Raw genomic sequence first — 57671 nt, 5'->3', positions numbered from 1 at the left:
GTGCTGTTCGAGTTTGCCACCTATATCGCGCACGACATGATCCAGCCGGGCATGCTGCTGGTCACCAGCGAGTTTCACGTCGGGCCGGAATGGGTCTCCGCCTCGCTGACGGCTTACCTGATTGGCGGTGTTGTTCTCCAGTGGCTGCTCGGGCCGCTGTCTGACAGGTTGGGCCGCCGTCCGGTGCTGCTCTCCGGGGTCGCCTTTTTCATGCTCACCTGCATGGCAACCCACTGGGTACAAAGCATCGAGCAGTTTGTTCTGCTGCGCTTTCTGCAGGGGATAAGCCTCTGTTTTATCGGGGCGGTGGGCTACGCCACCATTCAGGAGGCATTCGACGAATCGCTCAGCGTGAAGATCATGGCGCTGATGGCCAACGTGGCGCTGCTGGCACCCCTGGCGGGCCCGCTGGCCGGGGCGGCGTTTCTCTCGTTCAGCGACTGGCGCACCATGTTCTGGCTATTCGGCGGCGTGACCGCCGTGGCGCTGATAGGTCTGTGGCGAACCATGCCTGAAACGTCGGGCGACAGAAATACCTCGCTGTCGGTCAAATCGCTCGCGGCAGGTTATTACGCGCTGCTGAAGAACCGCCAGGTGATGGGCGGTTCGCTGGCGATTGGCCTGGTGACCATTCCCTGCCTCGCCTGGGTCGCGCTGTCGCCGGTTATCCTGATGCATGACGAAGGGCTAAGCCGGATGGATTACGCGCTGCTCCAGCTGCCGGTCTTCGTGGCGATGATCGCCGGTAACCTGACGCTGGGTCGCCTCGCCAGCCGCCTCCCCATTGAGCAGCCGCTGCGGCTGGGGGCCTGGCCGATCCTTGCTGGCCTGGCAATCGCGGCCATCAGCACCGCCATCAATACGCACAGCTATTTGTGGCTGACCGCCGGACTGAGCCTCTACGGCTTTGGCACCGGGCTGGTTAATGCCGGGCTTTACCGGCTGACGCTGTTTTCCAGCAGCGCCGGAAAAGGCAGCGTGGCGGCGATGTTAGGGATGGCGAGTATCGTGGTCTTTGCGCTGGGGATTGAGGCTGCTAAAGCGGCTTACTTCAGCGGAGGCAGCGCGTGGTTCAGCCTGTTTAATCTGGTCTGCGGCCTGCTCTGGCTCTGGCTGGTACGGGCATTTCTGCGCGAGCGTCAGCGCCGCAGCCTGGTTATGCCGGTGACGTAACAATTGATTATCCCATCCTGGGGTTCAGCGTGCGGAAGGTAGCAATGACGGGTATTTTTCAGTGCGCGGGATGGCACCACGGGCGTAAAAAAGCCAGCCGATGGATATCCCTGTCCGATTAGCAAACGAGAGCCTGAAGGAGACGAACATGTCAGACATCACTGCCCAACTCAATGCAACACCGGTGGTTAGCGACCTTAAATCCCTGCGTGAGGTCACCTGGTTTAATCATGGCGTAAAACCGGTCAGTGAAGGGCTCCAACAGGTCGGCCTCACGCGGGAAGAGGCTGAGGATGCAGAACGCAGGCTACAGCGCTTCGCGCCGTTTATTGCTCAGGCTTTCCCGGAAACGGCACCGGCTGGGGGAATGATCGAGTCCGACATGATTGCCATCCCGCGGATGCAGGAAAAACTGGCGGAGCGTGCAGCCATAAGCGGGGCGCTATGGCTCAAAAAAGACAGCCACCTGCCCATTTCCGGGTCAATTAAGGCGCGCGGCGGTATTTATGACGTGCTTGCCCATGCTGAAAAGCTGGCCCTCGGCGCAGGGATCATCCGTGCGGGCGATGATTACCGCGTGTTTCATACGCCGGCGTTCAGGCGCTTCTTTAGCCGGTATAAGATTGCGGTAGGGTCAACGGGTAACCTTGGGCTTTCGATTGGGATAATGGGCGCCGCGCTCGGTTTCCACGTCACCGTACATATGTCGTCAGACGCACGGCAGTGGAAGAAAGAGAAACTTCGCGCACACGGGGTTGAGGTCATCGAATACGCCGAGGATTACGGCATGGCCGTTGCGCAGGGGCGACGTGCAGCGGAAGCCGATCCTGCCTGCTTCTTTATTGATGATGAGAATTCCCGCACGCTGTTTCTGGGTTATTCCGTGGCCGGGCTGAGATTACACCGTCAGATGCAGCAGAAGGGGCTAACCGTTGATGCGCAGCACCCTCTTTTTGTTTATCTTCCCTGCGGCGTAGGCGGTGGGCCGGGTGGTGTAGCCTTCGGTCTGAAGCTGGTATTTGGTGATAATGTTCACTGTTTTTTTGCTGAACCTACCCATTCACCCTGCATGACGCTCGGCATGAGCACAGGCCTGCATGATGCCGTCTCCGTTCAGGACATAGGGATCGATAACAAAACCGCAGCCGACGGGCTCGCCGTTGGCCGCGCGTCGGGATTTGTTGGCCGGGCCATGCTGCCGTTAACTGACGGCTGCTATACGCTGAGCGATCGGACGATGTATGACCTGCTGGCCATGCTCGATCGAAGTGAAAATATTCAGCTTGAACCCTCTGCGCTGGCGGGTATGGCGGGGCCATGGCGCGTCTCGGCCAGCCCCGACTATCAGCACTTACACGGGCTGACGCCTGAGGTGATGCGCCGGGCGACGCACCTTGTCTGGGCAACAGGCGGAGGAATGGTGCCTGACACCGAGATGAGGTTATATCTGGAAAAGGGAAAGCATTAAAATGACATTACCTGAAACCCGTCTGCAAACATTGCTTAACCGGATAACCGCGGATGATTTCCCCGGCATAACCGTGGCCGTTGGTAAAGGCAATAACATTATCTGGCAGGGAACCGCAGGCCACGCTGATATGACCCCTGAGGTAAAAATCACGCCGGAGACCCGCTTTGGTATAGGAAGCATCACGAAAGTATTCATTGCGGTGATCATACTTCAGTTAACAGAAGAAGGTTTACTGTCGCTTGACGCTCCGCTGTCTCGCTGGATGGAAAAAGAGTGCCTTGCAGACATTGCCAATGCAGATGAGGTTACCCTCAGACAATTGCTGTCACATCGCGCCGGTATACCCAGCTGGGAAAATGAACCCTCATGGATCCACGCGGCTCGTGGAAAAAGTCTGGACCCGGCCAAAATATGGCAACCTGATGAAAATCTGGACTATATACGGGGGAGAGCACCCTTATGTCGTCCTGGGGAGGCGTTTCATTATTCAAATACCCATTTCACCCTGCTGGGACTGTTAATAGAGCGCATAACCTTAAAAGGATTAAGGGAAGTCTTAGCTACCCGGATTTTTAAAAGACTGGCGCTGACGCATACCGATATGGTCGTTGATCCTCAGACAGACGCCCAGGGCATTTCTAACAAATTCCACAGGGCAGACGCTTCTTTTATAGAAAACGCAGGCGTTGCGGATTGTTTTAAGACACATAATAAAAACCTCCTCAATGTGTCTGCTAATAACCTTTCCGTCGAATGGGCCGCCGGAGGGATCATTTCCACGTCACAGGATGTGCTAACGTTTATTCTGGCACTCAAAAATGGGCAGTTGCTCAGCGCAGACAGTTTGAACGAAATGCAGAACTGGATCCCGGCTGGCGATGCGCAAATGGGGCTGAGCCTCTTCAGAATCAATACGACTCTCGGCGTGGCATCAGGCCATGGCGGCAATGTGCTGGGCTTCAGTGCAAGTGTGTGGTGGTATGAAAAAACAGATTGTGCGGTAGCGATACTGACAAACGTGGGTACGATGCATGCTCACCCGTCTGCCAGATGTGCAAGCACGCTCTTCAGAGAAGGCAAAATAAGTAAACTGGCGCAGGAAATGTGTGCACTTAATTAATTCGTGGCCCGGCCTGGGGTTCGCGCAGCCGAATCAGGGCCACCCGCCTATATCCCTACACTTTTAATGAGAAAAGATAAGAAAAATCAACGCTTGAAAAGCTGAATAGGAAAGATAATAATTCTCATTGAGATTACACATATTCTTACATCTCTATAACGCGCGTCTTTCTACTTCACTCCTGCGAGACGGGAGCGATAAGCCTACTTATTTAAGGGATTGATAATGAGAATGCCTTTTATCCTGAAGCGTTCCGTTCTGCTCTGTTCTGTCGCACTTTGCACACCCGCTCTCACCTGGGCCGCCGATACCCTGGTCGTTACCGCACAGCCTGTCGAAACGGCTACTTCTCCGACCGAAGGCTATACGGCGAAAACCAGCAGCGGCGCTACTAAAACCGATCGCCCACTGATAACCACCGGCCAGTCTGTTTCCGTGGTGACCCGCCAGCAGATGGAAGATCAGGGCGCGATGGACGTTAACCAGGCGCTGAACTATACCGCCGGGGCCTTCACCAACTTCGCAGGGGCGGCCACGCGCTACGATACGGTTTCGCTGCGCGGCTTCCACGGCGGCGACGTGGACAACATCTTCCTTGATGGCCTGCGCCTGATGAGCGATCCCGGCAGCTACAATGTGCTACAGGTCGATCCCTGGTTCCTTGAGCGTATCGACGTCATCAAAGGTCCTTCCTCCGCACTCTACGGTCAGACCGTGCCGGGCGGCCTGGTGATGGAAACCTCTAAGCGCCCGCAGTTCTCCCCGCAGGGCCATTTCCGCCTGTTCACCGGCACCAACAGCACTAACGGCGCGGCCTTTGATTACACCGACGCAATCAACGAACAGTGGGCGTTTCGCCTGACGGGTATTACCCGCAACAGCGATACCCAGTATGACCATACCCGCGAAGAGAAATATGCTATCTCCCCGTCGCTGCTGTGGCAGCCGGATGAAGATACCTCACTGCTGCTGCGCGCCTATCTGCAAAAAGACCCCTCCGGCGGCTACCACAGCGCGGTGCCGGGTGACGGCAGCATCACCGAACATAATGGTCGTAAGCTGAGCACCGGCTTCTATGACGGCGACAGTTCGCTGGATCAGTTCAAGCGCAATGAGCAAATCTACAGCGCCGAATTCGCGCATCGCTTTAACGATACCTGGGCATTCCGCTCGAATGCCAGCTACTCGCACTCAAACGTCGATCTCGATCAGGTGTATCAGATTGGCTGGGACACCGCCAATCCTGACCTGCTGAATCGCTACTACTCCGGCTCCCGTTCCTCGCTGGACGCCTTTGCCATCGACAACCAGCTGGAAGCAGACTTCGCTACCGGCGAGGTTGACCACAAGGTAGTGCTGGGCGCTGAGTATCATCAGTATAAAAATGATCTGAGCGATGCCAGCGGCTATGCCAGCCAGCTGAATGCCGTTACCGGTCGGGCTGTAGGGCTCAACCCGGACTACGCCTTCAGTAAGTCGCAGCGCCGCTACTACCAGACCGGGGTCTATCTGCAGGATGAGATGGTGTGGAATAAGTGGCATCTGGACCTGTCCGGCCGCTACGATCGCATCGTCTCGCAGACGGAAAACTATGCTTACGACAGCAAATACCGTCGTCAGGATGACCATATTGGCGGTCGCGCGGCCCTGCTTTATGCCTTCGATAACGGCATTTCGCCTTACGCCAGCTACAGCCAGGCCATTACGCCGCAATCCCTCTCCGGTCGGGACGGTAACCTGCTCAAGCCAACGACCTCTGAGCAGTATGAGGCCGGTGTGAAGTATCAGCCGGTGGGTACCTCCGATCTCTACTCCATCGCCGTTTATGATTTAACGCAGAAGGATGTTGGCAACCGCGTGGTGGTGGGCTCCTACTATGATCCGGCAGGAAAAGTGCATTCACAGGGGCTTGAACTGGAAGCACACAACCAGCTCACGCCGCGCCTGAGCACCCTTGCCAGCTATACGCTGAACCACGTGCGCTATAAGGACTCGGTGGACGGCAACGACGGACATACCCCTTACGTCACGCCGAATTCCATGGCGTCGGCCTGGGCTAAATACCAGTTTGACTATGGGCTGAGCGTCGGTGCGGGCGTGCGCTATATCGGCAAGCAGTGGGCAGATAACGAAAATACTACGCGCCTGCCCTCCGTCACGCTGTTTGACGCGTCAGTGCGTGCCGATCTGGGCGCCTGGAACAGCAGCCTGAAAGGCGCCTTCGTGCAGGTTAACGCCAATAACCTGACCGATCGTGACTACGTCTCGGCCTGTTACGGTACCGGTTACTGCTACTGGGGCGCTGAGCGGACTATTATGGCGACCGTCGGCTACGACTTCTGATGCGACGTCGCTGTTCCAGATAGTGTGCCGGGGTATGTGCAGCGGTAATGCGCGCATTAATTCAGCGTAACGCCTCAGTCAGCCCGAAAACTCAGCGTGGGATAACCCTGCGCTGAGTTTTTTTATGCCCGGCAGTCAGTCACTTTCCGTGTCATAAAAATGTCATATTGCGTACATGTCACTGTCATCAAAATGTCCTATTTTCCCTCCAGCAGCAAAAAATACTGAGATTAAGACCGCGTGTAGTCTGACTTTTAATCCCCCGGAGGGAATATGACACTGGTACGCAAAACCCTGACGCAATTCGTCGCAGTAACCCTTTCACTTAGCACTCTTTCCGTCATGGCGGCCACCAATTTGACCGGCGCGGGCGGCACCTTCCCGGCACCGGTTTATAACAAATGGGCCGCAGAGTACAACACGGCGACGGGTGCGCAGGTTAACTATCAGGGCATTGGATCCTCCGGCGGTGTAAAGCAAATCATCGCGAAAACCGTCGACTTTGGCGCGTCTGACGCCCCAATGAAAGACGACGAACTGCAAAAAAATGGCCTGTTCCAGTTTCCTACCGTGATTGGCGGCGTGGTACTGGCCGTTAATCTGCCTGGGGTGAAATCCGGCCAGCTGACGCTGGACGGGAAAACCGTCGGCGATATTTATCTGGGCAACGTTAAAAAGTGGAATGACCCGGCTATTAGTCGCCTGAACCCTGGCGTTAAGCTGCCCGACAGCAACATCAACGTGGTGCGCCGCGCCGACGGATCCGGCACCTCGTTCGTCTTCACCAGCTACCTGGCAAAGGTGAACAGCGACTGGAACAGCAAAGTGGGCAAGGGGAATACCGTAAACTGGCCGGTTGGCCTGGGCGGTAAGGGTAATGACGGCGTTGCTGCCTTTGTTCAGCGGCTGCCAGGCTCAATTGGCTACGTCGAGTATGCCTATGCGAAACAAAACGGCCTGGCCTGGACCAAACTGCTGGATGCCGATGGCAAAGCGGTTGAACCCGGTGAGCAGAGCTTCAGCAATGCGGCGAAAGGCGCAGACTGGCAGCGCTCTTTTGCTCAGGATCTGACGTTTCAGAAGGGCGAAAATGCCTGGCCGATTACCTCCACCACCTTCATTTTGCTGCATAACGTGCAGGATAGCGCCGACAAGGGCGCAGCCGTGCTGAAATTCTTCGACTGGGCCTACAAAAACGGCAGCAAAACCACCACCAGCCTCGACTATGCGCCGCTGCCGGATGCGGTAGTTAAGCAGATCCGCGCCGCATGGAAAACCAACGTTAAAGACAGCTCAGGCAAGGCCCTCTTTTAGTCAAGGGGCTCGCTGACTGACCCCGGTATGGGGCGAGCCCTGGGCCGCCCCTACACTTCACTTACTGAGAACGCTATGGCTGCAACCACGCCGACATTCAGGCCTCCCGGCAGGCGGGGCGATATTATCTTCAGCGCGCTGGTTAAGCTGGCGGCGCTGATTGTACTGTTGCTGCTGGGCGGCATTATCGTTTCGCTTATTATCTCCTCCTGGCCGAGTATCCAGAAGTTTGGTTTCGCATTTTTATGGACCAAAACCTGGGATGCGCCCAACGAACAGTTTGGTGCGCTGGTGCCCATTTATGGCACCGTTGTCACCTCAATCATCGCGCTGATCATTGCCGTACCGGTCAGCTTCGGTATCGCCCTGTTCCTGACCGAGCTGGCGCCCAACTGGCTGCGCCGTCCGCTCGGCGTGGCCATTGAACTGCTGGCCGCGATCCCGAGCATCGTCTATGGCATGTGGGGCCTGTTTATCTTTGCCCCGCTGTTTGCCACCTGGTTCCAGACGCCGCTCGGCGATCTGATGGCGAATATTCCCATCGTCGGCGCACTCTTCTCCGGTCCGGCCTTCGGTATCGGCATTCTGGCCGCCGGGATTATTCTCGCCATTATGATCATTCCCTATATCGCGTCGGTTATGCGCGACGTCTTCGAACAGACGCCGGTGATGATGAAGGAATCTGCCTACGGCATTGGCTGTACCACCTGGGAGGTTATCTGGCGCGTGGTGCTGCCGTTTACTAAAAACGGCGTGATCGGCGGGGTGATGCTTGGCCTCGGGCGCGCGCTCGGTGAAACCATGGCGGTGACCTTTATCATTGGCAACACCTACCAGCTCGACAGCCCGTCGCTGTTTATGCCGGGCAACAGCATTACCTCGGCGCTGGCGAATGAGTTTGCCGAAGCCGAATCGGGCGTGCATACCTCCGCGCTGATGGAGCTGGGGCTGATCCTTTTCGTCATTACCTTTATCGTGCTGGCCTGCTCTAAGCTGATGATCCTGCGCCTGGCGAAAAGTGAAGGAGGGCGCTCATGACCGCGCTGGACATGCATACCCCTGACGGACTGGCGGCCTCGCGTCGCAAAATGCAGGCCTGGCGACGGCTGAAAAACCGCATCGCCCTGACGCTTTCGCTGATGACGATGGCGTTTGGCCTGTTCTGGCTGGTGTGGATCCTGTTTGCCACCGTTACGCGCGGTATGGATGGCCTCACGCTGTCGCTGTTTACCGAGAATACCCCACCGCCAAACACGACGGGCGGCGGTCTGGCGAACGCCATCGCTGGCAGCGGGCTGCTGATCCTCTGGTCAACGCTGGTGGGGACGCCGCTGGGGATCATGGCCGGCATTTACCTGGCGGAGTATGGCCGTAAATCCTGGCTGGCGGAGATTATCCGCTTCATTAACGATATTCTGCTCTCCGCACCCTCTATCGTGGTGGGGCTGTTCGTCTATACGCTGGTGGTGGCGCGGATGCAGCACTTTTCCGGCCTGGCGGGCGTGGTGGCGCTGGCGCTGCTGCAGATCCCGATCGTCATCCGCACCACGGAAAACATGCTCCGGCTGGTGCCCGACAGCCTGCGCGAAGCGGCCTATGCGCTGGGTACGCCAAAATGGAAGATGATCTCGGCGATTACTCTAAAAGCCTCGGTTTCCGGCATTCTCACCGGCGTGCTGCTGGCGATAGCCCGTATCGCCGGAGAGACCGCACCGCTGCTGTTTACCTCGCTCTCCAATCAGTTCTGGAGCACCGATATGATGCAGCCGCTGGCTAACCTGCCGGTGACGATCTTCAAATTTGCCATGAGTCCGTTCACGGAGTGGCAGAGTCTGGCCTGGGCGGGCGTACTGTTAATTACGCTTTGCGTCCTTCTGCTGAATATTCTGGCGCGCGTGGTCTTCGCCAGGGGCAAACATTAATTAAGCGTGCGGCTGCGGCGGCATGAACCATGCGAGAAGAACAATGGCTGACAACTCCTCCAGTAATATGATTCAGGTGCGAAATATGAACTTCTGGTATGGGAAATTCCATGCCCTGAAGAATATCAACCTGGATATTGCCAGAAATCAGGTGACCGCCTTTATCGGCCCGTCGGGCTGCGGGAAATCCACGCTGCTGCGCACCTTTAACAAGATGTTCGCGCTCTATCCGGAGCAGCGCGCGGAGGGGGAAATCCTGCTCGACGGCGAGAATATCCTGACCGCCAGCCAGGATATCGCCCTGCTGCGCGCGCGGGTGGGGATGGTCTTTCAGAAGCCGACGCCGTTCCCGATGTCGATTTACGAAAACATCGCGTTCGGTGTACGCCTGTTTGAAAAACTGTCACGTGCCGATATGGACGAGCGGGTACAATGGGCGCTGACCAAAGCTGCGCTGTGGATGGAAACCAAAGATAAGCTGCATCAGAGCGGCTACAGCCTGTCCGGTGGTCAGCAGCAGCGGCTCTGTATTGCGCGCGGCATTGCCATTCGCCCTGAAGTGCTGCTACTGGATGAACCCTGCTCGGCGCTGGATCCGATTTCCACGGGCCGTATCGAAGAGCTGATCACCGAGCTGAAGCAGGATTACACCCTGGTGATCGTTACGCACAATATGCAGCAGGCGGCGCGCTGCTCCGATCACACCGCCTTTATGTACCTGGGCGAGCTTATTGAGTTCAGCGATACCGACACGCTGTTCACTAAACCGCACCAGAAGCAGACTGAAGACTATATTACCGGCCGCTACGGTTGATTGACGGGAGAATACGATGGATAACCTTAACCTCAACAAACATATCTCCGGGCAGTTCAACGCTGAGCTGGAGCATATCCGTACCCAGGTGATGGCCATGGGTGGGCTGGTGGAGCAGCAGCTTACCGATGCCATCACCGCCATGCATAATCAGGATGGCGAGCTGGCGAAGCGGGTCATTGCGGGCGATCAGCAGGTCAATATGATGGAAGTGTCGATTGATGAAGCCTGCGTGCGGATCATCGCCCGGCGTCAGCCTACCGCCAGCGATTTACGGCTGGTGATGGCGATCATCAAAACCATTTCCGAGCTGGAACGCATCGGCGACGTGGCGGATAAAATCTGCCGCACCGCCCTGGAGAAGTTTGGCCAGCAGCATCAGTCGCTGCTGGTGAGCCTGGAGTCGCTGGGCCACCATACTATTCAGATGCTGCACGACGTCCTGGACGCCTTCGCGCGTATGGATCTCAATGCCGCCGTCGAAATTTATCGCGAAGACAAAAAGGTCGACCAGGAGTATGAAGGCATCGTGCGGCAATTGATGACCTATATGATGGAGGATCCGCGCACCATTCCCAGCGTACTCACCGCCCTGTTTTGCGCGCGCGCCATCGAGCGCATTGGCGACCGCTGCCAGAATATTTGCGAAATCATCTTCTATTTTGTAAAGGGGCAGGATTTCCGCCACATCGGCGGGGATCAGCTGGATAAACTGTTAACGGATGACAGTGAAGGCAGCAATACACCCGCCTGAGGCCCGTGACGGCGAAGACCGTCACGCATAGCGGTAAACAGGGCGCAGGCCCCGTTTTTTTCGCTGTTACTTTGTCAGATCCCATCCGCGCGCCTTCCACAGCCCCGGCAGCTGCGCCATATCATTAAACGCAGTCACCAGCGGATGGTCGATCGGCTTATTGTGGGCATCCGCACAGTAATAAAATACCGGGATACCCGCAGCAACGCCGGCGTTAGCGCCCGCTTCGGAGTCATCCACCAGAATACAGTTTTCCAGCGGCACACCCATCTGTTTCGCCGCGTGGACCATCAGGTCCGGGTCCGGTTTCCAGCTGTTGATATCGTAGCCGCTGTACAACCGGTCATCAAAAAAGCGGCGCATCTTCGTCAGGCCCAGCGAATGCTGCATTTTCGGCACGGTACCGTTTGACACCACGCAGACGGGCACGGTTATCTGCTCCAGCAGGGCATAAGCGCCTGATATTGGCTTAAGTTCAAGGTCAAAAAGGCGTGCAACTTCTGCCCGCCAGGCGGATTCAAACTCCTCCACCGGCACGGTCAGGTTAAACCGGTTAGCGACGGTTGGAATAATCTCGTACAGCTTGACGCCTTTATATTTCTCAAACATCTCCTGCAGCGGCAGCTCCGCCCCAAAGCGGGCAAAGATGTTGACGTAAGCCTGAGCACAGAGTAATTCGCTGTCAACCAGCGTCCCGTCGCAATCAAAAAACACACAGCTAACAGACATGGTGGGTTCCTGTATTCATTATCATCATGCCACTTTACCTGTCTGACACCGAAATGCGACCCGCAATTGTCAATTCCCGTTAGCGGCAGCGATCTGAAGGTAAACGCGGCGCAATCGGTTGCGAAAAAACCGCCCGACCGTCTACCAATATTAAATTTTTAGGTTAGGATAGCCGACGATAACTTCTCTTCGTTCTGGAATCACACAATGAATAATCCTGGCCTGTTACAGCGGATCTTTAAACTGCAGGAGCACGGCACGACCGCGCGCACGGAAGTGATTGCGGGGTTCACGACCTTTCTGACGATGGTCTACATCGTTTTCGTGAATCCTCAGATCCTGGGTGCAGCGGGCATGAATACCCAGGCGGTGTTTGTCACCACCTGCCTGATTGCCGCGTTCGGCAGTATTCTGATGGGCCTGGTGGCCAACCTGCCGGTTGCGCTGGCACCGGCAATGGGACTGAATGCGTTTTTTGCCTTTGTGGTGGTAGGGGCCATGGGCATTTCATGGCAGGTCGGCATGGGCGCGATATTCTGGGGGGCGACGGGCCTGCTGCTGCTGACTATTTTCCGCGTCCGCTACTGGATGATAGCCAATATTCCTCTCAGCCTGCGGGTGGGCATTACCGCCGGTATCGGCCTGTTTATTGCGATGATCGGTCTGAAGAACGCCGGCATTGTGGTTGCTAACCCGGAGACGCTGGTGGCCGTCGGCCACTTAACCTCCCATAGCGTACTGCTGGGGGCGCTGGGCTTCTTTATTATCGCCATTCTGGCGTCACGCAATATCCATATTGCGGTACTGGTCTCCATTGTGGTGACCACGCTGATTGGCCTGGCCATTGGCGATGTGAAGTACGGCGGGGTATTCTCCGCGCCAACGGGCATCACCTCGATTATCGGCCAGGTCGATCTGGCCGGGTCGCTCAACGTCGGCATGGCGGGGATCATCTTCTCCTTTATGCTGGTGAACCTGTTCGACTCCTCCGGTACGCTGGTCGGCGTAACGGATAAAGCCGGTCTGACCGATGAGAAAGGCACCTTCCCGCGTATGAAGCAGGCGCTCTATGTCGACAGCATCAGCTCGGTGGTTGGCTCATATATCGGCACCTCTTCGGTGACGGCCTACATCGAAAGCTCATCGGGCGTCGCTATCGGTGGCCGCACCGGGCTGATGGCGGTGGTCACCGGGATCCTGTTCCTGCTGGTGATGTTCCTTTCACCCCTGGCGGGTATGGTGCCGCCCTATGCGGCAGCCGGTGCCCTGATTTACGTTGGTGTACTGATGACCTCAAGCCTGACGCGGATAAAGTGGGAGGATCTGACCGAAGCCGTTCCGGCATTCGTTACCGCTATCATGATGCCGTTCAGCTTCTCTATCACCGAGGGGATCGCACTCGGTTTTATCTCTTACTGCGTGATGAAGCTCGGCAGCGGCCGCTGGCGTGAAATGAGCCCCTGCGTCATCGCCGTGACTCTTCTGTTTATTCTCAAGATCGTCTTTATTGACGCACACTAAGATAGATCGCTGACAGCAGGCAAATCTGCCTGCTGTCGGTAAGCTGAGTCATTACGGCTCCCTGCGTTTTTCTGGCAGGGAGCTGATTAATTTCAACGTGCGCGGCCCCATCTTCTTCCCCTCGATAGCGGTAATAGAAACCCAGCGATCGCCCCCTTCATACTGCCAGAGATGCAGGCGTTCGCTGCCCGGCGTGCGTGCGCAGGACCAGACCATAAACTCCTCCGCGTCGGAAATGGCCTGAATGTCGGGAAAGGCCTCTGAGCGCAGACGCCCCGATGCGGGAAACAGCCGTAGCGGCTGCGACGGGTCATTATCCGGAAGCTTCAGTATGCTCTGCCGTATCATCCATAGCTGGGCCGCCGCTTCATCCGGATCGTTTTGGGCGTTAATCCACGCTTTTTCGCCCGAAGAGAAGAGGGTGGAAAACTGTTTCTGCAACTGCCGACTGTGGGCCCGGAAAATATCCATTGCCAGCCCAACTGCACCCTCTTCATCAGCCAGCAGGATGCCGACAATATTGCCGGTATAGGCGATGCTGAAATCAGGAAGCTGCGGATCGACAAAGCAGGGGCGGCCACTGGCCGTCACGGTAAGCTCGGGCAGGGAAGTTATGCCATAAACGTGCAGCATCAGCTGTGCCAGCAGCGTGCGGGAAGCCAGATAGCGCCTTCGACGCCTGTCAGGCAGCCCGGCAGCATAGCGGATCAGGGTGGGCGGGAGGTGCTGCGCGGGTATCCCGGCCCAGTCGGGCGTCCAGCGCGCGAAATGACATGCCATTGGTCACTCCATGATAATGGTCGAGGGTCGTCTTCGCTATTGTAAGAATTTTCTTAAGCGATTACACGTCGCTTTGCCGGGTTCGGGATAAATTCGGATTATTGGCACTTTTGCCTCGCTCCACTGTTCTCCGCAGACGATGTTTTGATTGCGGTTCAGCCTGTTTTAACTCAGGATCTGCACCATAACGCTGGATCACCTGGGGCGCGAGAAGGGAGAAAAAACCTGTGCAACCTCACTATTTTCTGAGTATTGATGGCGGCGGTACGCGATGTCGCGCCCGGCTCACTGACCGTCAGAATCATCTGCTGGCCGAAGCGGTTGGCGGGCCCGCCAACGTCTGGTCACAGTTTGAGGCGGCGCTGGCAAGCGTGGAGGCACTGACAGAGCGGGTGATGACGGCGGCAGGGCTGCCACCCGCCGCGCGGGCACAAATCGCAATGGTTGCCGGTCTTGCGGGGGCCAATGTCGCCTCGGTCAAAGCTCGCCTTGCCGACTGGCAGCCCGTCTGCGCCTCTTTACGGGTGGTGGGCGACGTGGATATTGCCTGTCTGGGTGCACATCAGGGCGCACCCGGCGCGGCGCTGATCGTCGGCACCGGCAGTCAGGGCGTCTTATGGGATGGCGAGCGCTTTTCCCGGGTAGGCGGCTGGGGTTTTGCGCTATCCGATCACGGCTCGGGTGCCGAGCTGGGACGCCGCACCCTGCGGCTGGCGTTGCTGGCCCATGAGGGCATTGTGCCCGAAACGGCGTTCACCGACCGCGTGATGGGCAGGTTTGATCGCAGCCCGGAAGCCATGCTGCTGTGGACGCAGCGGGCAATGCCCGCCGACTGGGGCAGCGTGGTGCCGGAGGTGTTCGCGGCGGCGCAGGCAGGCGATCCCCACGCAGACCAGCTGATACAGCAAACTGCTGATGATATCGCGCTGCTGGTGCGGCGACTGATGGGGGCCGATGGCGGCCGTCTGGCGTTAATGGGCGGCCTGGCAGAACCTGTCCAGCCCTGGCTTGCGCCCGACATTCTGGCGATGCTGGTGCCGCCGCTGGGCGATGCCCTCAGCGGCGCTGGCTGGCTGGCGCGGCAGGGTTAACACTTTGCTTCGCGTTAAGTGATACTGGAACAGTAACTACCGTAATTATCATTGCAGTAGCCGCGACCTTCCGGATTCAGCCTGCGCAGGCGGGCCGGTCATAATTTAGAACTTCTGACGAGTGTAATAACGAACTGCTCCATTTCAGCAATATTCAGCAGGGATGAATTAAGTTTATTTACGGAAAAGTGCGGCCAGTTTGCCGCGCTGCACCTGTAGGGTAAGATGACTACTCACTGCAATAAGCCTGATGCCCTTCCGGCGGGGTTCCTTGATGGATCATATTCTCTCCTTTAAACACCCAAAAATACCAGGGTTAATGGTACCCAGGAATCGCATCGTTTTTATAAATATCATCCCGGGGAGTAAATTATGGGATCAGGCGCACAGGGCTTATAATGCTTATTGCGGTGAGTGAACCAGCGTATATTTCGATAGAAAACGCTCTTAACGTGCCGGGTTTAGCTATCCAAACTCCCCCAGCAGATCCATGGCCTGAACAATACGAATAAAAAGCATCCTTAATTATCCATGAAATTACGGATGATGACACGAGCACAGGATCGGTGAAACTATCCTGCACTCTAAGTATATTAGAAGTAAAAATTTTTCATCATGAACAATTACCTTGGAAGGAACTTTGCATTGTCGACTCTTTCGACCTCTTCCAGGGTGATATTGTAAACACTCGATGGTGATATTGTCATCTCGGTAACTTTGAAATGAGCCTTAGGAGAATACAGTCTTTCTCCCTCACCGTTACCAAATGCCATGCCATTTTGAACATATATACTATTGCCGCTGTTGCCTTTCACCGTGAACATCACTTTAACGCTACTCTGACTGCGTTCAGCGAAACCCTTAGCAATTTCTTTAACTCTGGAGGTGGAAAAGAATTGTCCGGTCTGATAAACAGTATCAGTTTTATTTTGCACATCGGTTTTAAATTGACTGATTAAAGCGTTAATCGAATTATCCGTCATTCCTTGCCCACGGTAGGTGGTACTCATTTCATTTGAAGGGGTATAAAAATCATCAATGGCATTTTTAACCAGTTGGGGTAACTGAGCACATCTATTTATGATCATGCTTTTAACCTTTGCTCCACCACGGTAAAAAATGTTATCACCAAAGGCTTTACGATATTCTTCAACAACTTTACTGCCGCTAAATTGGAGACTTTCGAGCATCAGGCCATACTGGTGACGCGCTTCATGGTTGATCGCTTTACAACCCGCGTTACTCTGATAGATTGTTGAAAAATCTGCCCGCTTAATATCTCCTTCTGCCTTATCTTTTGTTAATTCTCTATATGTTACCCTTATTTCATTCAGTTCCAGGTTAACATGTTTTCCTTTTTCCGTTAATTCTTTAATTTTGAGGGCATTTATGTTGTACTCTTTTTTTAATTTATCCCTCTCGCTCATTTGATTATTTTTTTCTTTCTCGAGAGTTTTAATTGCAGTTTTAGCTGAGAGCTTATTGGTGTGGGGGTTTATTTTTTTTACTGCATCTTCACGTTCTATTTTATATCGATATCCATGAAATAATTTTTTTAATAAATTACGAGGCTCCCCATATTTAAAATGATCTTCTTTCAGCCGCACGCGGGCATCTTTACCGTACTTTTCTGCTACCGTTTCAAGTTCTATCAGGGATAAATCATTAGAGGAAATAGTCTTTTCATAGGGATCAATTTTGCGAGCTAGAATATCTTGAGTGTTTTTTATTTCTGAGATCTCCCACGTAATCTTTTTTTGTTCCTTCCTACACTTATTTATCCGATTTACCACCATTTTCGTAGTGAGTGGAGTGTTTTGGTTAACAGCGCTCGCTGGCATTTTTCTTTCCTTTATTGTATGGATGTTGAGTAGTGCCAAATATATTAATATATAATTATTACAGGTTTTTATATGAAAACTATTATAAAGCGATTAAACGCATGGAATAGCAGGCTGCCGGATTCAATTTTGCAGTGCAAAGCTAAGCAGCCAGTCTTAGCTCTGTCACGATCATTGAAGATTGCCGGGAGCCTGAACTCGGGCAGAAATTACATCTGTTAACTTAGAGACTCCGTCTCACTTCCCAATGCAAAAGCTGGAGAAAATCCGGCCTAACAGGTCATCGGAGGTGAACGCGCCGGTGATCTCGCTCAGGCAGTTCTGGGCGGCACGCAGCTCCTCCGCCAGTAGCTCGCCCGCTTTTGCCCCCAGCAGCTGCTCGCGGCCGTCAAGTAAGTGAGTAGCCGCTAACTCCAGCGCATGAAGGTGACGACGGCGGGCAAGGAAGCCACCTTCCATATTACCGGCAAAGCCCATGCTCTCTTTCAGATGGTCGCGCAGCAGGTCGATTCCCTCGCCGGTGCGGGCCGAGAGGCGGATAAGTGAGTGACCATTCACTTTCGTCATTCCCAGCGCTTCGCCGGTGACGTCCGCTTTATTGCGTACCACGGTTATCGGCAGCGCGGCGGGCAGGCGGGCAATAAAGTCCGGCCAGATGTCCGCAGGCTCGGTGGCCGCCGTGGTCGTGCCGTCAACCATAAACAGCACGCGATCGGCCCCTTCGATTTCGTGCCAGGCCCGTTCAATACCAATCCGCTCCACTTCATCGCCGGCCTCGCGCAGGCCCGCCGTATCAATAATATGCAGCGGCATACCGTCGATATGGATATGCTCGCGCAGCACGTCGCGGGTGGTGCCGGCGATATCGGTGACGATGGCCGCTTCGCGTCCGGCCAGCGCATTCAGCAGGCTGGATTTACCGGCGTTAGGGCGACCCGCGATCACCACCTTCATTCCTTCACGCAGCAGGCTGCCCTGACGCGCTTCGGCCCGGACGGCCTCAAGGTCGGTAATCACCTGGTTAAGCAGGGCCTCGATTTTCCCGTCGGAGAGGAAGTCGATCTCCTCATCCGGGAAGTCGATAGCCGCTTCGACGTAGATCCGCAAGTGAGTGAGTGCTTCCACAAGATGGTTAACACGCAGTGAAAATGCCCCCTGCAGCGAGTTCACCGCCGAGCGCGCCGCCTGTTCGGAACTGGCATCAATCAGGTCGGCAATCGCTTCTGCCTGGGCCAGATCGAGCTTATCGTTCAGAAACGCACGCTCGGAGAACTCGCCGGGACGGGCGATACGCACGTTCGACATCGACAGAATACGCCGCAGCAGCAGGTCAAGTATCACCGGCCCGCCGTGGCCCTGTAGCTCCAGGACGTCTTCGCCGGTAAAGGAGTGAGGGCCGGGAAACCACAGGGCGATCCCCTGATCCAGCGTGCTGCCGTCCAGGTCGCGGAAGGGCAGATAATCGGCGTAGCGCGGTTTGGGCAACTTGCCCAGCAGGGCCCGTGCCACGTCGGCCGCCTGGCTGCCGGAGATACGCAGGATACCCACACCACCCCGGCCGGGCGGCGTCGCCTGGGCGACGATAGTTTCGCTTTGACTCATAATCCACTCTCGTTTAGGCAAAAAAATAAGGCGGTCAGTTGACCGCCTTATTCTACCATCCTTCATCTGTCACGTTGCAGGCGCGTTAGCTTTGTAACGCCCGGCCTGTCCATCGGCCCCACTCTTTCCTTATCACCTGCATGCCGCACAATGATCGGACAGCGTTCTTATGCTTTCTTTTTGTCGCGGCTGTGAAGACCACGTTTTTCCAGGCCGCGATAAATCAGCTGCTGCTGGAGGATGGTCACCAGGTTACTGACGATGTAGTACAGTACCAGACCTGCCGGGAACCACAGGAAGAACACGGTGAAGATGACCGGCATAAAGGTCATAATCTTCTGCTGCATCGGGTCGGTCACGGTGGTCGGCGACATCTTCTGGATGAAGAACATCGTGATGCCCATCAGGATCGGCAGGATGTAGTACGGGTCCTGTGCAGAGAGGTCATGGATCCACAGGGCAAACGGCGCATGGCGCAGCTCAATGGAGCCCATCAGCATGTAATACAGCGCCAGGAAGATTGGCATCTGAATAACCAGCGGCAGACAGCCACCCAGCGGGTTTACTTTCTCGGTTTTGTACAGCGCCATCATCTCCTGACTCATACGCTGTTTGTCGTCACCGAGACGCTCACGCATGGCCTGGATTTTCGGCTGAAGCATACGCATCTTCGCCATCGAGGTGTACTGCGCCCGGGTCAGTGGGTACATGATGCCACGCACGATAAAGGTGATAACGATGATGGAGAAGCCCCAGTTACCGATAAAGCTGTGAATGAACTTCAGCAGCTTAAACAGCGGCTGAGAGATAAACCACAGCCAGCCGTAGTCAACGGTCAGGTCCAGATGCGGCGCAATTGCCGCCATCTTGTCCTGAATTTCCGGGCCAACCCACAGCGTGGCAGCCAGATTCTGCTGCGAGCCTGGCGCGACGGTGACGGGCGCAGACTTGTAGCCGACGGCGGCAATACCGTTACCGAGGTTGCTGGTGTACAGCGTATTGGTTCCGGCGGTGCGCGGTACCCACGCGGTGGCGAAATACTGCTGAAGCATCGCTACCCAGCCGTTGCTGGTGGTGGTGCTCAGGTTTTCGTTATCGCTGATTTTGTCGAATTTGTACTTCTCGTAGTTAGTCTCACTGCTGGAGTAAGCCGCGCCACGGAAGGTGTGCAACGCAAAGTTGTTGCTGCCGGTATCACGATGCTTAGGCAGGTCAATGGTCTGCTTCAGCTGGCCGAACATCGCCACTTCCAGCGGCTGCTGGGTGGTGTTGTTAACCTGATAATCGACGCCGACCGCATAGTCACCGCGCTTAAATACGAAGGTTTTGGTGTAGGTCGCGCCGTTTTCAGCAGTGAACGTCAGCGGGATACGCAGTTCGCTCTGGCCGTCAGCCATCTCATAGTTATCCTGAGAGGCAGTGAACAGTGGACGTGCGCCATTAGCCGGATTATCCGGGCCGTTACGACCGGTCAGACCGCTCTGTGCCTGATACAGAAAACCTGGGGTCGTTTCCAGCAGCTCAAATGGCTGTGAAGAACCCAGTTTGTCAGGGTAAGCCAGCAGCAGTGCCTGCTCGATATCACCACCGCGGGTGTTGATATGTAAAGACAGGACATCAGTCTTAACGGTGATCGTTTTGCCCTGGCCGCTGGCAGGTACACCCTGATTGGCGGCATCACCGGCTGAGCTGGTCGTGTTCTGTGTGGTCTGGGTCTGCACAGGCTGCGGAGCATGGTCCGTTTGCCAGGCTTGCCAGATCATAAAGGACACGAACAGAAAAGCGATGAGAAAGAGATTGCGTTGCGAATCCATCGTTAATGTTCTCTGGTATCAATGGTTATTTGGCGGCACCGGATCGTCACCACCCGGGTTTAAGGGATGGCATTTTAATACGCGTTTCGTCGTCAACCAACTGCCTTTTATTACGCCGAACCTGCGCAATGCCTCAATACCGTATTGAGAGCAAGTTGGATGAAAACGACAGTGGGGTCCTAAGAGAGGGCTGATTACGCGCTGATAGACGCGAATCAGCCCAATCAGGAGCCGCGAGCCAGGCGACAGTGTCGACGCCATATCTTCTCCAACGCTTCCGCCAGCGCCTGGTTATCCAGGTCGGCAACCCCTTTTTTCGCCACCACTACAAAATCCATAGCGGGCAGGTCATGCTGACGCAGACGAAAGCTTTCGCGGGTCAATCGCTTGATCCGGTTGCGTTCATGCGCGCGCTTGACGTGTTTTTTGGCGACGGTAAGACCGATGCGGGGATGCCCCAGCGAGTTCAGGCGGCCGAGAATAGTAATTTGCGGCGTGCCAGCTCTTTGTGGCTGCTGGAAGACGAAGGTGAAATGAGTGGGAGTTAACAAACGTAACTCCCTGGGAAATGCGAGCTTAACCACTCAGCGGTTAGCTTTTATTACTTAGAAACGGTCAGACGTGAACGGCCTTTAGCACGACGACGTGCCAGAACCTGACGACCATTTTTTGTTGCCATACGAGCACGGAAACCGTGTGAACGGTTACGCTTCAGTACGGACGGTTGAAAAGTGCGTTTCATGGCGATTTCTACCTAAACTTGGAAAATTTCACTTGGTGACGCGTTTTCATGGTCAGAAAACCGACCGACGCCTCAGTGTGTCTTTAATAAAGAGGCGGGATTGTAATAATTGTACAGTCCGGAGTCAATTTACTTCGCGTTAAAGTCGCGTCTGGATGTCCCGTTCGACCGCAAAACCAGCCGGTTCGGGCCAGAGCGCTACACGCCGGGGCGAGAATTATACGGCGTTGGGGATAAAGCGCAAGGATCGACAGGGATCTTCTGGCGATCCCGTTGCAGAAAGCGTGCAATAATAACGTGATGGAAGCGTAAAAATCCTGCGAATGCAGAGGATCCTGAATGCCTTTTGGCCGTGAAGGGGTACACTTATCACCGCGCGTCAGTGCCTGTGGATAAAATGGATCAAAACTGTGTAGAAAGTGAAGATCTCTGCCGCGCTTTACGCTATGATCCGCCCTTCCGTTAGCGATCCTCAGGGTCTGCCCGCAACGGAGTAACCGTGGATAGCGGTTCGTATGTGCGTCATCTGCATGCGTCAACAATGATGAATTTATCGCTTCAGCGCCTTTTTTCTTATCGAATTTTTTCGAGTGGAGTCCGCCGTGTCACTTACGCTTTGGCAACAGTGTCTTGCCCGTTTGCAGGATGAACTACCTGCCACAGAATTCAGCATGTGGATACGTCCATTGCAGGCCGAATTAAACGACAACACGCTGGCCCTGTATGCACCAAATCGCTTCGTGCTCGACTGGGTTAGGGATAAATACCTCAATAACATCAATGGTCTGCTCAACGATTTCTGCGGCAGCGACGTTCCCCTGCTGCGTTTTGAAGTCGGTAGCAAGCCCGTTACGCGCCAGATTAGCCAGCCGGTAATGGCCAGCGCACATGCCAGTGCGCCGGTGAACCATGGCACCCGTCCGGCCCCTTCACGGCCAAGCTGGGACAGCATGCCTGCCCCGGCGGAGCTGTCATACCGCTCAAACGTGAATACCAAACATAATTTCGATAACTTCGTTGAGGGTAAGTCGAACCAGCTGGCACGCGCGGCGGCGCGACAGGTGGCGGACAACCCCGGCGGCGCTTATAACCCTCTCTTCCTTTATGGTGGCACGGGCCTGGGTAAAACCCACCTTCTGCACGCCGTGGGGAATGGCATTATGGCGCGTAAGCCGAATGCTAAAGTGGTGTATATGCACTCCGAGCGCTTCGTGCAGGATATGGTTAAGGCGCTGCAAAATAATGCCATTGAAGAGTTCAAGCGCTACTACCGGTCGGTTGATGCGCTGCTTATTGATGACATTCAGTTCTTTGCCAACAAAGAGCGGTCGCAGGAGGAGTTTTTCCACACCTTCAACGCGCTGCTGGAAGGCAATCAGCAGATCATCCTGACCTCGGATCGCTATCCAAAAGAGATCAACGGCGTGGAAGATCGCCTGAAATCGCGCTTTGGCTGGGGGCTGACGGTGGCCATTGAGCCGCCCGAGCTGGAAACCCGCGTCGCGATCCTGATGAAAAAGGCGGATGAAAACGATATTCGCCTGCCGGGCGAAGTGGCCTTCTTTATTGCCAAGCGTTTGCGTTCCAACGTGCGCGAGCTGGAAGGGGCGCTGAACCGGGTGATTGCTAACGCCAACTTCACCGGGCGCGCTATCACCATTGATTTTGTCCGTGAAGCGCTGCGCGATCTTCTGGCGTTGCAGGAAAAGCTGGTTACCATCGATAATATTCAGAAGACGGTAGCCGAGTATTACAAAATCAAAGTGGCTGATTTGCTGTCCAAACGGCGTTCCCGCTCGGTGGCGCGACCGCGACAGATGGCGATGGCGATGGCTAAAGAGTTGACCAACCACAGTTTGCCGGAGATCGGCGATGCTTTTGGGGGTCGTGACCATACCACGGTACTGCATGCCTGCCGCAAAATTGAGCAGCTGCGTGAAGAGAGTCACGATATTAAAGAAGATTTCTCAAATCTAATCAGAACATTATCTTCCTGACGCTATGAAATTTATTGTAGAACGCGAGCACTTACTCAAGCCCTTACAGCAGGTCAGCAGCCCACTCGGCGGTCGTCCAACGTTACCCATCCTCGGCAACCTGCTTTTACAGGTTAACGAAGGCAGCCTGCTGCTAACCGGGACCGATTTAGAGATGGAAATGGTGGCCCGCGTCGCACTGACGCAGGACCACGAGCCGGGTGCGACTACCGTACCGGCGCGCAAATTTTTTGATATCTGCCGCGGCCTGCCCGAAGGCGCGGAGATCACGGTTATTCTGGATGGGGAAAGAATGCTGATCCGCTCAGGACGCAGCCGCTTCTCACTCTCCACCCTGCCTGCCAGCGACTTCCCGAACCTGGATGACTGGCAGAGCGAGGTTGAGTTCACCCTGCCGCAGGCCACCATGAAGCGTCTGATCGAGGCCACGCAGTTCTCCATGGCGCATCAGGACGTGCGCTATTACCTCAACGGCATGCTGTTTGAAACCGAAGGGGAAGAGCTGCGCACCGTGGCAACCGACGGCCACCGTCTGGCGGTGTGTTCAATGCCGGTCGGGCAGGCGCTGCCCAGTCATTCGGTGATTGTGCCGCGCAAGGGCGTGATTGAGCTGGTGCGCCTGCTGGACGGCGGTGAAACGCCGCTGCGCGTGCAGATTGGCAGCAACAATATTCGCGCACACGTGGGCGATTTCATCTTTACCTCGAAGCTGGTCGATGGCCGTTTCCCTGACTATCGTCGGGTGCTGCCGAAGAATCCGGACAAAACGCTTGATGCGGGCTGCGACCTGTTAAAGCAGGCTTTTTCGCGCGCGGCTATTCTCTCTAACGAGAAGTTTCGCGGCGTTCGTCTCTATATCAGCGAAAATCAGCTTAAGATCACGGCCAATAATCCGGAACAGGAAGAGGCCGAAGAGATGCTGGATGTGACCTACGGCGGCACCGATTTAGAAATCGGTTTTAACGTCAGCTACGTGCTGGATGTCCTGAATGCGCTGAAGTGTGAAAACGTTCGCCTGCTGCTGACGGATTCCGTTTCCAGCGTGCAGATTGAGGATGCGGCCAGTCAGAGCGCGGCCTACGTCGTGATGCCAATGCGGTTGTAGTAGAATATCGGGCTAACTTACTTGCCATTTTAGGGTTGGGCAGCGCTCAAAATCCTCACGTACTTTGTGTACGCTCCGGTTTTTGCGCGCTGGCCGCCCCCAAACTGGCTACGCCGTTGACGCCCTGGCCTGTCGTAAAGAAAGGGCAGGATGCTGCTCTATCATCGCCTGTTTTGGAATTCCGTCTGTATGGCTTTGACCCGCCTCCTTATTAAAGACTTTCGCAATATTGAAAACGCAGACCTGGCGTTGGCTCCCGGATTTAATTTTCTGGTGGGACCAAACGGCAGCGGTAAAACCAGCGTGCTGGAAGCGATTTATACCCTGGGTCACGGTCGCGCTTTCCGTAGTTTGCAGGCGGGGCGTGTGATCCGTCACGACCAGGACGCCTTTGTGCTGCACGGGCGAATCGCGGGAATGGAGCGGGAAATCTCCGTTGGCCTGACCAAAAACCGCGCCGGAGACAGCAAGGTGCGCATTGACGGCAGTGATGGCCATAAGGTCGCCGAACTGGCGCAGATGCTGCCTATGCAGCTGATCACACCCGAGGGCTTTACCCTGCTTAACGGCGGCCCTAAATATCGCCGGGCCTATATCGACTGGGGCTGTTTTCATAATGAGCCAGGTTTCTTTACCGCCTGGAGCAACCTCCGACGCCTGATGAAGCAGCGTAACGCCGCGCTTCGGCAGGTGTCGCGCTATCAGCAAATTCGCGTCTGGGATCAGGAACTGGCCCCGCTTGCCGAACAGATCAGCGCCTGGCGCGCGGCCTACAGCGATGCGATAGCGGCCGATATTAACGCCACCTGCGCGCAGTTTTTACCCGAATTCGAGCTGAGCTTCTCATTCCAGCGCGGCTGGGACAAAGAGAGTGATTACGCAGAGCTACTTGAGCGCCAGTTTGAGCGCGACAGAGCGCTCACCTACACCGCCAGCGGGCCCCATAAAGCCGATTTTCGCATTCGCGCCGATGGCACGCCGGTGGAAGATTTACTGTCACGCGGCCAGTTAAAGCTGCTGATGTGCGCCCTGAGACTGGCGCAGGGTGAGTTTCTCACCCGACAGAACGGGCAACGCTGCCTGTATCTGATAGACGATTTTGCCTCCGAGCTGGATGAAACGCGTCGGCTGCTGCTGGCCTCGCGTTTAAAAGCCACGCATGCCCAGGTTTTTGTCAGCGCCATTGGTGCCGAACACGTGTTCGACATGGCTGACGAAAAGGGCAAGATGTTCCGCGTGGAACAGGGTAAAATAGCGGTTCAACCTGAAGATTAAACGAGCGAGAAACGTTGATGTCGAATTCTTATGACTCCTCAAGTATCAAAGTTCTTAAAGGGCTTGATGCAGTACGCAAACGCCCGGGTATGTATATCGGCGATACGGATGACGGCACCGGTCTGCATCACATGGTATTCGAGGTCGTGGATAACGCCATCGACGAAGCCCTCGCGGGCCACTGTAAAGATATTGTTGTCACCATTCATGCCGATAACTCCGTTTCCGTGCAGGATGATGGCCGTGGGATCCCTACCGGCATTCACGAAGAAGAGGGTGTCTCGGCGGCTGAAGTGATCATGACCGTGCTGCACGCCGGCGGCAAGTTCGATGACAACTCGTATAAAGTGTCCGGCGGTTTGCATGGCGTGGGCGTCTCGGTGGTTAACGCCCTGTCTGAAAAGCTGGAGCTGACCATTCGTCGTGAAGGCAAAGTTCACCAGCAGGTTTATGTTCACGGTGTGCCGCAGGCGCCACTGAACGTAACGGGTGAGACAGATCTGACCGGAACGCGCGTGCGCTTCTGGCCAAGCCACGAAACCTTTACCAACGTTACCCGCTTTGAATTTGAGATCCTGGCAAAGCGCCTGCGCGAGCTCTCCTTCCTGAACTCGGGCGTGTCTATCAGGCTGGAAGACAAGCGTGACGACAAGCAGGATCATTACCACTATGAAGGCGGTATCAAAGCCTTCGTGGAATATCTGAACAAAAACAAAACCCCTATCCATCCGAACGTATTCTATTTCTCAACAGAAAAAGACGGAATCGGCGTGGAAGTCGCGCTGCAGTGGAACGACGGTTTTCAGGAAAATATCTACTGCTTTACCAACAACATTCCGCAGCGCGACGGTGGTACGCACCTGGTGGGCTTCCGTACCGCCATGACCCGTACGCTGAATGCCTATATGGACAAAGAGGGCTACAGCAAAAAAGCCAAGGTCAGCGCCACCGGTGATGATGCGCGTGAAGGGCTGATTGCGGTGGTATCGGTTAAGGTGCCGGATCCGAAGTTCTCCTCACAGACCAAAGACAAGCTGGTCTCCTCTGAGGTGAAAACGGCGGTCGAACAGCAGATGAACGAACTGCTGGCTGAATACCTGCTGGAAAACCCCTCGGATGCGAAAATCGTCGTGGGTAAAATTATTGATGCCGCCCGCGCCCGCGAGGCCGCGCGCCGCGCGCGTGAGATGACTCGCCGTAAAGGCGCGCTGGACCTGGCTGGTTTGCCGGGCAAGCTGGCTGACTGTCAGGAACGTGACCCCGCCCTGTCTGAAATCTACCTGGTGGAGGGTGACTCCGCAGGCGGTTCTGCCAAACAGGGCCGTAACCGTAAAAATCAGGCCATCCTGCCGCTGAAGGGCAAAATCCTGAACGTCGAAAAAGCGCGCTTCGACAAGATGCTGGCTTCACAGGAAGTGGCGACGCTGATCACCGCGCTCGGCTGTGGCATTGGCCGTGATGAATACAATCCGGACAAACTCCGCTATCACAGCATCATTATCATGACCGATGCGGATGTCGATGGCTCACATATCCGTACGCTATTGCTGACCTTCTTCTACCGTCAGATGCCGGAAATCATTGAGCGCGGTCACGTCTATATCGCTCAGCCGCCGCTGTATAAGGTGAAAAAGGGCAAGCAGGAACAGTATATAAAAGACGATGACGCGATGGATCAGTACCAGATAGCGATTGCGCTTGACGGTGCCACCCTGCACACCAACGCCAGTGCGCCTGCGCTGGGCGGTGAGCAGCTGGAAAACCTGGTCTTCGAGTTTAAAAGCGCACGTAAGATGATTAAGCGTATGGAGCGCCGTTATCCGGTGGCACTGCTGAATGCGCTGATCTACCACCCAACCCTGAGCGACGTCAGCGTGGAAGCGCCGGTGAAGAGCTGGCTGGATGGGCTGGTGGCTTACCTGAACGAGAACGATCAGCACGGTAGCTCTTACCTCGGCCTGGTACGCGAAAACCTTGAGCAGCATACGTTTGAACCGATTCTTCGCGTACGTACCCACGGCGTGGATACCGATTACCCGCTGGACAATGATTTTGTGGTGGGCGGTGAGTATCGCAAACTCTGCACGCTGGGTGAGAAGCTGCGCGGCCTGATTGAGGAAGACGCCTTTATCGAGCGCGGCGAACGTCGTCTGCCGATCGAAAGCTTCGAGCAGGCGGTAGAATGGCTGGAAAAAGAGTCGCGTCGCGGCCTCTCCGTTCAGCGCTACAAAGGTCTGGGCGAAATGAACCCGGAGCAGCTGTGGGAAACAACCATGGATCCGGAAAGCCGCCGCATGCTGCGCGTAACGGTACGGGATGCGATTGCTGCCGATCAGCTGTTTACCACGCTGATGGGGGATGCTGTCGAGCCACGTCGCGCCTTTATTGAAGAGAATGCCCTGAAAGCCGCTAATATCGATATCTGATAGTTCTGTGGTGCCCCGGTCTTTGACGCCAGGCCCTTTTGGTCTGGCGTCAAAGACCGCGTTTAATTATTCAAATACCCCGCCAGCGCATACTGATAAAACTCACTGTTATTCTTAATGCCCAGCTTACGCATCACCGCGCGCTTATGGGTGCTGATGGTTTTTACGCTCAGCTGAGTCAGCCGCGAAATATCCGTCAGAGACATCCCCTCGCTGGTATACCGCACCACCATCGCCTGCTGTTTGCTGAGCGGCGAACGCAGCTGGCTGCGATGCGATGGATTAGCGTTCATAATCGCCGGATTTCGCCGGGTAAACAGCAGCTGCAAACCTTTAGCCGACTCGCGCTTATGCAGATAAATATGATGCAGTGGGCAGTAGTCGCCATGTTCCTCACGACACTGTCGGGCGAAAAAAATTGTTACATGCCGCAGGATTATCCTGCCGGCCAGGGGGATTGCGCGGGGAAAATGGGTTTCCAGGGCGGGTGATGTCTGATTTACATCGGTGATAATAATGTCGGGGGTGAGGAACGAGTCTTCGGTCTCTGAAAGGATGAAAACCGGACCGGATATCAGATTGTTGGGCCAGGCCTGCGAAACCAGCGCCACGGCCCCGGATATAAAAAAGTGGTCAGTACTGACAATGAGTATATTCATGCATCTTTCCTCCATGAAAGGGTGTCTCCCTTGTGCCGTTCAACCTGTATGCCCTTCTGGGCGATAACGGCGACAATGCGCTAACGGGGATAACATCATCGGGGAGCAACCTTGTTCCCTGATGTTATTTTCCAGACTCGCAGCAGGTGTAAAGTTGACAGGCGTTGTAAACGTCACCTTCTGCTTAATCTTTATGCAGATTACTTTACGCGTAAAACAGGTATCCGCGCTACATTTTCCGCTTAAGTATTCTCACTTCTGCGAAGTAGTAAATAATCCAGCCTGTCACGCCCCAGTCCCTCAGTCCGCATCGGCAAAACCTGACGGCGCACCCTCACAAAGCATTATCATGCTGGTCATGGTGCGCGTAATCGCGTTAGCATGAGGAAAACCCTTAGCTGACGAGGATGTAATGGCGATAAAACTGATTGCAATTGATATGGATGGCACCCTGCTTACCCCTCAGCATGAGGTCAGTCCGCGCGTCCGGCAGGCGATTGCAGCCGCGCGTGATAAAGGCGTGGCAATCGTGCTGGCTACCGGCCGCCCGTTTGTCGGCGTTCAGCAGTATTTGCAAACGCTCGACCTGCAGCAGGAAGGGCAGTTTTGTATCACCAATAATGGCGCGCTGGTACAACAGGCGCAAGATGGCGAGTGCGTGGCGGAAGTCGCCCTGACGTTCAGTGACTATCTCTATTTTGAAAAAATGGCCCGTGAGCTGGGCGTCCATTTCCAGGCACTGACAAAAACCCTGCTGTTCACGCCCAATAAAGATATCAGTCAGTATACCGTCCATGAGTCCTCTGTAACCGGTATCCCGCTGCGCTACCGTGCGGTTGATGAGATGGATGCGAACAGCACCTTTCCAAAAGTGATGATGATCGACGACCCGGATAAGCTGGACGAGGCAATATCGCGTATTCCTCAGGAAGCCCGCGATCGCTACACCATCATGAAAAGCTCGGCTTACTATCTCGAGATTCTGGATAAGCGCGTCAATAAAGGCGCGGGCGTGAAGGCGCTTGCAGACCGCTTAGGTCTGTCAGCTGAGCAGGTAATGGCGATTGGTGACCAGGAAAATGACATTGCCATGCTGGAGTTTGCCGGCACCGGCGTGGCTATGGGTAATGCCATTGAGAGCGTTAAGAAAGTCGCTCAGTTTGTAACGAAAACCAATATCGAAGATGGAGTGGCTCACGCCATTGAGAAATACGTACTGTAGCGCCAGCTGACACAGCGAAAAGGGCAAAGGTAAGCACTATGTCGGAACATCAGCTCACGTTTGATCAACGAAATCATCATCTCACCAATATCAATATCTGGACGGCTGACGGCCAGTGGCTGGCTTATGACGTGCGTCCTGACGGTGCCACCTTTACCAGCCTGACTATTGAGCGTGTGAACCTCAGTGGGCAGACCGAGGTGCTGTATCAGGCTACAGAGGGCGCGCACGTTGGCGTGGTCACGGTCAGCCCCGATCTGCCTCCCCGCTACGCCTGTATACATGGGCCTGAGCACCCGGACAGCCAGTGGAAATATGATTTTCATCATCGCCGTGGCGTTATCGTTCAGCATGGTCGGGCGGAAAATCTCGATGCCTGTGATATTACCGCGCCGTTTACTCCCGGCGCCCTGCGCGGTGGGTCGCACGTTCACGTTTTCAGCCCTGACGGTACGCGGCTCAGCTTTACCTACAATGACCATGTTATGCATGAGCTGGACGTGAAAGAGGATCTGCGCAATATCGGCGTGGCGGTGCCTCTGCATGCGGTCTGCCCGCATAAACAGCATCCCCGGGAGTATGACGGCAGCCATTTTTGCGTACTGGTCAGCCAGACCACCTCAACCCCCCAGCCGGGTAGCGATGAGATAAGCCGTGCCTTTGAGGAGGGCTGGATAGGCACTGAGGGATATTTGCAGCATAACGGCCATCGTCAACGCTGGGCGCTGGCGTTTATTGGCGAGACGCGGTCGCAGCAGGGTGAGAAAGTCTGCGAGGTGTTTATCGTCGATTTACCGGAGAAGCTGGCAGATTACGCGCAGCCGGGCGATCGTCCTCTGGAGGGCACCGCGAACCAGCTTCCGGCGCCCCCACGCGGCGTACAGCAGCGCAGGCTGACCTTTACCCACGCTCGCAGATACCCCGGCGTGGTGACGACGCCGCGTCACTGGCTGCGTTGCTCACCGGATGGTCGACACATTGCCTTTCTGATGAAAGACGACGGTGGCGTTGTTCAGCTGTGGATCGTGTCACCCGTCGGTGGGGAACCGCATCAGATCACCCACGTCACCCACGATATTCAGTCGTCTTTTACCTGGCACCCGAATGGCCAGTCGATAGCGTTTATTCAGGACAACAGCGTGATGCTGTGTGAGATACCCAGTGGCAAATTAACGCGCCTGACTGAGCGAACGACGCAGGCACCGCTTGCCGACGCGGTTGTCTGTTCACCAGATGGTCAGCACGTCGCGTTCCTGCGCCAGGTTGATGGCTGGCAGCAGATATTTATCACTGAAACAGCCCAGGGCTAAGGCGCGGTATTGACGGGCTTCCCGTTGATGGTCAGCGGTGCGGCCCCTGCCAGACTTTCCTCAGTATGGTTCTGCTGTTCGCTGCGCAATACGCGCTCGCGAGGGGAGTCGCCAGTTCTGTCACTGTCGGAGCGGAAGTAATCCCACGGCAGTAGCAGCGTATCCAGCACGGCGGTAAAAGGCAGATCGAGAGCCGCCAGCGGGCGCATGACCCAACCATTGCTGCTATCGGCGACCACCTTTGCACCGGCGCGGGTACCGGGATAGTAACCCTGATCGGGCCCGCTATGGGACATTATGCTGGCGCAGCCGGACGTCCCCGCCAGCGAAAGGCAGGCCAGCAGGCCGGCGAAACGACATTTATTTATTGCTATCATATAATCTGAAATATTCCTTTCAGGAATTCTCTTTTCTTTCATGAAATTAGCTGCTTATCCTATATTTCTTAAAATAATCATATCATTCGGTTCGGGCAAACTCCCTACTGACATACGCTTACCGATATGATGCAGAATTGGGATGATTCTGATTACAGTGTATACGCCATGCTCCAATCTTGCATTGGACATGTGTCAAAGACATGAACCCGTTCACGCAACATTTATGTGCGAACGGAACAATTACCCTCAATAGCGTCGGCGAGTGAATATTATAATAAAACGCTCTCTTGTAAGGTGACGGCGACCGCCTGTCGCCGCTGAACGTTTAGCGTTACCCGTAAGTCCAGTGGGAGCGAAGCCTAAAATGTGACATCTGTCAAGAAAGGCTGATTATTGGTTCATTTACATCTGATTAATTTGAATTTGATCTGATAAAGGAAAATTAATCTATGAAATAATTTCCATAACGGTTACCCGCTAATGATTCAGGGAGTAGGACTGTATTTACAGGGATAATGGATAGCGAACGTTTAGAGTCTGCCATTCAGCTGAAATTCTGACAAATATAGGGTCATTATCCTGAATCAATAATAAAACTACGTTTAGATACTTCTGAATATGTAGACGTTAGCAGGTATCGGAAGCTATTGGTGTGCCTGAGAAAGCAGTTCACACTTATTTTAGTAAAAAGCCGTTACGGAGGACGAATGCTAATAAAAAATGATAGTTTTCATAAAGAAATATACCCTGAAAAACACAATTACGTGTCAAGAAGATATTCATTTTCCGAGGGGGATCAACGTTCATTCAAAAATGAATTAAAAGAGATAAACTACTCAACGTTGAAACTAAGGCGTAGTGAAGGGGTTTATAATCTTGCACTGTCTGATGATAATAATATTGTAAATAACCTGGTAAAGGTTGAATATAAAGACAGTAAAATAGAAAATATAAACGCCAGTGCTTATGTATATGGTGGTGCGGTAAAAACAATCCCCGTTAATAATTTTGGCATGTCTATCGATAATAGTGGTCGCCTGGTTTTGATTAAAGGGAAAAGTTATAATTTCATTACAGGGCTTATAAAAAAGTATACAACAGGCTATAGATATAAGACTTCACAATTGATAAATAGCGAATGTGATATAAAGTTCAAAGATATTTACATAGATGATGATGGTCTTTTAATAGGCACCGAGCTGAGTACAGGGAAAAATTATCTGATAAACATTTCTATTCCTGAAACCGATGTAAACAGCAAGGGGCAGTACATTAGTCTTGATTTCCTGGATTGTCCTTTGGGAAATAAAAGCGAAGACCTGACATATAAAATTGATGAGAATAAAAAAGTATCGTACTTTTTAGAAGATAAAAAGTTATACTTACAGGCAATTAAAAAGGGTGATTATTCAAAAGATTACTCATTTATGTTTTATGAAATTAAAATCCCATTGCGTCCAGGCTATAGTCTTTCAAGCATAAAAAAGTCAATGGGTCTTTTACAGGTAGAGGTCCAAAATAGGAATAAGAGGAGGGTTCTCTATATCGACCCCTGTAATATATCACATCATACACTGGTCGTTAATAAAATAAGCCATAAACCCTCACAAGATTTTTCATCTCGAATAGGAAACGATCCTCATGAAAAATATCATGCGGGTTTGCCATTCACATCGGATCGTAAAGCTAATTTCAGTAGCAAAAATATTCCTTTATTCTCACCTGTAATCGATAAATTTAGAACCAATGTAAAAAAAGCCAAACAACATTCTGAAGAAGGTGATTATAACAAGGCTATGATAGATGTCGCAAAAGCTCTTGATCCGGGCATAAGCATTGTTTGCTCTACAGTTTCAGGCCTGGTTAAATCCTCATCCTCAGCAGCTGAGAATGGTACTGATAGCAAAGAAAAATTGTACGATTATAATATAAATAAATTTATGGATCATTCTAAACCTTTATCAAAGGTAGTTAATGATGCCTTGGGAATAAAGTCAGCACTAAATCTTTCAGAATCATTAATCAATTTGGTCGATAATATAAAGCCCAGAGATACACTACATCTAACAAGTACTGACAGGATTGCGGCATTCTTTGGCATTGCTTCTGGTGGTTTACCCTTTGCACCGGGCTGGTTCGCTGGTATTGTCGTGGAACTATCAGACAGTCACAACCTGACACTCTCCAAAATGGAAACTGGCAATATCCGGGTATCATTCAACGATCGGCATAAGTTAGCTGGCACTGCTTTGGCAGGTACCGGGCAAGGGCTGGAAAGAACCCTACTGAATGCGGGCGGGGTAGATTACATGACAGTAATGCCCGTCGAAGCAAATGCTATTATTGCCGCATAATGTATTATAGGTAGTGATTTCTCATTTGATATGTCAGAAGAACACTTCAAAGAGTTTGCCACACAATTTTCAGAACCCAAAAGAGACTCTCCGTTTAGAGATACAGTTGTTACTGAAGCTGAGGCCGAAAAAATAAAAGAAAAGGAAGTTTTCATCAGACTCGAAGCCAAAAGTGAACTAAGAGCACAAGTCGGGAGTATGGTTAATTCCAGCACTTACATGGTCATGCCCCGAACGGCTGTGGGGGCGCGTCTGGCATTAGATTTATTAAAGATAAAAAGCAATGAGTCAGAAAAATCCGGTAAGAAGGATAATATTTTCTATCCCGGTAAGAGTAAGTTTAAAATTACAGCCCTCGACTATGAGGCTGCCTTATTCGCTGAGTGGAAGATAATGCCGATTGCTATGCATGGTGGAGGTGAGGATATACTCTGGTGCTACCCCCTCCCTTTACTGGAAGAAGGCATGACACTGACTCAAAAGACTAATGAAAAACCATTAACCCTCTTTGAAAAAGAAGTAAACGATCAGCAATCGACAATGCCCTATAATAACTTCTCTACAGTAAACAGTATTGATATTGTCAGGAATACACCAGTTTTTATTACTATCAATGATAAAAAAGGGATGAAGGCAGGGCTAAAGCTTAAACAAGTAGCCAGGGAGGATAAATATATATGGTTTGTTAATGATAATCTTCGTGAATTAAGAAAGTCTTTAATTAATAAACAAAGGGATAGTGAGAATAAATCCAGTTCTATCAACGTAATTTCTCATTATGAAATCATTTCAAGCCCAATTATTCCTTCGAAAAGGGTAATGGACAACCCGTTATCAACATCTAATAATTCTGAAGCCAAATCTTATAGATTAAAGAAACTGGAATTCCGCAGGAACAGTTCATTGCAACACAGAGATGCTACAGTTCCAATGCCAATTCTAAACTTATCAAGCGTTCACAGCATTAATTACGATCAGTTTTTGGGTGAAATGGAATTTCATTACAACAGTGGGAGTGATTTATCGCCGGCGAATATAAAAAGTAAGCTGACTATGTTGTATTGATATAGCTATTGCAGTATTGCCAGCCAGGCACCATCTTCCATTGGACATGTGTCAAAGACATGAACCCGTTCACGCAACATTTATGTGTGAACGGAACAATTACCCTCAGTCGCGGCAGGGATAAAGATTATGATGGCATACTGTCCTAAAGTTTGACGGCGGACCACTGGCGCAGGGTTAAAAAAATCGCATATTTGCCCCTTGAAAGCCGCCAGGCCGTCACCATTTTATTAGCAGGGTCACAAAAGCGAACGCCGACAGGGTTCCGCAATTGCGACCGGCGGCCTGTCCATTATGGAAGGTCAGAAACAGTATCTCGCTGACTATCAGGAGTTATCACTATGCGTAATTTCGACCTTGCCCCACTCTATCGTTCATCCATTGGTTTTGATCGTCTGATAAACCTGCTCGAATCCAATCAGGGCCAGAGCAACGGGGGTTACCCACCCTACAATGTTGAACTGGTGGCAGAGAATCAGTACCGTATCACCATTGCCGTCGCGGGCTTCGCCCAGAGCGAACTGGATATTACCGCCCACGATAATTTACTGACCGTGCGCGGGGCGCATCCCGAAGAGCAGCAGGAGCGTACTTACCTCTATCAGGGCATTGCAGAGCGCAATTTCGAGCGCAAGTTTCAGCTGGCCGAGCACGTAAATGTGCGCGATGCCCGACTGGAAAACGGCCTGCTCTATATTGACCTTGAGCGCATCGTTCCTGAAGCGAATAAACCGCGCCGTATAGAGATCGTTAAATAACACGTGCCTGAAAGGCAGGTCGCTGGAGCAAAGTGATATCCACCCCGGACGCTTTCTTTAGCGGACAGAGCCTGAGCCCGTCATCCCGACGGGCTCAGGCGGTTTGATTCAGCCCTGATGTGCCCGTTCAACTTCCTCAGCCAGTATTGCAATGCCCCTCTCAATGGTTTCGCTATCCGGTACGTAATTCATGCGCATACACTGATGCGTGTGCGGCCATGCCTGTTCCAGACCGGGAAAGAAGAAGTGTCCCGGCACCATCAGTACGCCGCGCTTTTTCAGGCGCTGATAGAGGATCTCCGTAGAGATGGGCAAATCTTTAAACCACAGCCAGAGAAAAATCGCTCCTTCGGGTTTATGGATCAGGCAGCGATCTTCCGACAGGTAGCGGCGAATAATGGCAATGGTTTGATGAACGCGCTCCAGGTAGAAGGGCTTAATCACGGTTTCCGACAGGCGTAGCAGATCGCCACGTTCGATCATCTCATGGGCGATGGCCGGGCCGATACTGCCGGGCGCCAGGCTGATAATGCCATTCATGTTACCAATCGCGGAAATCACCTTCTCGTCGGCAATAATAATGCCGCATCGCGCTCCCGGCAGGCCCAGCTTGGAGAGGCTCATGCACAGGATGATATTGGGATTCCACAAAGGACGCGCGTCGCTAAAGATAATGCCGGGGAACGGAACACCGTAGGCGTTATCGATCAGCAGGGGGATATCATGCTGCTGCGCCAGTGCATCGAGCTTTATTAGCTCGTCATCGGTGATAACGTTGCCGGTCGGATTGGTCGGACGGGAGACGCAGATAAGACCGGTATCGTCGGTGATATGCAGATTTTCAAAATCGACGTGATACTTGAACTGCCCGTGCGGCAGCATTTCTATATCAGGACGGGTTGAAACGAATAGCTCCTCATCCAGCCCGGCATCGGCATAGCCCAGATATTCCGGCGCCAGCGGAAACAGAACGCGTTTTTTACTGCCGTCGGCACAGCGTCCGGCATAAAGGTTAAACAGATAAAAAAAGGCGCTCTGGCTGCCATTGGTCAGGGCGATATTCTCCGGGCCAATCTGCCAGCCCAGCTCATCACGCAGCAGCGCAGAGAGCGACGCCAGCAGGGTACTTTTACCACGCGGCCCGTCATAGTTACACAGCGCCCCGGACAGGGTTCCCTCGTCATGCATCTGCTGTAACAGCTGCTGGAAGTATTCATCCATCGCCGGAATATGTGCCGGATTTCCCCCGCCCAGCATGACGGCACCTGGCGTGCGCAGGCCTTCACCCATATCTTCCATCAGGCGGGCGATGCCTGAATGGCGCGTAAATTTGTCCCCGAAAGCGGAAAAGCGCATAGCCTGTTAATCACTTGTTATATTCAAACAGACAACCACCTTAACGCCCCCGTCGGAGTGATGCAATCTTCAACGTCAGCGCCCGATGAAGTGCATTTTCTTAACGTGCTCTGGCAAAAACATGTGGCATTATTATCTGCTGGATGGATTGCACTATACCCCCCGAGAGGGAATTTAATTTTTCTGCGACCTGATGGTAATTTAAGAAGTTAACCTTAGTAACAGGAATATAATATACAAAGCAGAAAAATTATAACCCTGGTTATCATTATTTGACTTATTAAAATCCTGACTTTTCACCTCAATGAACGTTAAACGAACCGGCGTTAATGCTTAATTCAGCCACAAATCTGCGCGTGTTAAATAAGCCTGCCGTACATTTGGTAAAATTAGATCCTGTCTGCTAACTAACTGTTTTTATGTATTATAAGGTGAGTGATGAAAAAAGCAGTAAATAATAATAATAACGCACGTTCTTATCTGGATTAATATCCGCTTTAGTAATTAAATAAACCACCCTCGGTTTTTATATTTACATCATTAATCACTAAGCTAAATCACAGCATATCATAGTGTGACACCTGGTTTATTTAGTTGATAGATCTGAAATTCTTCATTTCTTGCGGAAAATTACCGAATATTTACCATAGGACAGGGCTATCAAATATTATTTTTATGATAGGTTAAAACGATTTAACATCATTCAGTGCCGGGTCTATATTTTCGGCGATTTCGAAAATAATTTAATCTGATATCAGTATTTCTATCTTTAATTTCATATTTTTATTTACTACGCTGACGTATTTCCGGAGGGGAAATGAAGAGAGTAATTTTGACATCAAGTCTGGTTTTTATGCCTGTAATGAGCAGTAATGTAAATGCGGCAAATGGGAAAGTCGCTTTTACCGGAGAAATAATTCAGTCTGCCTGTCAGGTCGTCTCTGGCGATCGTGATAAACAGGTATTTCTGGGGAAGTATGGGACATCAGCGTTTCCTGCGACAGGTTCTACGACAGGTGCTAAAGCCTTTAGCGTTAGCCTGGAGAAGTGCGAAGCGGGTAATTATACCTTACGTTTTGATGGCCCAACCCCTGAAGGTCAACCCAACCTGCTGGCGGTCAGTAAAGCGTCAGGGGTAGGTATTGAACTGTTGGCGAATAACGATAAGGTGATCCCCATCGGGCAGGTTGCCGGTGATGACGCTTTATACCAGAGTATCGCCAGCAGCGGTGATGCCTCAGGAACGACGACGTTCAATCTGCGCGCCAGATATAAATCGTATCAGCAAAACGTTATAGCGGGTGAAGCAAACGCTAATGCAACCTTTACCGTAGAATATAAGTAAATATGATGAAAGATGACGCAACGATCTCTGCGTTTTTCAGGCGTTATAAATCTAAATTGTTTCTTATTTTTTTTTCACTCCTGATGGCATTTTCCTTTTTCGCGGAAGCGGGGGTACAGATTGAAGCAACAAGAATAATTTACAATGCAGATTCACGTTCAGCCTCTTTATCTATTAATAACGACAGTGACGATCCCTATATGGTGCAGTCATGGTTAGATAATGGCGATAAAGAGGCGATGAACAAAAGTATTCCTGTGGTGGTGACGCCACCCATACTGAAACTTGCGGGACAAAAAGAGGCAATACTGCGATTTATCTATTCCGGTAAGGGGCTGGCCGCCGATCGTGAATCGCTGCTGTGGGTAAATGTACAGGAAATACCGCCCGCCCCACGGGAAGATAACGTTTTACAGGTTGCGATTCGTACCAGACTGAAGCTTTTTTACCGGCCCGCCAGTATAAAGGATACCTTGCAGCATGAGGCCGCACGTTTGCAGTGGCGGCGCAGCGGGAATAGCCTTCGGTTAGTCAATAACAGTCCCTATCATATCACGCTGAGCGCTGTCACCTTAGGTACTGCCGATAGCAAAAGGGTAAAGCTCAGTGAAGATATGGTAAAGCCGTTTGGTGAGCTATCTCTGCCGGTACCACAAGGGTCATTAAACGTTAAAAAACTCAGTTTCACTTATATAAATGACTACGGTGGTCATACAGAAATTAAAGATGTTGATATAAATTGATGGATTTCGAAGGACCAGGGTAATGGCGTGCGACATGATACAATTAAGCCCGAATAAGATCATCAGGCTTTCTAATATCCTGATGGTCATTTCCTTAGGGCAATATACTCTATCCCATCCAGCTATGGCGGAAGATAAATTTAATTTATCGTTCATTCATGGTGATAATAATGCTACGAAGATCCAGTCAATGAGGGAGGGAGATGATATTATACCCGGCAAGTATCCCACCGATATTTATCTTAATAACCAACGAGTAGACCACCGGGTGCTCTCTTTTGCAAGAGAACACCCACAGGATAAGATCCTACCCTGCATTACTGCCGGGCTTTACCGTAATTACGGCGTAATCATGCCAGCAGAGTATAGTCTGGCGAAGGAAGAGGTGTGCTTTGATATTGCAGCCCAACGTCCTGGCGCAATCCTGATAGCTGATCCAGCCAAACAGAGAGTGGATATTACCGTTCCCCAGCTGTTTATGGTTAGTCACGCTCAGGGTGCTCTCCCTGCGTCCGTCTACGACGATGGCATCAATGCTGGCTTCGTGAACTACAGTTTTAGCGGAAACAGGAATACCTATAATAATAACGCAAATCATAATGTTTCTGAGTACGCTTTTATCAGTGTTAATAGCGGTGTGAATATTGGAAGCTGGCGATTTCGTAATAACTCTGTTTATAGCAAGCGTTCATCCTGGTCAGGAAAAGGGAAGAATATTGCTTCCTGGGCTGAAACCGATCTCACTGCTTTGCAAAGCCGTCTTACGGTGGGTAAAACCAGCACCGGCAGTGATGTCTTCGACAGCGTCCAGTTTATGGGCATTCAGGTAAGCTCGGCGAAAGAGATGCTGCCGGACAGCCTTACTGGCTATGCGCCGGTGGTGCGCGGTGTTGCCACCTCTAACGCGCGTGTCGATGTCAGACAGAACGGATACACCATTTACAGTACAAACGTGGCGCCCGGGCCATTTGCCATTTCTGATATTTATCCCAGTAATCTGAGCGGCGATCTCCATGTCACCGTGATTGAGGCTGATGGGACTAAAAACAGCTTTATCGTCCCTTATGCCTCCGTGCCCAATATGATACGTCAGGGTCAGTGGCAGTATCAGCTTACCGCGGGCACATATCAGAATGGGTTTACCGCCTATACGCCCGATTTTATTGAGGCGACGGTTTCCCATGGTACGCGCTACGATTTGACGCCGTATGGCGGCATTATTGTTGCTGAAAACTATCGCGCTGGCGTCACCGGGCTGAGTAAGAGCCTCGGTTCGCTGGGTGCCCTGTCATCAGCGCTCTCCTTTTCTGAAACCCATAGGGTAGCGGGTGACAGTAAAACGGGTACCGCGATGAAGCTTATGTATGCAAAATCTTTAGCAAAGACCGGTACTGAATTTAAGCTGACCGGATACCGTTATCCTGGCAGCGGATATTATGAGTATGCTGATGCCGTAGCCGAGCGCGATCGCTGGGAAAATGGGCGCTATCGGAACATCTACTGGGATAACCGTAATTATTACGACGACTCAGACACCACGGATAGCATGCAGGCTCACCGGCACGTTTATTATACCCGGCATTTTCCTACCCGCCGACAGAAGGTAGACGTTTATGTCAATCAGCAGATTGCCGGGAAGGCGAGCGTATTTATAAATGCCAGTGGTCAGAGTTATTGGGGGGCAAGCGGTATTGACCGGAGTCTCCAGATAGGACTTAACAATAGCTTCAGGGATGTCGTGTATGGCCTGTTTATTCAGGATACACAAAGTAACCATCACGACAATGACCGCAGCTGTAATCTTAGCGTTTCAGTTCCCTTTAATGTCGGTAAATCCCGAACCGTTATGGCAAATTTCAGCGCCAGTCATAATAAGGCCGACGGCAACGGATTCAATTCGGGAGCAAGCGGTTCTCTGCTTGATGATAATCGCCTGAGTTATTCCGTGCAGACGGCAAATGCCCAGGGATCCAGCCTGATCAATTCGGCAAATTTAGGCTATCAGGGCAGTATCGGGAATGTTGACGCGGGCTATAGCTACGGCGGCGGGACCCGGCAGGAAACCTTAGGTCTTGCGGGAGGCATCGTCGCGCACTCGGGAGGCATTACCTTAACGCAGCCATTACAGAATACATTTATTTTGGTTGAGGCAAAGAATGCCCGAGGCACGCGCTTAGAAAATCAGCCAGGCGCCGCTATCGACCCTTTCGGTTATGCCGTTATGACCTCTGCGGTGCCATATCATCATAACCGCGTGGCGCTGCGCACCGCAGATATCAAAAATGGTGTGGATATACCTAACGCCGTAAAAGATATCGTCCCCACCTATGGTGCCATTGGCCGTATTAAATATGACACGTTCACCGGGCAGAGCCTGTTAATACACAGTACTCATCGGGACGGGATCGTGCCGCCTCTCGGCGCAGCTGCGCTAAGTTCGGCAGGCATCAGTAAGGGTATTGTGGGGACAAATGGCGATATTTTTATTTCCGGTGCCAATGCAGGGGAGCGAATTTTAGTTAAATGGGGAGAGGGCAAAGAGGAAAGCTGTCACTTTCTTATCCCTGACTTACGTTCTAAAAAAGGCGAGATCACCGCGGGATATCGTGAAACAACTCTCGTCTGCGCGCAAAATTAAGGGGCTAACGTGCACCATTTTAAACAATGTAGTAAATGGCCGTTATTTAGCCTGTTGTTAATGCTCTCTATGGGATATTCGGTTAAGAGTTTTGCCCTGGCGTGCCGGGGTGAATCGGGAAGCGTCAGGCAGGTTATCATTCTCGATAAACCCATTAATGTTTCAACGGCTAACAAAGCGGCAGGAACGCTGCTGTGGCGTTCACCCTCCTATACGTCTGAATTTACCTGTCAGGACGACCGTCGGCACCCTGAGGGAGAGAATGCCTATCTCTACTGGGATCCGGCTAATGCAATGGGACGGATCCATAATTCGATTGAAGTGGGCGTAACTTATCAATCTATTGATATTAAACCGGTTAAAGGTGCCAGAAGCGACGTCGGGCCTGCTACCCGATGCGTCCGGTCCTACTATGGCTGTCGCACACCCGCTGAGCCCTTAACGGTGACCGTGACCTATTCCGTTTATATAAAAGCGACAGGCAATCCGCCGCCTGCGGGAGGTAAAATTAATGACAACGGAACCTACTCTCTTTTTCAGGTGGACGGCGTGCTGGGTCTCAACTCGATCAGGGACAGTAATTTTAACGCTTATATCACCGGGCTGGGGAATATCAGGTTTATTTCCTGCAATCCTAAAATCACGATCGCGGGTAATAACGGCAGTACCGTTGAATTTGGTCATATATCACGACTGAATGCGGTGGCGGGTAAAATCGAGAAGCAGGTGCCTTTTTCAATCCTCACCAGCCTGGTAGACAAGGATTCCGGACAGGATTGCCAGGGCGAGACGCTGGAAGCCAGCTTTAGTACAACTTATCCGGTCAGGGATAGGAGCGTTATATTGCCGACCGATAAAAGTGGGTTTGGTATCGTTCTCTCCCAGACGGAAACACCCGGAAAGGCGATTCAAATGAACACACCTGTCCCCCTCGGTGTGATTAATGGAGATGTCGTACAGAGGGATTTTTTCGCCAGTCTTAAATGGCTTAATACCAGTCCGCAGATAGGGCCTTTTTCTGCCTCGGCAAACGTGGATGTTACCTTTAAATAGTCGGGTTTTGCGTCAGTTTTTTAAGGTTTTATCCGGCTGGCAGGATTTTAAAAAAGCAGTTTCGGTTATTCGCATTAAAGGACATAAACCCAGTGCGGTAAATCTCCGGGAGGGATTTCCCCATGATTTTATAAGGTGATAACAATGACCCGACATGAATTTCTGCTGCACTTTCGCCGCTGTTCCAGGCTCGAAACGCTCGAAAAGGTGTATGAGCACCTTATCCATACCCGTCCGGCAACGCTTGTCGATATCATTGCCAGCGCATACGACCACCGTAAGGCCGAACTGATCACCGGACGCCTGTACGATCGCGTCCCTGCGGCAGTGTGGACTTTTGTTAAATAACCTTTTCATCCCTTGCCGGGGCTGAGTGTGAGGGGGAAGGCGGGCAGCGTCAGAAAAGCCCGGGCGGATCGGCGATCCCCCCGGAGAGGTGATTACTTCAGTACCTGCGGATTGACGCAGTTTTTATCGACCTTGCCGGTCAGTGCGGTAATCAGGTTATCGACCGCATCCTTCGCCATGCCGTAGCGGGTTTCATGCGTGGCAGAGCCAATGTGAGGCAGGGCGACCACGTTGGGCAGCGTAAGTAGCGGTGAGTCGGCGGGAAGGGGTTCTTTCTCGAATACGTCCAGACCGGCGGCGTGCAGAGTGCCGTCGCGCAGCGCGGCGATCAGCGCCTCTTCGTCAATAACCGGCCCGCGTCCGGCATTAATCAGCACTGCGCTCGGTTTCATCTTCGCCAGCTGCTCGCGGCCGATTAAATGGTGCGTCTCTTCGGTCAACGGCAGGCTGATGCAGAGAAAATCAGACTCACGGAGCAGCCTGTCGAGATCGCACCAGGTGGCGTCAAAGCGCTGTTCGGCCTCTTCATGATGCCTGCGGGCGTTATACAGAATGGGCATACTGAAGCCAAGGTGAGCGCGCTGTGCCAGCGCCATGCCGATACGGCCCATCCCGAGGATGCCCAGCTTTTTATGGTGGACGTCAACCCCAAACCAGTCTGCGCCGATGCTGCCCTGCCACTCACCGGCTTTCACCCGATCGGCAACCTCAACAATGCGTCGTGCGGAAGTCAGCACCAGCGCCATCATGGTATCGGCGACGGTTTCCGTCAGCACGGTTGGCGTGTGCATCAGTACCACGCTGCGCGCGTTAAGGGCATCAACGTCGAAATTATCGTAGCCTACCGAGACGGTTGAGGCCGCGCGCAGCTTTGGCGTTTTTTGCAGGAATTCGGCGTCAACTTTGCCACCGGAGCCCAGGATACCCTCCGCCTGCGCGAACGCGTCGGCATGCCTGCTCAGCGTTTCCGGGCTCAGGTCGCTGAGCTCGGTTACCGTAAAATGGTCGTCGAGCTTTGCGCGTAAATCATCGGGTAAGGTCTTATACAACACCACTGAAGGTTTCATTCTTTGCTCCCTGTTTGCAAAAGGTTGGGGGTCGGGCTCAGGCATGTTTAGCGCCATTAGCCAGCGGCGGCTGTGTATTCGCGGCGGGCTTTACGATAAGCGTCAGCCACACGGAGATCAGCAGTGACGCCCCCATAAATATATACGATGCAGAAGGGCTGCCGGTGGAGCCATTCAAATAGCCCACCACCCAGGAGCCGAGGAACGACCCCAGTGCGCCCATGGCGTTAATCAGCGCCATCGCCCCACCGGCAACGTTGCGCGGCAGCATCTCGGGGATAATGGCGAAGAATGGCCCATAAGGGGCATACATTGCCGCGCCCGCTACCACCAGCAGCGAGAAGGAGAGCCAGAAGTGGCTGGCACCGATAAACCAGGAGCCTAAAAACGCCAGCGCCCCAATCAGCAGCAGGGGCCAGACGAACAGTTTGCGATTTTGTAATTTGTCAGACGCCCATGAAACCACCAGCATGGCGATCGTGGCGGCCAGATAAGGCACGGCGGAAAGCCAGCCAGCCTCAACCATCCCCATCTGGGTACCGTTGCGCAGAATCGACGGCAGCCAGAGTACAAAACCGTATACCCCGATACTCCAGGTAAAATACTGCATGCACAGAATAATGACGTTACGGGATTTAAAGGCTTCGCTGTAGTTGCGCACCGCCTTGATATTCTCCTGCTCCTTTTGCAGCTGCGCCTGCAAAGCGGCCTTTTCGTCGGCGCTCAGCCATGTTGCCTGTGCCGGTTTATCCTGCACCATAAACCACCAGGCTACCGCCCAGATCACCGCCGGAATGCCCTCAAAGATAAACATCTCCCGCCAGCCGAAGGCGTTAATCAGATAGCCAGACACCACCGACATCCACAGGACGGTGACCGGATTACCCAGAATAAGAAAGGTATTGGCGCGGGAACGCTCGGATTTCGTAAACCAGTTGCTGATATAGATAAGCATGGCGGGCATGACGGCGGCTTCCACTACGCCGAGGACAAAACGGATCACCGCCAGCATCGGGATATTACTGACCATACCGGTCAGCGAGGCGCAGACGCCCCACAGAAGCAGGCAGACAAACACCAGTTTCTTGACGCTGCGGCGCTCTGCATACACCGCGCCAGGGATCTGGAAGAAGAAATAGCCCAGAAAAAACAGCGCGCCCAGCAGGGATGACATGCCTTTGGTAATGCCGAGGTCATCGTTGATCCCCGCTGCCGACGCAAAGCTGAAGTTCGCTCTGTCGAGATAGGCCAGGCTGTAGGTAATAAACACGATGGGCATGATATACCACCAGCGTTTAGGCGCGATTTTACTCTTTTCCATCGTAATACCTCTTGAGTGAGGGGCTAACGCCGGCTGTGTCACTGAGTGAGTTAAGCGTTATTTTCCGGGGATCAATAGCTGTCACCCAGCGCGTCGCGGGTCGGTAAGCCTTCACTGTCACCGATGGCCTGAATCGCCAGTGAGCCGATTTTGTTGCCACGTCGGATAGCCTGCGGCAGCGTTTTTCCTTCCAGCAGGGCGCTAATGACGCCAACCGCGAAGCCGTCACCGGCCCCCACGGTATCCACCACGTTGTCGGTTTTAATCGCTTCAACGGCGCCTTTTTCGCCCTGCGAGGTCTTGTACCAGGCACCGTCGCAGCCGGTTTTCACAATCACTGCTTTTACCCCCTTATCAAGGTAGAAGTCAGCGATGGCTTCCGGCTGGTGGTGACCGGTCAGTATTTTGCCTTCGCTGATGCCGGGTAGCACCCAGTCGGCATAGCCCGCCAGCATATTAAGCTGTTTGACCATCTCGCGCTCACTCGGCCACAGCACCGGACGCAGATTAGGATCGAACGATATCGTTTTGCCTAACTGCTTCATCTGCTGCGCAGCGTGCCCGGACAACGCCAGGGATGAAGCCGACAGGGCTGCCGACACGCCGCTAAGGTGCAAATGGCGGGCAGCACCAAAGTAGTCACGGTCAAAATCATCCACGGAGAGATGGCTCGCGGCCGATCCTTTCCGAAAATACTCAACCAGCGGGTCGGAACCGTCATCAACCTTCGATTTCAGCTGGAAGCCGGTAGGAAAGCGATCGTCCGTCGTAACCCGGCGGTAATCAACGCCCTCTTTTTCCAACTGCTGGCGGGTGAATCGACCAAACGAGTCATTGCCCACGCGGCTGACCCAGCCAACCTTCAGCCCCAGTCTGGCCAGGCCGATGGCGACGTTAAGTTCGGCACCGGCAATGCGCTTAACGAAGCGCTCAGCCGCTGCGAGGTCCCCGGTATCGCTGGCAACAAACATCGCCATCGCTTCGCCAATCGTGACCGCATCGAGCGTGCCGTTTTTATGGGTGGTCATCGGTTATTCCTCTCGCAGCAGATCAACGTAGTGTCGGGTGATGGCAACCAAATCATTGCCCTCCAGGGGGAATTCTATCGCGCGCGGCACATCGCCAGGCAGCCGCGCCAGGGTTTCACGCCAGAGGTTATCAGCCTCATCCAGCGCAATGGCGCGCCAGCCTGATTTATCTGCTACCGCCGCCTTAACGTGGATATAGCGGACAAAGCGGCTGAGGCGCGCCGCCGCAGCCAGGGGATCGTCTCCGACCCACAGCCAGTTGCCCATATCGAAGGTCATGCCCGTTTCATTCTGCGCGCCACCGCCGTCGTTAAACCAGCCCTCCAGCGCAGCAAGTTTGCCGTCGTCCGTCTGATCGTTTTCCACTAACAGTTCAACCGGCTGCCCGGAAAGATGCTGCTGTAGCTGCTGACGACATATATCACGCGGGTAGTGTCCTAAGGCATATTTTAGCCGCTGCGCACCTAACTGCTGCGCCTCCGCAAGATGGCGGTCGATATGCGGGTTAAGCTCACCCTGCGCGGTAAACAGCGCTTCCGGCACCGAATAAACGGCCTTAAGTCGCGCCTGGGCAATGGCGGCACCTGTTTCAGCCAGATGATTCAGGGCCTCTGCCGTAAAAAGCTCACGGCGGATCTCCACGCCGTCTGCACCCGCCTCCGCAACGATCGGCAGTAAAGCCTGCTGGCCACCCTGTTGTTCAACACACTCGCGGCCATAGGCAGCGGTTACCACTATTATGTCTCTTTTCATCGCATTCTCCTGGCTCACACGGCCATGGCGTTACAAAAACGTTAAATGGAACCGGTTCCAAAGCAAAGGAGAAGAGTGTGGTTTTATGATCGCGCTCACGATGTAAACAATTTAATTTAAGGAAGTTCTGAAAAGCAGAGAGGGGTGGCATTCGGGGTGATTATCACGGATGTGAAGGTGCTGCACATAATATTTTTTGTGCAGGAAATCTTCCAGTCTTTAATGCCTTATTTTCGTGCTGGAAGGACTTCTGGAGCAACAGACAGGGTTGAATCCGGTCGAGATTATGACGGACACAGCCGGTGCCAGCGACGTTATTTTCGGTCTGTTCTGGCCGCCGGGATATCAGTTTTCTCCGCGGCTGGCGGATGCCGGAGAAGTCATATTCTTGCGGATCGATAAAAGCGTCCATATACGGCGCACTGGATGAACTGGCAAGAGGATATGTGGAGTTACCCAGAATTGAAAGCCACTGGGATGAAATGATGCGGGCTTCCTGTTCCCTGAAGCAGGGCATAATCCACGCATAGGAGCTTATCGGGGTTTAATGACATCCTCATACAAGCATGATTTGCACTCATAGATCCCAGGGTGTTCTGGTTTTTCTCCGATATTCCAAATTTTTTCGAACTTGGCCGGATGTTCTGTTTTCGTAACAGTTTTACTGTTGTTTTACACTGGTATTCTGCTTTCTTTTCATGCCAATAAGATGGGTGAATTTACCCATAATATAAATGTGGTCTTTTGAAGGTGTTTCAAGCCTTCGATTGTTGATTGTCGTCACATTTTGGGCAGGCCATGCGTATCCCGATCGCTTTTTTGAGCGATTCAACGTAGGGGTTATTACCCGCCGCGAATAATTGGGCTTAGGGGTGATGGCGAGTATGATGCGGCTATCGTCAGCCGGTGACGCCGTGAGCGTCCCCGCGCTGGCCGAGGATTGCACACACAGGGAAGAAATTTTATGTCAGCAATACTACCAAAAATCAGTTATCCGGTGCCGTCGAACAGGAATGGCACCGAGTTTTCCTCAGCGGAAGACCTTCTCGCCGTCCTCGGCGGCGAAAGTTCGGGGCATTATTTGGTGGGGAGTCAGGGGATGTGGCACGGGGGCATTCACATTACGGATGCAACGGTGCCGTGGTGCGCGTTGAGCACCGACAGCGAGGAGGAGAAGGCCTATCTCCGGCAGCCTTACAAAGGGGAGCAGTTCATTCGGTGCATGGCGGATGGCGAAATCGTGGCCTTTCGGGTGTGCAGGGATTACGCCAGCGAGGCCATTCCCTGGCGGGATGAGCATTTGCACCTTTCCACCTCTTTTGTGCTGGTCAGACACCGGGTTCAGCCGGGCGATACGCCCGCCAGCGGGCTGACGTTTTACACCCTGTACATGCAGCTTGCCCCCTTTGCGGCGTACGCCCCGCTGGGCGGGGTGCTGGAACGAAAAACCAGGGGCACTCAGCGCTACTACGCCAGCGCGGACGACGTTCTGGCTGGGAAGGCCGGCGGTACGCTGGCGAAAGACATGCTTGTCACCCTGAGCAACAATATCATTACCCTCCACAGCGACGGCCGCCAGTTCACGGAGGTGACGATGGCCGCAGAGACGAAGAACGCGGCGGGCGTCACGGTGCCGGCCGGGACGAAGGTCTGGACGGTGTCCGATCAGGGCTTCCTTATATCCGCCGCGCCGTCAGTCCCCGCGCCTTCATGGTGGGCTAAATGCTCGCCGGCCTACCGTTCGCAGCCGGCCGGCAGTGTCAACTGCACCGCCCGCACGAACTGGCAGTATTACCTGAGCAGTGACGACGTGCTGCAGGGGAAAAAGGCGGGTGCGCTGACGGCGGGCTTCCCGCTGACGTATGAGCCGGGCAATACCGCGCAGCAGGTGACGCGCCCGGGAAAAACCCCTGACGAGGCTTTCCGCGCGTTTAGCCTGGTCACGCTGGGGCGTGACGTGGGCAAGCTGAAAAAGGGCGACCGGGTCTGGGTGGTGTCTGACGGCGACAGCCTGACGCCTCAGACGGCGACGGCCTCCGGGGGGCATCCGGTGTTTGGTGACGTGGTGGTGCCGTCCGTGCCCGTCGCGATTAGCGCCGGCGACAGCATCGGGCATATGGGTTTTTACCAGCTGCCGGAGGAGAACGGCAAGCGGTCACGTTATCAGGTGCATATCGAGTGCCTGAGCATGGACGACAGTCTGCCGGCGCTTCTGACGAACCCGGAGCACGCGGGCGAGCAGTCGCCGGCGTTCCTTAAGTACCCGGAAGGCGCGACGCTGTTTGTCAAAAATGGCGAAGGCGAGATGGCGGACAGTACGCGCAAAACGAAGTCGCCGGGCATTCTGACGCTGAGCAAGGTGCCGGTGCTGGAGGCAGACGGTCAGCCGGCGTATTACCAGATACGGCCCGAAGGGGGCTGGGTTGGCGCCGCAGATGTTCAAAAAATCTCGCAGTATGCGCTGGCAGACCGTGGATTTGTGACGCTGAACAAGGCCGGGACGAGCTTTGACCTGATAGACGGCACCCTGCAACCGGATAACATCGTGAAGGTCATTCTGGAGCAGTTGCATAAGGCTGCGCAGGCAGAAACCCGGCCGGCTTATGCGCTGAATCAGTATAACTACCAGCGCCTGCTGGAGAAGATTGACAGCAACAAGGACGGGCATTACTCGATTGACGAATATCTCCAGGCGATCCACATTGTTTCTTACCGGGACCGTCTGCAACGCATTATCGCGAAACACGCCAGCGAGTGGTATTACGGCAAGGATGATCCACTGTGGAAGACGTATCTTGATACGCTGAAGACGGACGGTGCGCTGTGGAAAACCTACCTTGAAGCATTTATAGATAAAATGGCGTGGATGAAGCAGGTACAGGGCATGGGGCCGGAGCCGTGGCATATGCATCCGGTGACATTTTTGGATGCATATGTAGAAAAGTTTAGTGATACGATCGACTTTCAGACTAGTTTGGGTGTTTATAGAATATCTAAAAAATCCGCTAATTTAATTTTGAAAGCTGAAGGTTATAAAAGATCACCTTATGTACCTCAAGGTAGTAGTGCTAGTGGTGTTACTATTGGATATGGTTATGATTTAGGGCAGCAAACAGTATCTAAAATGCGCGCTATGCTTTCTGGTTATTTTACTGAGGTGCAGCTAACCCGTTTGGAAGAAGCTATAGGATTAAAAGGAAGTAATGCATCTGCTGTTATACCTTCACTGATTGATATAACCATTAGCGAGAAAGATGCCGTGTCTTTGGCTATGAAAATGAAATCTAACTATGCACAAATAGTTGTGGATACATACCCGGAAGTATTAAAAACACACCCTCATTGCCAAGGGGCAATGCTTTCGCTGGTAATTAATCGTGGAACATCCTTTTATAAACCAAGCATTGCATCACGTATTGAAATGAGGAATATACATGATGACTTTGTTTCTGGGGGTTTGAGTGATATCCCCAATCAGTTCCGCTCAATGAAGAGGCTTTGGGTCGGAAAGGGATTGGATGGGTTAATAACCCGAAGAGAAGATGAAGCTAAATTATTTGAGGAGGGATTATCTCAATGAAAAAATTATTATTATTATCGCTAATTAGTTTTTCTACTGTGGCTTATGAAAACTGCACAAGTGAAAATACTACCGTATTGGAATCGTGTTCTTATGGTAATTATAAATCTGAGGATGAACTCCTTAATTATTTGTATAAAAGCATAGTTATATCGTTCCCTGAAATAAAAAATGAAGTCAAAAAATCTCAGATGTTATGGATTAAAGCTAGAGATGAAATTTGCACGTATACTCCTGATGATGGCGCTGAGTATAAAATAAATAAAAATGCATGTTTGTATCAGCAAACATATGAGAGAAATCGTGAGCTAAAAGCAATAATTACAAAAGAGTCTAATATGGGGGGGGCTCCTCAATCAACGTCACAGTCTGGATGGAATAATTACATTAAAGATCATTGTGACTTTATGGAGAAGCAGTTCTCGGATAATGAATGCAAAGATAGAAATCTGTTTCTTCATTCAGATCAGTAATGAAATATGAGGTTGTCAGAAAGGATCCTCTCGAAATCCATTTAATCTGCGCGTAATCTCTTGCTCAGAAAAGAAAAAACCCGCCGAGAGGCGGGTTTTTAAACCAGAACTTTGAGCTTGCAACTCTCGGATCTGGGCGGTAACTGGACTTTAGCGGGAACAGTCACCAAATTTGTTCTTTCAGTTTAGCCGCTACAGGCTGATTTATTCAAGCGTAATGTACATACATTGTTAATACGTTTCCCCGACATTCCCGCACTGTTCCCGTTACCAATGGCTACCGCCACTGGCGATTTTTCGTGTCTTTCAGTGTTGGACTCAAGATAATAGTTACCTGAACGGGCGCGGTAATCGGACTAAACGGGGAGTTCGTGCATATAGTCCAGCCTGGAGCGAACCACCTAACAGGAACCGGGGTTTGAAGCCCAATGGAATGGAAACTTACGTTAAGAGCGTAAATATATGATTTTACTTATATACTTATGGCATTATCGGTCAGATTTACATTGATTTGATTACCGGTTTTATTAACACAGGAGAGGCCAAAAACCGCATGGCTACTGGCATCAACAGAAAGAGGAAACAAAAACTCTCGTTTTCTTTACTCGCCTGTTCTGCTCAAAAAATGCACTTAGTGTACAGTTTCGTACGGTTGGGCTTCAAACCCCTAAACCAAGACGCGAAAACACCACACTGTACCGACGATGCAGGATAGACAAAGCCGCTGCGCCACTAACTCCGCCAATTACGCCACCAGTTTTCTTCCCAATATTACGTTCTCGCACACTGTTTGATTTACAGTTCGGACATGAAGGCATGTTATCAGCCATCCCCCTTTTAAGACTCAATAACCACTCGAATTATCGTGTTATTTTGTATAAAAAGTAAGATCCCTTATAGGGGGCGAGAGCCAACCGTACGAAAATGTACGGTAAAAAGGGAATTATCATCTGAAAGATCGATTGGTAGACAACGTTGTCCGATAAATGCCTTTTTTCGATTAAAAATAAGCCATTTCGAGAGCGATTTACACGTCAATTATATTTCTATATATCAGGTAGTTACTGCGTAAAAGTGCATTTTCGCTTTGTTGGGCCTAAGACTTCTAATTTTGTCCATCTGAATTCCACCCTGACGTCATCGGCGAGTTGATCTAAGGATGCTTAGTGGCTCAATAACGCAAAGTAGCGGGCAGAGAGCCGACCCTAATCCGGGCTGGCCCTCTGCCGCAGAGAGGCTAAACCTGAGCGGCGGCAATTCGCGCATTGAGCGTTTCACTGATCCTGTCGACCAGCGGCTGCATGCTTTCTCTGCTGCGCGTGTCGCGCGGCGCATCAACGTCAAACACATCGGTTATGGTGCCCGGTGTGCCGGTCAGCAGGTAAATGCGATCGCAAAGCGCCACCGCTTCTTCCACATCGTGCGTGACCAGCACCATAGATTTGGTCTGGATCTGGCGCCGCTCCCAGAGATCAATCAGATCCTGCCGCAGCTTGTGGCTGGTATAAATATCCAGCGCAGAGAATGGCTCATCCAGCAGCAGTAGCTGAGGTTCTACCGCCAGCGCACGCGCAAAACCGATTCTCTGGCGCATGCCGCCGGACAGCTCCTTTGGATAAGCCGCGGCGTAGCCGGACAGCCCAATTAGCTCAATCATATCTACCGTACGGCGTTCAATCTCATCCACGGGTAGCCCCTGGGCCTGGAGGCCAAAGGCGATGTTGTCAAACACGGTCAGCCAGGGAAAGAGTGCAAACGTCTGGAAGACCATACTGGTATCACGGCACGGCCCTGTTACCGGCAGGTCATTGCAGACGATAGAGCCAAAGCTGGGATCGACCAGCCCGGCAATCATGCGCAGCAGGGTGGATTTACCCGATCCTGACTTGCCCAGCAGGGCGACGATTTCGTTTTCGGCCACCTCCATATTGATATTTTCCAGCACCGGAAGCGCCTGGTTCCGATCTTTCTGAAACGATTTAGAGGCATTTTTGATTTCTAAAACAAGATGGCAATTTTTCATTGGGTCTCTCCCAGAGAAACAGTTTCCTGAACGTATCAGTCGAATTTGAAGCGAGTCTCGGCATAGCGATAAAGCGGCTGCCAGATAAAAATCACGCAGAGGGCCACCATCAGGCACATGGCGATACAGCCCAGGGCGGCCTCCGGATTCTGGCCAGCTTCGGTGGTGGTGGAGATAAAGGCTCCCAGACCCGTGGTTTTAAGCGTGACGCTTCCCCAGTTGAGCACCTCCGCCGCAATCGCGGCATTCCAGGCACCGCCGGCGGCAGAAATAATCCCCGTCACCAGATAGGGGAAAATGGCGGGCAGGATATATTTGGTCCACCACATCAGACCGCCGACGCGAAATACCCTGCTGACCTCCACCATCTGGCTGGGGATCATGGAGGTGCCCGCAATCACGTTGAACAGGACGTACCACTGCGTGCCCAGCATGATCATCGGTACGGTCCAGACGTCCAGGCTCTGGTGCCACGTCAGAATGATGACGGTGATCACCGGGTAAAAAACATTTACCGGAATGGCCGCCATTATCTGGATAATCGGCTGGAAAAAGCGTACCAGCTGCGGGCGCAGGCCGATCCAGACGCCAATTGGCGTAAAAATAACAATACTCAGCAGCATCGCGCTGATAACGCGGGCGGCCGTCAGGCCCATCCAGGCAGGAAACTCAGGCAGGTATTGCAGAGGCAGGTAAAGCCATAGCAGGTAGCTGCTGTAGAGAGAGGCCACCACGATGGCGAGATACCACAGGCTTGCCCATAGCCAGTTCATCAGCGACAGGAAAGAGAACAGGCTATGCAGTTTGAGCCGATACCAGGCTTTGGGCAGAACAAACAGCCAGAAATGGCAGAATTTGCTACCCAGACGTCCCAGCAGTTGCCCGGTGGCGGAGCGGGTCAGGCAGTCATAAAACCAGGAGGAGGGCTGCCGTGCAGAAGAGACATCTTCATACTTAAACTGGCTGGCGAAGCGAACCAGCGGGCGGAACAGCAGCTGATCCAGCACTACGATATTAACGATAAGCGCGAATACGCCCCAGAGAACGGCGTGAACGTCTCCGTTGCCGATCGCGACCCCCAGCCATGAACCGACCCCGGGCAGGTTGATATCGTGGCTGCCAATGGTCAGCATTTCTGAGGCGGTTAGCGCAAACCAGGCGGCAGACTGGGATACCATCGTATTCCACAGCAGGCCAGGAAAAGAGTAGAGAAAGCCCAGCCGCCAGAAGCGCTGCCAGGGATTACAGCGAAATGCCGAGGTGACTTCGGTCAGCTGGTGCGGCACCACGCGCAGCGTCTGGTACATGGTTAGCATCATATTCCAGGCCTGTCCGGTAAAGACGGCGAAGATTGCCAGCCCCTCCAGACCCATCACGCTGTGTGGATAGAGGTTAAGAAAAAACACCGTCGTAAAGGTTAAAAACCCCACGAGCGGCACGGACTCCATAAAGTTCACAAAGGGCAGGATCACGCGGCGCATGGCGACAAACTTTGCGGCAAGCACGCCGAACACAATGGAAAATAGCAGCGAGTAGAGTAATCCCAGCATCAGACGCATGGTGGTGCGCAGGCTGTAATAGGGTAAGTCCTTATAATTCTGGCTGAGTTCAGGCAGAGAAGTGCCATTAAAAGCGGCGTGCATCCCCTGCCAGGCATAGATAAATAAGCCGGTAATCGCAAGGAGGAGCGTAATGACGATAACATCGTTAAAGATAGATCCTTTTGGATGTATCCTGTTATTTATATGCTGCATGTAGATAAGCTCTTAGAGAATAAAAATAACCCGGTGAGGTATTCCATAGCCTGTTTACGGTAAATAGCGCGCACTTCACTAAGCCCTGTTTAATTCAGGGCTTACTCAGATGCAGGTATTCACCGCACTACCGGGTACATCAGCTTCAGGGCGAGTTAATTGCCAGGCTCTGAATAGCGATGTACCCGATGATTAGCCATGCTTATCAGGGTAGAATGCTGTCAATATGCGCTTTAATGGCGCGCTGACGATTCTGCCTGAGCTGGTGCTTCAGGGTACGGTATGTATTTGAGATTCTGGAGATAACAGGTGTTATCAGCGCAGTGAAAGAGATCACGTCTGAATCCGAAAGGACAGGCAGGCGCGTATCGCTCCAGTGAGCGGAGATAACAGGTAACGCAGGAATTTTGAAAAGCATAATGCACCTCGATATAACAGCATCGAAATAAAGATAATCACTACCCCGGTTGCGGGGAACTTATGTGCCGATTATCTCTACTGACACTATTAAGGTGCAGAGGATAATCAGCCGTGAATGACCAATCCCGACGGGGGTTCGTCGGCTATTTTATTAAACATAGTTTCCTCTCTGGACTTATTATTGACGCTCAGCAAGACTATCAGAACAATACTAAACCAAACATATACGTCAGGATGTTTAAGAAAAAATGAAACGCGTCGGGAAAACCGCTTTCCACTGCGAAGCATTTTGTTGCACGGCGTGAATCCATCCCGGCGCCTGCACTCGAGCATTGCTGCACCCGGTGGTCTGCCTGTCGACGGAGCGCGACCTTTCACACTTTCTGGAACAGTGATTTAGCGGCCAGTACTCCTCCCCGGCAGGGTTACAGAGGGCTATGCTACCGCCTATACCCGAAAGTGGCCGCGCATTTGGGGCGAAGCATCAGCACCCGCGATGCGATGAGCATAAACAACGGGAACCATTGATAGATTATTGACACTCACTGGCAGAGGAAATAACGCTCCTCTTGTTAACTATTGCGAATCCGACGAGGGTGCGAAAGGCAGGTCCGTTGGGTTTAGATGATGAAAGAGATATTAAGGGAAACGACATGCCTTCAGCTTCTCAGATTTTACGGCAGCTTTGCTGCATTCCCTCGAATCATCCTGAGGATAATTCATTAGATGAAATGGCCCGGCCCACATCTGTAAACCCGTTGCAGCAGCAAGGGTCGTCTGTTGCCCGTACGCCATCCTGTTCCACAGATAATGTGCACAATGTCTCGCCGGAGGAAAAGAAGCTTTTTGCCGATACCTTTAGCTTTCGTCACCCCGAATATGGCTCTGTCGATATTCATCGTGATAATAAAAAAGATAGCGACCGGATAATAACGTTAACCATAAAAATGGATGATGAAAAACAAAAAAAAGGATGGAGTAAGGAGATGTATATATCCAACGAAGATCCGGAGCACCATGGCGATTCGACGGTAGGATACAGCGATATTGTTCTCCCAGAGAATATGCAAAATAAAGGAATTAGCCACCTTTTACACTATGCCGCTACAGATGCAGCATCGCGGTTAGGAGTGAAGAAATTTGTGATAGATAATGTCGTCAGTGTTGCGATGCATAGCGTTTGCGCACGTTTAGAAATGAAAGAGGATGGCTTATCATTTGGCTCTTACTCCGGTAACCCGGACAGTATAAAAGACAAGTGTAGCGAGAATATGCGCAGGAAAGGCTGGATCAGAAATATCAGTACGTGAAACCACCTGATGTTAATGCACGGCTATGGCAAGCGCCGTAGCGCCCACCACAGATGACATCGGAAGTCGTGACGCTATTTCGTGGAGCCGCGAATAATCAGCTCGCCGGGATAAACCCGCTCCTGGGGCGCGCGCGTATCACCCTCTATACGGCGTATCACCATTTCCAGTGCGGTATAGCCGATTTGCCAGGTAGGCTGTTTCAGCGTGGTGATACCCACGCCGGCCAGCTCGGCCCACTCCAGCTCATCAAAGCCCAGCAGCCCCATTTGTTCACCCCAGTTCAGCCCCAGGCGCTTCATCGAGCGGGCGACCTGGAGGGTTAATGCCCCATTTACCACCATCACGGCGCAGCGTTGGGCCGAATGGCGCTGATAGAAATCCCCCAGCACCCGGTCAAGCGCGGCTGCATCACCGAGTGCGATTTCGGCCTGTTCGGCCTGACAATCCGCATAGCGGGACATGGTCTGTTTAAAGGCCTGCAGGCGTTCGTGGCGGGTATTAACCATGCCGAGCGGCTCGGTCACAAACATTACCGTCCTGAAGCCACCGGCAATCAGGTGATCGGTAGCCATGGCGGCAGCCCCGGCGTTATCCAGACCGACCACGTCACAGTCAAAGTCAGGGATTTTGCGGTCAATCAGGACCATTGGCAGCAGGGATTGCTGAAGGTGGCTTAGCGCCTCTTCGCGCATACCGACTGCGTTGACCACAATCCCCTCGACCTGATAGCTGCTCAGCAGATTCAGGTAGTGCTGCTCCTGATCCACTTCATTATTGGTATTGCACATCAGCAGCGTAAAGCCCTGCGCCCGGCAGGCGGATTCAATACCGTTCATCACGTCAATGGAATAGGGATTCGTAATGTCGGCGATAA

The 57671-nt window shown here is 52.7% G+C and carries 45 protein-coding genes and 3 pseudogenes (2 of these 48 only partly in view); 30 read left to right on the top strand and 18 right to left on the bottom strand.

Annotation, left to right across the window (positions count from 1 at the left end):
• The 9 genes from AAGR22_RS21695 to phoU form a co-directional block, all read left to right on the top strand.
• Positions 1 to 1173, top strand: partial view of an MFS transporter gene (locus AAGR22_RS21695; RefSeq protein WP_345829574.1) — the 3' portion only. Its footprint begins 63 nt before the window's first position; the window shows 1173 of its 1236 coding nt (coding positions 64-1236); its start codon lies off the left edge, out of view; it ends in the stop codon at positions 1171 to 1173.
• Between the two features lie 133 nt (positions 1174 to 1306).
• The gene (locus tag AAGR22_RS21690; protein ID WP_345831643.1) at positions 1307 to 2641 is read left to right on the top strand and encodes a D-serine ammonia-lyase; all 1335 of its coding nucleotides are present in this window, start codon (positions 1307 to 1309) and stop codon (positions 2639 to 2641) included.
• A 1-nt stretch (position 2642) separates the two neighbouring features.
• The gene (locus tag AAGR22_RS21685) at positions 2643 to 3764 is read left to right on the top strand and encodes a serine hydrolase domain-containing protein (protein WP_345829572.1); all 1122 of its coding nucleotides are present in this window, start codon (positions 2643 to 2645) and stop codon (positions 3762 to 3764) included.
• A gap of 225 nt (positions 3765 to 3989) precedes the next feature.
• Positions 3990 to 6107: a TonB-dependent siderophore receptor gene (locus AAGR22_RS21680; protein WP_067700583.1), complete on the top strand. Its 2118-nt coding sequence runs from the start codon at positions 3990 to 3992 to the stop codon at positions 6105 to 6107.
• 273 nt (positions 6108 to 6380) lie between these two features.
• The gene (gene pstS, locus AAGR22_RS21675) at positions 6381 to 7421 is read left to right on the top strand and encodes a phosphate ABC transporter substrate-binding protein PstS (protein ID WP_345829569.1); all 1041 of its coding nucleotides are present in this window, start codon (positions 6381 to 6383) and stop codon (positions 7419 to 7421) included.
• Between the two features lie 75 nt (positions 7422 to 7496).
• Positions 7497 to 8459, top strand: a complete 963-nt coding sequence (gene pstC, locus AAGR22_RS21670) for a phosphate ABC transporter permease PstC (protein WP_345829568.1) — start codon at positions 7497 to 7499, stop codon at positions 8457 to 8459.
• Positions 8456 to 9343 carry a phosphate ABC transporter permease PstA gene (gene pstA, locus AAGR22_RS21665; RefSeq protein ID WP_345829567.1) on the top strand — a complete coding sequence of 296 codons (888 nt, stop codon included), beginning with the start codon at positions 8456 to 8458 and terminating at the stop codon, positions 9341 to 9343. The genes pstC and pstA overlap by 4 nt, the downstream gene beginning before the upstream one ends.
• Before the next feature lie 43 nt (positions 9344 to 9386).
• Positions 9387 to 10157: a phosphate ABC transporter ATP-binding protein PstB gene (gene pstB, locus AAGR22_RS21660; protein ID WP_345829566.1), complete on the top strand. Its 771-nt coding sequence runs from the start codon at positions 9387 to 9389 to the stop codon at positions 10155 to 10157.
• A 16-nt stretch (positions 10158 to 10173) separates the two neighbouring features.
• Positions 10174 to 10911, top strand: a complete 738-nt coding sequence (phoU, locus tag AAGR22_RS21655) for a phosphate signaling complex protein PhoU (RefSeq protein ID WP_345829565.1) — start codon at positions 10174 to 10176, stop codon at positions 10909 to 10911.
• A 66-nt stretch (positions 10912 to 10977) separates the two neighbouring features.
• Here the strand turns inward: phoU and yieH are convergent, their stop codons facing one another.
• On the bottom strand, positions 10978 to 11640 hold the full coding sequence (gene yieH, locus AAGR22_RS21650) for a 6-phosphogluconate phosphatase (RefSeq protein WP_345829563.1): 663 nt from the start codon (positions 11638 to 11640) through the stop codon (positions 10978 to 10980).
• 207 nt (positions 11641 to 11847) lie between these two features.
• On the opposite strand from yieH, the gene AAGR22_RS21645 reads away from it, so the two are divergent.
• Positions 11848 to 13161 carry an NCS2 family permease gene (locus AAGR22_RS21645; RefSeq protein ID WP_345829561.1) on the top strand — a complete coding sequence of 438 codons (1314 nt, stop codon included), beginning with the start codon at positions 11848 to 11850 and terminating at the stop codon, positions 13159 to 13161.
• 51 nt (positions 13162 to 13212) lie between these two features.
• Here AAGR22_RS21645 and AAGR22_RS21640 read toward each other — a convergent pair whose 3' ends face one another.
• Positions 13213 to 13941 (bottom strand): phosphopantetheinyl transferase, encoded by a 729-nt coding sequence (locus tag AAGR22_RS21640; RefSeq protein ID WP_345829559.1) that lies wholly within the window; start codon positions 13939 to 13941, stop codon positions 13213 to 13215.
• Between the two features lie 227 nt (positions 13942 to 14168).
• On the opposite strand from AAGR22_RS21640, the gene AAGR22_RS21635 reads away from it, so the two are divergent.
• A complete protein-coding gene (locus tag AAGR22_RS21635) occupies positions 14169 to 15032 on the top strand; it encodes a BadF/BadG/BcrA/BcrD ATPase family protein (RefSeq protein WP_345829557.1) in 864 nt (287 codons plus the stop codon).
• Between the two features lie 623 nt (positions 15033 to 15655).
• On the opposite strand, the gene AAGR22_RS21630 is transcribed toward AAGR22_RS21635, so the two are convergent.
• The 6 genes and pseudogenes from AAGR22_RS21630 to rpmH all read right to left on the bottom strand — a co-directional run bounded on the left by AAGR22_RS21630 (position 15656) and on the right by rpmH (position 21031).
• Positions 15656 to 16873, bottom strand: a complete 1218-nt coding sequence (locus AAGR22_RS21630; RefSeq protein WP_345829555.1) for a hypothetical protein — start codon at positions 16871 to 16873, stop codon at positions 15656 to 15658.
• Positions 16874 to 17110: 237 nt separating this feature from the next.
• Positions 17111 to 18475 (bottom strand): tRNA uridine-5-carboxymethylaminomethyl(34) synthesis GTPase MnmE, encoded by a 1365-nt coding sequence (mnmE, locus tag AAGR22_RS21625; protein ID WP_345829554.1) that lies wholly within the window; start codon positions 18473 to 18475, stop codon positions 17111 to 17113.
• Positions 18476 to 18642: 167 nt separating this feature from the next.
• Positions 18643 to 20289 (bottom strand): membrane protein insertase YidC, encoded by a 1647-nt coding sequence (gene yidC, locus AAGR22_RS21620; protein ID WP_067700543.1) that lies wholly within the window; start codon positions 20287 to 20289, stop codon positions 18643 to 18645.
• A gap of 2 nt (positions 20290 to 20291) precedes the next feature.
• Positions 20292 to 20550 (bottom strand): annotated as a pseudogene (yidD, locus tag AAGR22_RS21615) (membrane protein insertion efficiency factor YidD).
• Positions 20514 to 20873 carry a ribonuclease P protein component gene (gene rnpA, locus AAGR22_RS21610; protein ID WP_073980918.1) on the bottom strand — a complete coding sequence of 120 codons (360 nt, stop codon included), beginning with the start codon at positions 20871 to 20873 and terminating at the stop codon, positions 20514 to 20516. The pseudogene yidD and the gene rnpA overlap by 37 nt, the downstream one beginning before the upstream one ends.
• Positions 20874 to 20890: 17 nt before the next feature.
• Entirely contained in the window at positions 20891 to 21031 is a 141-nt protein-coding gene (rpmH, locus tag AAGR22_RS21605; protein ID WP_003849659.1) for a 50S ribosomal protein L34, read from the bottom strand.
• Between the two features lie 602 nt (positions 21032 to 21633).
• On the opposite strand from rpmH, the gene dnaA reads away from it, so the two are divergent.
• The 4 genes from dnaA (at position 21634) to gyrB (ending at position 27834) form a co-directional block, all read left to right on the top strand.
• Positions 21634 to 23028, top strand: coding sequence for a chromosomal replication initiator protein DnaA (gene dnaA, locus AAGR22_RS21600; RefSeq protein ID WP_067700541.1), 1395 nt, complete (start codon positions 21634 to 21636; stop codon positions 23026 to 23028).
• A gap of 4 nt (positions 23029 to 23032) precedes the next feature.
• Positions 23033 to 24133 (top strand): DNA polymerase III subunit beta, encoded by a 1101-nt coding sequence (gene dnaN, locus AAGR22_RS21595; RefSeq protein WP_067700538.1) that lies wholly within the window; start codon positions 23033 to 23035, stop codon positions 24131 to 24133.
• Between the two features lie 189 nt (positions 24134 to 24322).
• On the top strand, positions 24323 to 25408 hold the full coding sequence (gene recF, locus AAGR22_RS21590) for a DNA replication/repair protein RecF (RefSeq protein WP_345829551.1): 1086 nt from the start codon (positions 24323 to 24325) through the stop codon (positions 25406 to 25408).
• Between the two features lie 17 nt (positions 25409 to 25425).
• Positions 25426 to 27834 (top strand): DNA topoisomerase (ATP-hydrolyzing) subunit B, encoded by a 2409-nt coding sequence (gene gyrB, locus AAGR22_RS21585; RefSeq protein ID WP_067700535.1) that lies wholly within the window; start codon positions 25426 to 25428, stop codon positions 27832 to 27834.
• Positions 27835 to 27896: 62 nt separating this feature from the next.
• On the opposite strand, the gene AAGR22_RS21580 is transcribed toward gyrB, so the two are convergent.
• Positions 27897 to 28493 (bottom strand): LuxR C-terminal-related transcriptional regulator, encoded by a 597-nt coding sequence (locus tag AAGR22_RS21580; RefSeq protein ID WP_067700532.1) that lies wholly within the window; start codon positions 28491 to 28493, stop codon positions 27897 to 27899.
• A gap of 412 nt (positions 28494 to 28905) precedes the next feature.
• Here AAGR22_RS21580 and yidA point away from each other — a divergent pair, with 412 nt between their 5' ends.
• Together yidA and AAGR22_RS21570 are read left to right on the top strand one after the other, a co-directional pair.
• On the top strand, positions 28906 to 29715 hold the full coding sequence (gene yidA, locus AAGR22_RS21575; protein ID WP_345829548.1) for a sugar-phosphatase: 810 nt from the start codon (positions 28906 to 28908) through the stop codon (positions 29713 to 29715).
• A gap of 38 nt (positions 29716 to 29753) precedes the next feature.
• Complete coding sequence (locus AAGR22_RS21570) at positions 29754 to 31025, top strand: DUF3748 domain-containing protein (RefSeq protein ID WP_345829546.1); 1272 nt, start codon at positions 29754 to 29756, stop codon at positions 31023 to 31025.
• On the opposite strand, the gene AAGR22_RS21565 is transcribed toward AAGR22_RS21570, so the two are convergent.
• Positions 31022 to 31402 (bottom strand): YceK/YidQ family lipoprotein, encoded by a 381-nt coding sequence (locus AAGR22_RS21565; RefSeq protein WP_345829545.1) that lies wholly within the window; start codon positions 31400 to 31402, stop codon positions 31022 to 31024. The two genes, AAGR22_RS21570 and AAGR22_RS21565, sit on opposite strands and share 4 nt — an antisense overlap.
• A gap of 710 nt (positions 31403 to 32112) precedes the next feature.
• On the opposite strand from AAGR22_RS21565, the gene AAGR22_RS21560 reads away from it, so the two are divergent.
• The 3 genes from AAGR22_RS21560 to ibpA all read left to right on the top strand — a co-directional run bounded on the left by AAGR22_RS21560 (position 32113) and on the right by ibpA (position 35582).
• Positions 32113 to 33759 carry a hypothetical protein gene (locus AAGR22_RS21560; RefSeq protein ID WP_345829544.1) on the top strand — a complete coding sequence of 549 codons (1647 nt, stop codon included), beginning with the start codon at positions 32113 to 32115 and terminating at the stop codon, positions 33757 to 33759.
• A gap of 30 nt (positions 33760 to 33789) precedes the next feature.
• Positions 33790 to 34824, top strand: a complete 1035-nt coding sequence (locus tag AAGR22_RS21555; protein WP_345829542.1) for a hypothetical protein — start codon at positions 33790 to 33792, stop codon at positions 34822 to 34824.
• A gap of 341 nt (positions 34825 to 35165) precedes the next feature.
• A complete protein-coding gene (ibpA, locus tag AAGR22_RS21550; RefSeq protein ID WP_067700519.1) occupies positions 35166 to 35582 on the top strand; it encodes a small heat shock chaperone IbpA in 417 nt (138 codons plus the stop codon).
• A 108-nt stretch (positions 35583 to 35690) separates the two neighbouring features.
• Here ibpA and AAGR22_RS21545 read toward each other — a convergent pair whose 3' ends face one another.
• Positions 35691 to 36938, bottom strand: coding sequence for a valine--pyruvate transaminase (locus tag AAGR22_RS21545; protein WP_067700516.1), 1248 nt, complete (start codon positions 36936 to 36938; stop codon positions 35691 to 35693).
• 817 nt (positions 36939 to 37755) lie between these two features.
• Between AAGR22_RS21545 and AAGR22_RS21540 the strand changes: the two genes are divergently transcribed.
• The 6 genes and pseudogenes from AAGR22_RS21540 (at position 37756) to AAGR22_RS21515 (ending at position 43065) form a co-directional block, all read left to right on the top strand.
• Positions 37756 to 38283: a fimbrial protein gene (locus AAGR22_RS21540; protein WP_067700513.1), complete on the top strand. Its 528-nt coding sequence runs from the start codon at positions 37756 to 37758 to the stop codon at positions 38281 to 38283.
• 83 nt (positions 38284 to 38366) lie between these two features.
• On the top strand, positions 38367 to 39026 hold the full coding sequence (locus tag AAGR22_RS21535; RefSeq protein ID WP_345831642.1) for a molecular chaperone: 660 nt from the start codon (positions 38367 to 38369) through the stop codon (positions 39024 to 39026).
• A gap of 22 nt (positions 39027 to 39048) precedes the next feature.
• Positions 39049 to 39528 (top strand): annotated as a pseudogene (locus AAGR22_RS21530) (FimD/PapC N-terminal domain-containing protein); the annotation flags it as partial.
• A gap of 135 nt (positions 39529 to 39663) precedes the next feature.
• Complete coding sequence (locus AAGR22_RS21525; protein WP_345831641.1) at positions 39664 to 41664, top strand: fimbria/pilus outer membrane usher protein; 2001 nt, start codon at positions 39664 to 39666, stop codon at positions 41662 to 41664.
• 60 nt (positions 41665 to 41724) lie between these two features.
• Positions 41725 to 42717, top strand: coding sequence for a fimbrial protein (locus AAGR22_RS21520; protein ID WP_345831640.1), 993 nt, complete (start codon positions 41725 to 41727; stop codon positions 42715 to 42717).
• A gap of 144 nt (positions 42718 to 42861) precedes the next feature.
• Positions 42862 to 43065, top strand: a complete 204-nt coding sequence (locus AAGR22_RS21515; RefSeq protein WP_067700507.1) for an Hha/YmoA family nucleoid-associated regulatory protein — start codon at positions 42862 to 42864, stop codon at positions 43063 to 43065.
• A gap of 92 nt (positions 43066 to 43157) precedes the next feature.
• On the opposite strand, the gene ghrB is transcribed toward AAGR22_RS21515, so the two are convergent.
• The 4 genes from ghrB to AAGR22_RS21495 form a co-directional block, all read right to left on the bottom strand.
• A complete protein-coding gene (gene ghrB, locus AAGR22_RS21510) occupies positions 43158 to 44132 on the bottom strand; it encodes a glyoxylate/hydroxypyruvate reductase GhrB (RefSeq protein WP_345829539.1) in 975 nt (324 codons plus the stop codon).
• Positions 44133 to 44169: 37 nt separating this feature from the next.
• On the bottom strand, positions 44170 to 45453 hold the full coding sequence (locus tag AAGR22_RS21505; protein ID WP_345829537.1) for an MFS transporter: 1284 nt from the start codon (positions 45451 to 45453) through the stop codon (positions 44170 to 44172).
• A gap of 71 nt (positions 45454 to 45524) precedes the next feature.
• Positions 45525 to 46481 (bottom strand): sugar kinase, encoded by a 957-nt coding sequence (locus AAGR22_RS21500; RefSeq protein WP_345829535.1) that lies wholly within the window; start codon positions 46479 to 46481, stop codon positions 45525 to 45527.
• A 3-nt stretch (positions 46482 to 46484) separates the two neighbouring features.
• Complete coding sequence (locus AAGR22_RS21495) at positions 46485 to 47234, bottom strand: sugar phosphate isomerase/epimerase (protein WP_345829534.1); 750 nt, start codon at positions 47232 to 47234, stop codon at positions 46485 to 46487.
• A gap of 229 nt (positions 47235 to 47463) precedes the next feature.
• Between AAGR22_RS21495 and AAGR22_RS21490 the strand changes: the two are divergent.
• The 3 genes and pseudogenes from AAGR22_RS21490 to AAGR22_RS21480 form a co-directional block, all read left to right on the top strand.
• Positions 47464 to 47761: pseudogene (locus AAGR22_RS21490) on the top strand (Tn3 family transposase); the annotation flags it as partial.
• 437 nt (positions 47762 to 48198) lie between these two features.
• Positions 48199 to 50814: a pesticin C-terminus-like muramidase gene (locus AAGR22_RS21485; RefSeq protein ID WP_345829532.1), complete on the top strand. Its 2616-nt coding sequence runs from the start codon at positions 48199 to 48201 to the stop codon at positions 50812 to 50814.
• Complete coding sequence (locus AAGR22_RS21480) at positions 50811 to 51287, top strand: lysozyme inhibitor LprI family protein (RefSeq protein ID WP_345829531.1); 477 nt, start codon at positions 50811 to 50813, stop codon at positions 51285 to 51287. The genes AAGR22_RS21485 and AAGR22_RS21480 overlap by 4 nt, the downstream gene beginning before the upstream one ends.
• A 1237-nt stretch (positions 51288 to 52524) precedes the next feature.
• Here the strand turns inward: AAGR22_RS21480 and AAGR22_RS21475 are convergent.
• Both AAGR22_RS21475 and AAGR22_RS21470 read right to left on the bottom strand, forming a co-directional pair.
• Positions 52525 to 53310: an ABC transporter ATP-binding protein gene (locus AAGR22_RS21475; protein ID WP_345829529.1), complete on the bottom strand. Its 786-nt coding sequence runs from the start codon at positions 53308 to 53310 to the stop codon at positions 52525 to 52527.
• 35 nt (positions 53311 to 53345) lie between these two features.
• Positions 53346 to 55064 carry an ABC transporter permease subunit gene (locus AAGR22_RS21470; protein ID WP_345829527.1) on the bottom strand — a complete coding sequence of 573 codons (1719 nt, stop codon included), beginning with the start codon at positions 55062 to 55064 and terminating at the stop codon, positions 53346 to 53348.
• Positions 55065 to 56098: 1034 nt separating this feature from the next.
• Here AAGR22_RS21470 and AAGR22_RS21465 point away from each other — a divergent pair.
• Positions 56099 to 56794 carry a hypothetical protein gene (locus AAGR22_RS21465; RefSeq protein WP_345829525.1) on the top strand — a complete coding sequence of 232 codons (696 nt, stop codon included), beginning with the start codon at positions 56099 to 56101 and terminating at the stop codon, positions 56792 to 56794.
• A gap of 74 nt (positions 56795 to 56868) precedes the next feature.
• Here AAGR22_RS21465 and AAGR22_RS21460 read toward each other — a convergent pair whose 3' ends face one another.
• Positions 56869 to 57671, bottom strand: partial view of a LacI family DNA-binding transcriptional regulator gene (locus AAGR22_RS21460; protein WP_345829524.1) — the 3' portion only. The gene runs 214 nt beyond the window's last position; the window shows 803 of its 1017 coding nt (coding positions 215-1017); its start codon lies off the right edge, out of view — the gene reads right to left on this strand; the stop codon is at positions 56869 to 56871.

The sequence above is a fragment of the Erwinia sp. HDF1-3R genome (assembly GCF_039621855.1).
Lineage (GTDB): Bacteria > Pseudomonadota > Gammaproteobacteria > Enterobacterales > Enterobacteriaceae > Erwinia.
The sequence above is the reverse complement of the archived record's forward strand: the minus strand, read 5'-3'. Positions and strand labels throughout refer to the sequence as shown.

Excerpts from the sequence above, each read along its gene's own strand:
- AAGR22_RS21685 (WP_345829572.1), top strand. The coding sequence starts at position 2,643 with ATGACATTACCTGAAACCCGTCTGCAAACATTGCTTAACCGGATAACC.
- AAGR22_RS21680 (WP_067700583.1), top strand. The coding sequence starts at position 3,990 with ATGAGAATGCCTTTTATCCTGAAGCGTTCCGTTCTGCTCTGTTCTGTC.
- pstS (WP_345829569.1), top strand. The coding sequence starts at position 6,381 with ATGACACTGGTACGCAAAACCCTGACGCAATTCGTCGCAGTAACCCTT.
- pstC (WP_345829568.1), top strand. The coding sequence starts at position 7,497 with ATGGCTGCAACCACGCCGACATTCAGGCCTCCCGGCAGGCGGGGCGAT.
- pstA (WP_345829567.1), top strand. The coding sequence starts at position 8,456 with ATGACCGCGCTGGACATGCATACCCCTGACGGACTGGCGGCCTCGCGT.
- pstB (WP_345829566.1), top strand. The coding sequence starts at position 9,387 with ATGGCTGACAACTCCTCCAGTAATATGATTCAGGTGCGAAATATGAAC.
- phoU (WP_345829565.1), top strand. The coding sequence starts at position 10,174 with ATGGATAACCTTAACCTCAACAAACATATCTCCGGGCAGTTCAACGCT.
- yieH (WP_345829563.1), bottom strand. The coding sequence starts at position 11,640 with ATGTCTGTTAGCTGTGTGTTTTTTGATTGCGACGGGACGCTGGTTGAC.
- AAGR22_RS21645 (WP_345829561.1), top strand. The coding sequence starts at position 11,848 with ATGAATAATCCTGGCCTGTTACAGCGGATCTTTAAACTGCAGGAGCAC.
- AAGR22_RS21640 (WP_345829559.1), bottom strand. The coding sequence starts at position 13,941 with ATGGCATGTCATTTCGCGCGCTGGACGCCCGACTGGGCCGGGATACCC.
- AAGR22_RS21630 (WP_345829555.1), bottom strand. The coding sequence starts at position 16,873 with ATGCCAGCGAGCGCTGTTAACCAAAACACTCCACTCACTACGAAAATG.
- mnmE (WP_345829554.1), bottom strand. The coding sequence starts at position 18,475 with ATGAGTCAAAGCGAAACTATCGTCGCCCAGGCGACGCCGCCCGGCCGG.
- yidC (WP_067700543.1), bottom strand. The coding sequence starts at position 20,289 with ATGGATTCGCAACGCAATCTCTTTCTCATCGCTTTTCTGTTCGTGTCC.
- rpmH (WP_003849659.1), bottom strand. The coding sequence starts at position 21,031 with ATGAAACGCACTTTTCAACCGTCCGTACTGAAGCGTAACCGTTCACAC.
- dnaN (WP_067700538.1), top strand. The coding sequence starts at position 23,033 with ATGAAATTTATTGTAGAACGCGAGCACTTACTCAAGCCCTTACAGCAG.
- recF (WP_345829551.1), top strand. The coding sequence starts at position 24,323 with ATGGCTTTGACCCGCCTCCTTATTAAAGACTTTCGCAATATTGAAAAC.
- gyrB (WP_067700535.1), top strand. The coding sequence starts at position 25,426 with ATGTCGAATTCTTATGACTCCTCAAGTATCAAAGTTCTTAAAGGGCTT.
- AAGR22_RS21580 (WP_067700532.1), bottom strand. The coding sequence starts at position 28,493 with ATGAATATACTCATTGTCAGTACTGACCACTTTTTTATATCCGGGGCC.
- yidA (WP_345829548.1), top strand. The coding sequence starts at position 28,906 with ATGGCGATAAAACTGATTGCAATTGATATGGATGGCACCCTGCTTACC.
- AAGR22_RS21570 (WP_345829546.1), top strand. The coding sequence starts at position 29,754 with ATGTCGGAACATCAGCTCACGTTTGATCAACGAAATCATCATCTCACC.
- AAGR22_RS21565 (WP_345829545.1), bottom strand. The coding sequence starts at position 31,402 with ATGATAGCAATAAATAAATGTCGTTTCGCCGGCCTGCTGGCCTGCCTT.
- AAGR22_RS21560 (WP_345829544.1), top strand. The coding sequence starts at position 32,113 with ATGCTAATAAAAAATGATAGTTTTCATAAAGAAATATACCCTGAAAAA.
- AAGR22_RS21555 (WP_345829542.1), top strand. The coding sequence starts at position 33,790 with ATGTCAGAAGAACACTTCAAAGAGTTTGCCACACAATTTTCAGAACCC.
- ibpA (WP_067700519.1), top strand. The coding sequence starts at position 35,166 with ATGCGTAATTTCGACCTTGCCCCACTCTATCGTTCATCCATTGGTTTT.
- AAGR22_RS21545 (WP_067700516.1), bottom strand. The coding sequence starts at position 36,938 with ATGCGCTTTTCCGCTTTCGGGGACAAATTTACGCGCCATTCAGGCATC.
- AAGR22_RS21540 (WP_067700513.1), top strand. The coding sequence starts at position 37,756 with ATGAAGAGAGTAATTTTGACATCAAGTCTGGTTTTTATGCCTGTAATG.
- AAGR22_RS21535 (WP_345831642.1), top strand. The coding sequence starts at position 38,367 with ATGGCATTTTCCTTTTTCGCGGAAGCGGGGGTACAGATTGAAGCAACA.
- AAGR22_RS21520 (WP_345831640.1), top strand. The coding sequence starts at position 41,725 with ATGCTCTCTATGGGATATTCGGTTAAGAGTTTTGCCCTGGCGTGCCGG.
- AAGR22_RS21515 (WP_067700507.1), top strand. The coding sequence starts at position 42,862 with ATGACCCGACATGAATTTCTGCTGCACTTTCGCCGCTGTTCCAGGCTC.
- ghrB (WP_345829539.1), bottom strand. The coding sequence starts at position 44,132 with ATGAAACCTTCAGTGGTGTTGTATAAGACCTTACCCGATGATTTACGC.
- AAGR22_RS21505 (WP_345829537.1), bottom strand. The coding sequence starts at position 45,453 with ATGGAAAAGAGTAAAATCGCGCCTAAACGCTGGTGGTATATCATGCCC.
- AAGR22_RS21500 (WP_345829535.1), bottom strand. The coding sequence starts at position 46,481 with ATGACCACCCATAAAAACGGCACGCTCGATGCGGTCACGATTGGCGAA.
- AAGR22_RS21495 (WP_345829534.1), bottom strand. The coding sequence starts at position 47,234 with ATGAAAAGAGACATAATAGTGGTAACCGCTGCCTATGGCCGCGAGTGT.
- AAGR22_RS21485 (WP_345829532.1), top strand. The coding sequence starts at position 48,199 with ATGTCAGCAATACTACCAAAAATCAGTTATCCGGTGCCGTCGAACAGG.
- AAGR22_RS21480 (WP_345829531.1), top strand. The coding sequence starts at position 50,811 with ATGAAAAAATTATTATTATTATCGCTAATTAGTTTTTCTACTGTGGCT.
- AAGR22_RS21475 (WP_345829529.1), bottom strand. The coding sequence starts at position 53,310 with ATGAAAAATTGCCATCTTGTTTTAGAAATCAAAAATGCCTCTAAATCG.
- AAGR22_RS21470 (WP_345829527.1), bottom strand. The coding sequence starts at position 55,064 with ATGCAGCATATAAATAACAGGATACATCCAAAAGGATCTATCTTTAAC.